General features: G+C 40.1%; 59 protein-coding genes (2 of these 59 cut by a window edge). 30 read left to right on the plus strand and 29 right to left on the minus strand.

The genetic code is table 11. The features are described from left to right. From RIC88_RS15790 to RIC88_RS15830, 9 genes are all read right to left on the minus strand, one after another. Nucleotides 1-827, minus strand: the beginning of a protein-coding gene (locus tag RIC88_RS15790; RefSeq protein ID WP_350218531.1) for a TonB-dependent receptor. Its footprint begins 1,540 nt before the window's first position; 827 of the gene's 2,367 nt are visible here — the first part of the coding sequence; it begins with the start codon at nt 825-827; its stop codon lies off the left edge, out of view. Nucleotides 828-831: 4 nt separating this feature from the next. Then, nucleotides 832-1,485, minus strand: a complete 654-nt coding sequence (gene rpe / locus RIC88_RS15795; RefSeq protein ID WP_350218532.1) for a ribulose-phosphate 3-epimerase — start codon at nt 1,483-1,485, stop codon at nt 832-834. Further along, on the minus strand, nt 1,478-2,830 hold the full coding sequence (locus RIC88_RS15800; RefSeq protein WP_350218533.1) for a TlpA family protein disulfide reductase: 1,353 nt from the start codon (nt 2,828-2,830) through the stop codon (nt 1,478-1,480). The genes rpe and RIC88_RS15800 overlap by 8 nt, the downstream gene beginning before the upstream one ends. A gap of 1 nt (nt 2,831) precedes the next feature. Beyond that, nucleotides 2,832-4,487, minus strand: a complete 1,656-nt coding sequence (locus RIC88_RS15805) for a S8 family serine peptidase (protein ID WP_350218534.1) — start codon at nt 4,485-4,487, stop codon at nt 2,832-2,834. Beyond that, entirely contained in the window at nt 4,477-5,238 is a 762-nt protein-coding gene (locus RIC88_RS15810) for a hypothetical protein (RefSeq protein ID WP_350218535.1), read from the minus strand. Before RIC88_RS15810 ends, RIC88_RS15805 begins: the two co-directional genes overlap by 11 nt. A gap of 62 nt (nt 5,239-5,300) precedes the next feature. Further along, nucleotides 5,301-6,419: a tRNA 2-thiouridine(34) synthase MnmA gene (gene mnmA, locus RIC88_RS15815; protein ID WP_350218536.1), complete on the minus strand. Its 1,119-nt coding sequence runs from the start codon at nt 6,417-6,419 to the stop codon at nt 5,301-5,303. Nucleotides 6,420-6,978: 559 nt separating this feature from the next. After that, complete coding sequence (gene arsM / locus RIC88_RS15820; protein ID WP_350218537.1) at nt 6,979-7,950, minus strand: arsenosugar biosynthesis arsenite methyltransferase ArsM; 972 nt, start codon at nt 7,948-7,950, stop codon at nt 6,979-6,981. A 92-nt stretch (nt 7,951-8,042) separates the two neighbouring features. Further along, complete coding sequence (locus RIC88_RS15825; protein ID WP_350218538.1) at nt 8,043-8,285, minus strand: DUF6952 family protein; 243 nt, start codon at nt 8,283-8,285, stop codon at nt 8,043-8,045. A gap of 3 nt (nt 8,286-8,288) precedes the next feature. Then, the gene (locus tag RIC88_RS15830) at nt 8,289-8,603 is read right to left on the minus strand and encodes a thioredoxin family protein (protein ID WP_350218539.1); all 315 of its coding nucleotides are present in this window, start codon (nt 8,601-8,603) and stop codon (nt 8,289-8,291) included. An 85-nt stretch (nt 8,604-8,688) separates the two neighbouring features. Here RIC88_RS15830 and RIC88_RS15835 point away from each other — a divergent pair, with 85 nt between their 5' ends. Together RIC88_RS15835 and RIC88_RS15840 are read left to right on the plus strand one after the other, a co-directional pair. Then, complete coding sequence (locus tag RIC88_RS15835) at nt 8,689-9,294, plus strand: hypothetical protein (RefSeq protein WP_350218540.1); 606 nt, start codon at nt 8,689-8,691, stop codon at nt 9,292-9,294. Between the two features lie 26 nt (nt 9,295-9,320). Then, the gene (locus tag RIC88_RS15840) at nt 9,321-10,109 is read left to right on the plus strand and encodes a hypothetical protein (protein WP_350218541.1); all 789 of its coding nucleotides are present in this window, start codon (nt 9,321-9,323) and stop codon (nt 10,107-10,109) included. A 3-nt stretch (nt 10,110-10,112) separates the two neighbouring features. Here the strand turns inward: RIC88_RS15840 and RIC88_RS15845 are convergent, their stop codons facing one another. Then, nucleotides 10,113-11,885, minus strand: a complete 1,773-nt coding sequence (locus tag RIC88_RS15845; RefSeq protein ID WP_350218542.1) for an ATP-binding protein — start codon at nt 11,883-11,885, stop codon at nt 10,113-10,115. A gap of 224 nt (nt 11,886-12,109) precedes the next feature. Here RIC88_RS15845 and RIC88_RS15850 point away from each other — a divergent pair, with 224 nt between their 5' ends. Continuing rightward, nucleotides 12,110-12,616, plus strand: a complete 507-nt coding sequence (locus RIC88_RS15850) for a 3'-5' exonuclease (RefSeq protein ID WP_350218543.1) — start codon at nt 12,110-12,112, stop codon at nt 12,614-12,616. 6 nt (nt 12,617-12,622) lie between these two features. On the opposite strand, the gene RIC88_RS15855 is transcribed toward RIC88_RS15850, so the two are convergent. Next, nucleotides 12,623-13,567, minus strand: a complete 945-nt coding sequence (locus RIC88_RS15855; RefSeq protein WP_350218544.1) for a LysR substrate-binding domain-containing protein — start codon at nt 13,565-13,567, stop codon at nt 12,623-12,625. Between the two features lie 158 nt (nt 13,568-13,725). Here RIC88_RS15855 and RIC88_RS15860 point away from each other — a divergent pair, with 158 nt between their 5' ends. The 4 genes from RIC88_RS15860 to RIC88_RS15875 all read left to right on the plus strand — a co-directional run bounded on the left by RIC88_RS15860 (nt 13,726) and on the right by RIC88_RS15875 (nt 16,800). After that, the gene (locus RIC88_RS15860; protein ID WP_350218545.1) at nt 13,726-14,904 is read left to right on the plus strand and encodes an acyltransferase family protein; all 1,179 of its coding nucleotides are present in this window, start codon (nt 13,726-13,728) and stop codon (nt 14,902-14,904) included. Between the two features lie 177 nt (nt 14,905-15,081). Then, on the plus strand, nt 15,082-16,113 hold the full coding sequence (locus RIC88_RS15865; RefSeq protein ID WP_350218546.1) for a sensor histidine kinase: 1,032 nt from the start codon (nt 15,082-15,084) through the stop codon (nt 16,111-16,113). After that, nucleotides 16,110-16,625 carry a LytR/AlgR family response regulator transcription factor gene (locus RIC88_RS15870; protein WP_350218547.1) on the plus strand — a complete coding sequence of 172 codons (516 nt, stop codon included), beginning with the start codon at nt 16,110-16,112 and terminating at the stop codon, nt 16,623-16,625. The genes RIC88_RS15865 and RIC88_RS15870 overlap by 4 nt, the downstream gene beginning before the upstream one ends. 7 nt (nt 16,626-16,632) lie before the next feature. After that, nucleotides 16,633-16,800, plus strand: a complete 168-nt coding sequence (locus RIC88_RS15875; protein ID WP_350218548.1) for a LytTR family transcriptional regulator DNA-binding domain-containing protein — start codon at nt 16,633-16,635, stop codon at nt 16,798-16,800. Here the strand turns inward: RIC88_RS15875 and RIC88_RS15880 are convergent. After that, entirely contained in the window at nt 16,781-17,725 is a 945-nt protein-coding gene (locus tag RIC88_RS15880; protein ID WP_350218549.1) for an ABC transporter ATP-binding protein, read from the minus strand. The two genes, RIC88_RS15875 and RIC88_RS15880, sit on opposite strands and share 20 nt — an antisense overlap. Before the next feature lie 76 nt (nt 17,726-17,801). On the opposite strand from RIC88_RS15880, the gene RIC88_RS15885 reads away from it, so the two are divergent. From RIC88_RS15885 to RIC88_RS15910, 6 genes are all read left to right on the plus strand, one after another. After that, nucleotides 17,802-18,512, plus strand: a complete 711-nt coding sequence (locus RIC88_RS15885; RefSeq protein ID WP_350218550.1) for a flavodoxin family protein — start codon at nt 17,802-17,804, stop codon at nt 18,510-18,512. An 80-nt stretch (nt 18,513-18,592) separates the two neighbouring features. Continuing rightward, a complete protein-coding gene (locus RIC88_RS15890; RefSeq protein ID WP_350218551.1) occupies nt 18,593-18,967 on the plus strand; it encodes an ArsR/SmtB family transcription factor in 375 nt (124 codons plus the stop codon). Further along, nucleotides 18,964-20,256, plus strand: coding sequence for a mercuric transport protein MerTP (gene merTP, locus RIC88_RS15895; RefSeq protein WP_350218552.1), 1,293 nt, complete (start codon nt 18,964-18,966; stop codon nt 20,254-20,256). Before RIC88_RS15890 ends, merTP begins: the two co-directional genes overlap by 4 nt. Nucleotides 20,257-20,260: 4 nt before the next feature. Beyond that, the gene (locus tag RIC88_RS15900) at nt 20,261-20,473 is read left to right on the plus strand and encodes a GDCCVxC domain-containing (seleno)protein (protein WP_350218553.1); all 213 of its coding nucleotides are present in this window, start codon (nt 20,261-20,263) and stop codon (nt 20,471-20,473) included. Nucleotides 20,474-20,511: 38 nt separating this feature from the next. Further along, nucleotides 20,512-20,928 carry a hypothetical protein gene (locus RIC88_RS15905; protein WP_350218554.1) on the plus strand — a complete coding sequence of 139 codons (417 nt, stop codon included), beginning with the start codon at nt 20,512-20,514 and terminating at the stop codon, nt 20,926-20,928. 9 nt (nt 20,929-20,937) lie between these two features. After that, entirely contained in the window at nt 20,938-21,303 is a 366-nt protein-coding gene (locus tag RIC88_RS15910) for a glyoxalase superfamily protein (RefSeq protein WP_350218555.1), read from the plus strand. A gap of 7 nt (nt 21,304-21,310) precedes the next feature. Here RIC88_RS15910 and trmB read toward each other — a convergent pair whose 3' ends face one another. After that, nucleotides 21,311-21,973, minus strand: coding sequence for a tRNA (guanosine(46)-N7)-methyltransferase TrmB (gene trmB, locus RIC88_RS15915; protein ID WP_350218556.1), 663 nt, complete (start codon nt 21,971-21,973; stop codon nt 21,311-21,313). Between the two features lie 25 nt (nt 21,974-21,998). Between trmB and RIC88_RS15920 the strand changes: the two genes are divergently transcribed. Both RIC88_RS15920 and RIC88_RS15925 read left to right on the plus strand, forming a co-directional pair. Next, on the plus strand, nt 21,999-22,523 hold the full coding sequence (locus tag RIC88_RS15920) for a hypothetical protein (protein WP_350218557.1): 525 nt from the start codon (nt 21,999-22,001) through the stop codon (nt 22,521-22,523). 97 nt (nt 22,524-22,620) lie between these two features. Continuing rightward, nucleotides 22,621-22,950 carry a DUF7957 family protein gene (locus tag RIC88_RS15925; RefSeq protein ID WP_502880007.1) on the plus strand — a complete coding sequence of 110 codons (330 nt, stop codon included), beginning with the start codon at nt 22,621-22,623 and terminating at the stop codon, nt 22,948-22,950. 343 nt (nt 22,951-23,293) lie between these two features. Here RIC88_RS15925 and RIC88_RS15930 read toward each other — a convergent pair whose 3' ends face one another. Together RIC88_RS15930 and RIC88_RS15935 are read right to left on the minus strand one after the other, a co-directional pair. After that, the gene (locus RIC88_RS15930; RefSeq protein WP_350218559.1) at nt 23,294-24,220 is read right to left on the minus strand and encodes a universal stress protein; all 927 of its coding nucleotides are present in this window, start codon (nt 24,218-24,220) and stop codon (nt 23,294-23,296) included. 56 nt (nt 24,221-24,276) lie between these two features. Beyond that, the gene (locus RIC88_RS15935; RefSeq protein WP_350218560.1) at nt 24,277-25,080 is read right to left on the minus strand and encodes a universal stress protein; all 804 of its coding nucleotides are present in this window, start codon (nt 25,078-25,080) and stop codon (nt 24,277-24,279) included. Between the two features lie 270 nt (nt 25,081-25,350). On the opposite strand from RIC88_RS15935, the gene RIC88_RS15940 reads away from it, so the two are divergent. Both RIC88_RS15940 and RIC88_RS15945 read left to right on the plus strand, forming a co-directional pair. After that, entirely contained in the window at nt 25,351-25,941 is a 591-nt protein-coding gene (locus tag RIC88_RS15940) for an EF-hand domain-containing protein (protein WP_350218561.1), read from the plus strand. Between the two features lie 210 nt (nt 25,942-26,151). Continuing rightward, nucleotides 26,152-26,655, plus strand: coding sequence for a hypothetical protein (locus tag RIC88_RS15945; RefSeq protein ID WP_350218562.1), 504 nt, complete (start codon nt 26,152-26,154; stop codon nt 26,653-26,655). A 268-nt stretch (nt 26,656-26,923) separates the two neighbouring features. On the opposite strand, the gene RIC88_RS15950 is transcribed toward RIC88_RS15945, so the two are convergent. From RIC88_RS15950 to holA, 8 genes are all read right to left on the minus strand, one after another. Then, nucleotides 26,924-28,141: a bifunctional folylpolyglutamate synthase/dihydrofolate synthase gene (locus tag RIC88_RS15950; RefSeq protein WP_350218563.1), complete on the minus strand. Its 1,218-nt coding sequence runs from the start codon at nt 28,139-28,141 to the stop codon at nt 26,924-26,926. After that, complete coding sequence (locus RIC88_RS15955; protein WP_350218564.1) at nt 28,138-28,944, minus strand: hypothetical protein; 807 nt, start codon at nt 28,942-28,944, stop codon at nt 28,138-28,140. Before RIC88_RS15955 ends, RIC88_RS15950 begins: the two co-directional genes overlap by 4 nt. Next, on the minus strand, nt 28,944-29,333 hold the full coding sequence (locus RIC88_RS15960) for an ExbD/TolR family protein (protein ID WP_350218565.1): 390 nt from the start codon (nt 29,331-29,333) through the stop codon (nt 28,944-28,946). Before RIC88_RS15960 ends, RIC88_RS15955 begins: the two co-directional genes overlap by 1 nt. Beyond that, nucleotides 29,333-30,007 (minus strand): MotA/TolQ/ExbB proton channel family protein, encoded by a 675-nt coding sequence (locus RIC88_RS15965; RefSeq protein WP_350218566.1) that lies wholly within the window; start codon nt 30,005-30,007, stop codon nt 29,333-29,335. The genes RIC88_RS15960 and RIC88_RS15965 overlap by 1 nt, the downstream gene beginning before the upstream one ends. Before the next feature lie 69 nt (nt 30,008-30,076). Next, nucleotides 30,077-31,276: an SPOR domain-containing protein gene (locus RIC88_RS15970; protein ID WP_350218567.1), complete on the minus strand. Its 1,200-nt coding sequence runs from the start codon at nt 31,274-31,276 to the stop codon at nt 30,077-30,079. A gap of 60 nt (nt 31,277-31,336) precedes the next feature. Continuing rightward, the gene (locus tag RIC88_RS15975) at nt 31,337-32,992 is read right to left on the minus strand and encodes a porin family protein (protein WP_350218568.1); all 1,656 of its coding nucleotides are present in this window, start codon (nt 32,990-32,992) and stop codon (nt 31,337-31,339) included. Continuing rightward, nucleotides 32,993-35,926 (minus strand): tetratricopeptide repeat protein, encoded by a 2,934-nt coding sequence (locus RIC88_RS15980; RefSeq protein ID WP_350218569.1) that lies wholly within the window; start codon nt 35,924-35,926, stop codon nt 32,993-32,995. A gap of 53 nt (nt 35,927-35,979) precedes the next feature. Continuing rightward, complete coding sequence (holA, locus tag RIC88_RS15985) at nt 35,980-37,002, minus strand: DNA polymerase III subunit delta (RefSeq protein WP_350218570.1); 1,023 nt, start codon at nt 37,000-37,002, stop codon at nt 35,980-35,982. Between the two features lie 36 nt (nt 37,003-37,038). Between holA and RIC88_RS15990 the strand changes: the two genes are divergently transcribed. Beyond that, complete coding sequence (locus RIC88_RS15990; protein WP_350218571.1) at nt 37,039-39,459, plus strand: ATP-binding protein; 2,421 nt, start codon at nt 37,039-37,041, stop codon at nt 39,457-39,459. Here RIC88_RS15990 and RIC88_RS15995 read toward each other — a convergent pair. Beyond that, nucleotides 39,440-39,823: a response regulator gene (locus RIC88_RS15995; protein WP_350218572.1), complete on the minus strand. Its 384-nt coding sequence runs from the start codon at nt 39,821-39,823 to the stop codon at nt 39,440-39,442. The genes RIC88_RS15990 and RIC88_RS15995 overlap by 20 nt on opposite strands. Before the next feature lie 174 nt (nt 39,824-39,997). On the opposite strand from RIC88_RS15995, the gene RIC88_RS16000 reads away from it, so the two are divergent. Further along, nucleotides 39,998-40,768, plus strand: coding sequence for an outer membrane lipoprotein-sorting protein (locus tag RIC88_RS16000; RefSeq protein ID WP_350218573.1), 771 nt, complete (start codon nt 39,998-40,000; stop codon nt 40,766-40,768). A gap of 10 nt (nt 40,769-40,778) precedes the next feature. After that, on the plus strand, nt 40,779-43,850 hold the full coding sequence (locus tag RIC88_RS16005) for a WD40/YVTN/BNR-like repeat-containing protein (protein ID WP_350218574.1): 3,072 nt from the start codon (nt 40,779-40,781) through the stop codon (nt 43,848-43,850). Nucleotides 43,851-43,921: 71 nt separating this feature from the next. On the opposite strand, the gene ligD is transcribed toward RIC88_RS16005, so the two are convergent. From ligD to RIC88_RS16025, 4 genes are all read right to left on the minus strand, one after another. After that, complete coding sequence (gene ligD / locus RIC88_RS16010) at nt 43,922-46,237, minus strand: non-homologous end-joining DNA ligase (RefSeq protein WP_350218575.1); 2,316 nt, start codon at nt 46,235-46,237, stop codon at nt 43,922-43,924. A 261-nt stretch (nt 46,238-46,498) separates the two neighbouring features. Further along, the gene (locus tag RIC88_RS16015) at nt 46,499-46,672 is read right to left on the minus strand and encodes a hypothetical protein (protein WP_350218576.1); all 174 of its coding nucleotides are present in this window, start codon (nt 46,670-46,672) and stop codon (nt 46,499-46,501) included. 45 nt (nt 46,673-46,717) lie between these two features. Next, nucleotides 46,718-46,906 carry a type II toxin-antitoxin system HicA family toxin gene (locus RIC88_RS16020; protein WP_350218577.1) on the minus strand — a complete coding sequence of 63 codons (189 nt, stop codon included), beginning with the start codon at nt 46,904-46,906 and terminating at the stop codon, nt 46,718-46,720. After that, on the minus strand, nt 46,903-47,121 hold the full coding sequence (locus tag RIC88_RS16025) for a type II toxin-antitoxin system HicB family antitoxin (protein ID WP_350218578.1): 219 nt from the start codon (nt 47,119-47,121) through the stop codon (nt 46,903-46,905). Before RIC88_RS16025 ends, RIC88_RS16020 begins: the two co-directional genes overlap by 4 nt. Before the next feature lie 78 nt (nt 47,122-47,199). On the opposite strand from RIC88_RS16025, the gene RIC88_RS16030 reads away from it, so the two are divergent. The 5 genes from RIC88_RS16030 to RIC88_RS16050 all read left to right on the plus strand — a co-directional run bounded on the left by RIC88_RS16030 (nt 47,200) and on the right by RIC88_RS16050 (nt 53,420). Next, on the plus strand, nt 47,200-49,371 hold the full coding sequence (locus RIC88_RS16030; RefSeq protein ID WP_350218579.1) for a helix-turn-helix domain-containing protein: 2,172 nt from the start codon (nt 47,200-47,202) through the stop codon (nt 49,369-49,371). A gap of 329 nt (nt 49,372-49,700) precedes the next feature. After that, complete coding sequence (locus RIC88_RS16035; RefSeq protein ID WP_350218580.1) at nt 49,701-50,162, plus strand: hypothetical protein; 462 nt, start codon at nt 49,701-49,703, stop codon at nt 50,160-50,162. A gap of 165 nt (nt 50,163-50,327) precedes the next feature. Beyond that, nucleotides 50,328-51,128: a hypothetical protein gene (locus RIC88_RS16040; RefSeq protein WP_350218581.1), complete on the plus strand. Its 801-nt coding sequence runs from the start codon at nt 50,328-50,330 to the stop codon at nt 51,126-51,128. 149 nt (nt 51,129-51,277) lie between these two features. After that, on the plus strand, nt 51,278-52,828 hold the full coding sequence (locus RIC88_RS16045; protein WP_350218582.1) for a YARHG domain-containing protein: 1,551 nt from the start codon (nt 51,278-51,280) through the stop codon (nt 52,826-52,828). Further along, nucleotides 52,812-53,420 carry a DUF2306 domain-containing protein gene (locus RIC88_RS16050; protein WP_350218583.1) on the plus strand — a complete coding sequence of 203 codons (609 nt, stop codon included), beginning with the start codon at nt 52,812-52,814 and terminating at the stop codon, nt 53,418-53,420. Before RIC88_RS16045 ends, RIC88_RS16050 begins: the two co-directional genes overlap by 17 nt. Before the next feature lie 122 nt (nt 53,421-53,542). On the opposite strand, the gene RIC88_RS16055 is transcribed toward RIC88_RS16050, so the two are convergent. Continuing rightward, nucleotides 53,543-54,154 (minus strand): histidine phosphatase family protein, encoded by a 612-nt coding sequence (locus RIC88_RS16055; RefSeq protein ID WP_350218584.1) that lies wholly within the window; start codon nt 54,152-54,154, stop codon nt 53,543-53,545. 29 nt (nt 54,155-54,183) lie between these two features. Between RIC88_RS16055 and RIC88_RS16060 the strand changes: the two genes are divergently transcribed. The 5 genes in view from RIC88_RS16060 to RIC88_RS16080 are tightly spaced (at most 5 nt apart) and all read left to right on the plus strand, a layout consistent with a single transcriptional unit that may run on beyond the window. Continuing rightward, on the plus strand, nt 54,184-54,618 hold the full coding sequence (locus RIC88_RS16060) for a hotdog fold thioesterase (protein WP_350218585.1): 435 nt from the start codon (nt 54,184-54,186) through the stop codon (nt 54,616-54,618). After that, entirely contained in the window at nt 54,615-55,775 is a 1,161-nt protein-coding gene (locus tag RIC88_RS16065) for an isochorismate synthase (protein WP_350218586.1), read from the plus strand. The genes RIC88_RS16060 and RIC88_RS16065 overlap by 4 nt, the downstream gene beginning before the upstream one ends. Nucleotides 55,776-55,778: 3 nt before the next feature. After that, nucleotides 55,779-56,024 carry a PLDc N-terminal domain-containing protein gene (locus RIC88_RS16070; RefSeq protein ID WP_350218587.1) on the plus strand — a complete coding sequence of 82 codons (246 nt, stop codon included), beginning with the start codon at nt 55,779-55,781 and terminating at the stop codon, nt 56,022-56,024. 5 nt (nt 56,025-56,029) lie between these two features. Continuing rightward, nucleotides 56,030-57,670: a 2-succinyl-5-enolpyruvyl-6-hydroxy-3-cyclohexene-1-carboxylic-acid synthase gene (menD, locus tag RIC88_RS16075; RefSeq protein ID WP_350218588.1), complete on the plus strand. Its 1,641-nt coding sequence runs from the start codon at nt 56,030-56,032 to the stop codon at nt 57,668-57,670. Continuing rightward, nucleotides 57,651-57,671: the 5' portion of a 1,4-dihydroxy-2-naphthoyl-CoA synthase gene (locus RIC88_RS16080; RefSeq protein WP_350218589.1), read on the plus strand. The gene runs 828 nt beyond the window's last position; the window shows 21 of its 849 coding nt (coding positions 1-21); its start codon is at nt 57,651-57,653; its stop codon lies beyond the right edge, outside the window. Before menD ends, RIC88_RS16080 begins: the two co-directional genes overlap by 20 nt.

Genomic DNA, 57,671 nt, shown 5'->3' on the forward strand with positions numbered 1-57,671 from the left:
TGGCCATCAGTTTCAAGTGTATTCAGCAGGTAGCGTGAATCTCTATGACGTACACCAAACAGATACTGAATGTCATCTGTAATTTGATTTCCAATGTATGCAGAACCTCCCAATAAACCTGCATTGAACTGACCTTCCAATTCTTCCGGCTCTTTATAATCTATGTTGAGTGAAGAAGAAAGCTTATCACCATACTTAGCTTCCCAACCACCTGCATAAAAGTCAATGTCGCCTACTAAATCAGGATTAATGAAACTAAGTCCTTCCTGACGTCCTGCATTGGCTAAGAATGGACGATAAACAGGGATATCATTGACGTATACAAGATTTTCATCGAAATTGCCACCTCGCACATTGTAGGCAGATGAAAGTTCATTGTTTCCTGCCACACCCGGTAACGTCAGAAGTACTTTATTGAAATCGCCGAAAGCAGATGGAAGGTTTCTGGCAGATTTTGCATCAATATTTGTAGCAGGGTTTATCGCATCTCTTTCCCTTTGGCCCTCTACCTGCACATCATCCAATTGAGTGGCTTCTGCCTTCATGGTCACTACGAAATCACTCACTCCGGTAGGTATGTCTGTGAGTTCGTGTGTTCCGTATTGAATGTGCGAAAAGATCAGATCATAAGTCCCTAATGGAAGCTCCAATAAAAAATATCCATCCGTATTAGATATGGTACCTTTTGAACGGTCTGATTTTAGAATAACATTAACTGCCGGAATAGACTCTCCGTTTTCATCGACAATATGACCTTCGATGACATCCTCTTGCGTAAATGCTAGGCTAAATGATAAGACCAGGATTGAGAAGACAAGCTTTCTCAATGTATCAGGCCTTTTTAAGGTTAGCAATGGTTTGGGCAGGATCATCAGATTTAAAAACGAAACTCCCGGCCACTAACATATCTGCACCTGCTTTAAATAATTCTCCGGCATTTTTGTCATTCACCCCTCCGTCAATTTCGATAATGATCTCAGGATTGACTTGATCCACCATCTTTTTCAGTTTTCTGACTTTATCGAAGGTGGTTTCAATGAATTTCTGACCTCCAAATCCCGGATTTACGGACATCAACAAAACAAGGTCAACATAAGGAAGAATCTCTTCTAATACGCTTACTGGCTTGTGTGGATTTATTACCACGCCTGCCTTGGCACCAAGTCTTCTTATTTCCGTAACTGTCCGGTGTAAATGTCTGCAAGCCTCTTCATGAACGGTTATGATTTCTGCCCCAGCCTTCATGCAATCTTCCAGATAAGGATCAGCATGTTCGATCATCAAATGGTAGTCCATTGGCTTTTTAGCGTGCTGATGGATGGCCTGACAAACCGGAAAGCCAAATGAAATATTGGGAACGAATACACCATCCATGATATCGATGTGAATGTAGTCTGCTTCGCTGTTGTTGAGCATTTCCACTTCTTGTTGCACATTACCAAAATCAGCAGCGAGAAACGATGGAGCGATTAGTTTTTTAGTCATTTGCTTGGTGATCAAGGTGCTTTAGAATCATTGGTTCCGGATCAGTGACTGCTTTATCAATTATAACTCCATTTGGATCAATTAAAAAGTAAAGTGGTATTGCTCGTTTATTAAAATAGCTGGATATCTCGTCATCTTGATCAGAAATTGCAAAATCCAAAACATCATTGAAATTATGCTTTGAAATGAATCTTTTAATCTTGTCCACATCATTTTCCTCTGTAACACATAGAATCTTGAGTTCCGTATTCAATTGGCTTTTGAGAGATGGTAGTTTTTTCATTGATTTGATGCAAGGCCCACACCAGGTTGCCCAAAAGTCAATAAGAAGATAACTGCCTCTGAAAGAGTTTAAATCTATTTTGCTACTATCGGTAGTACTAAAAGTGAAATTCTTGACTTCTTCTCCTATTATCGAGTTAATCTGAAGGTTTTTGAACTCAATTGCATACCTTTTTAAAATTTCAGAATTCGCACTTTCTATAAATTCCGAAAGAGCTTTATCAGCCTTTTTTTGATCGGTCCATTTCCGTTCAAATCCAGTGGTTATCAAATCCAGTTTCAAAGCCTCCTGTATTATTTCATTAGAAGTAACATTTGGAACACTTTGATTAATGAAATCGAAGTAATCTATCTTATTGATCTTATTTCGAAAGAAATCTAACTGGAGGTTGATAGTGTAAAGGATACTTACTGACTTTATACCTGTTAAACATGGCTGAAAGTTCTGAATAAAGGCGTTTATAAGTAATTCTGATGAGCTAGATTTATTTCGTTTTAAGTATGATAAAGCATTTGCAAAATCAATTGAGTTGGAAAGCGAGACAATGTGATCTTGATTTTCATTTTGGAGTTGTTTTACTAAATAATCACTCAGTTCACCACCATATTTTTTAGAAAGTCTACCATTCCGATTTCGATTTCGATTTTTAATTAACTCTAATTCATTTCTAATTGAATAAACCTGGGCTTCAAGATTGTTATCTGATGTAATTCCGATTAAGTTTAATTGACCAGATCTGCCAAGATCATCTGGCTTGTCAAACTTCTTATACTCCAGAGAAATATCGAGAATACTTCCTGGGCTGATAAATAACTCCTGAGATTGATCATTGATCAGTATAAGAATCTTTGCCTCTATCTCTGACTCGAATGAAAATTCAAATTTGCCGTCATTTGTAACAATATCGCTATCCAGTAAATAGATATTATCAGAGTATGGGTTTTCAAATCCCATCAATTGAATTTCGAGCCCTTTCAAATTAATGGAACCACGAACTATTGTTGTTTTGCCATTGGCTGATATAAAGAAAAAACTTAAAACGAGGACTGATAAAAACTTCATTTCAGAAATTGATAAGTTTGACGATCTTCTGATTAGTACCTATCTGCAAGAATAAGAAATAAACTCCTTGTTGACTACCGTCAATGTTTAATTCCATATTTTCCTTGATATCTTTCTTTCCAAAATCCTGGTTAAAAATAAGCGCCCCTTTAGGATCCAGTATGCGGATGCTCATGCCTTCTTTAAATTTGCCATCGGTAACAAGGAATAGCGTATCTCCATAAAATGGATTAGGGAAAATGGTTACTTTGTCTTCCAAAATATCCACAACATTCAACGCTCTCTCTCCATTTACTGCATACGTGTAACTGGGCACTCCCCAACCTCTTAATGAATCCGGAGCAAAATTCCTGTGCCCCGATTTCTTAATTGCGTCAATTACTTCTTTGCTAGTCCAATCTGGATTTGCCTGCCAGATACCTGCGGCTAGTCCGGCAATTAAAGGGGAAGCGAAACTAGTACCGCTACCGCGCTGAATGTTTCCTGAACCACGAATCACAGCTGTTGCACTTCCAAAAGCGGCAACATCCGGTTTAATTCGACCATCAGTTGTATTCCCAACAGAACTAAAGTCTGAATAGGAAAAATCAGGGTTTACACTCCCAACAGTTAGGATTCCTTTTCCATCTGCAGGCGGGCTGATTAAGTTTCGCGGGTAAGGCTCATCACCACTATTTCCGGCGCTGGTAACGACTACCATTCCCTTTTCAGCTGCGATTTTCGCTCCAATAGATATGATAGCGGTCTCTCCATCTAAGTCCTCTACTTTATAATCGTGTTCTTCAATATCAAAAAATTTGTAACCAAGCGAGCAGTTGATCACATCAGCTCCCAGGCTATCTGCAAACTCTGCCCCCAGCACCCAATTATATTCTTCAAGTGTATTCTCCGCTTGATTATCTTCGGTGATACAGAGGATGAAATTTGCTTCATACGCAATACCATAGAGGTTCCCATCTGTCGATTCAAACATGGACCCAATGGTTGAAAAAACAGAGGTACCATGATCACCGAACTGATATACATTGCCTGAATTTTGAACAAAATCCTTTGTTGCAACGATCTGATTATTTTCCCACAGGTGTTGAAATGGGGTGTGTCTATTGACACCATTAAAACCATTATCCAGTACAGCTATCAGCATTCCCTGCCCCTTGATATTATCCGCATGCATATGATCTGCTCCTAGCATCATCAGCTGAATATCCGAATCTCCATTTACTGAACCAGGTTCTGCGAATGTGGAAGGATCATCTGGAATATCTTTTTCGTAACTAAGTCGTGTAGTATCCGCGATCCATGCGATACTATCTACAAAGGACAGCTGAGAGACATCATCCAATAAATTGACGTTTGCGTTAACCAGCGCACCATTGAGCCATTTAGAAGTAAAGAAAACATCGATCCCGGCATTCTTAAGTTGCTGCACATATTCTGGATCTACAGGTAAATCAGTTTCATTTATGGCAATGTTCTGTTTGTTTCTCCGGTCGATAGCACGTTGAGTTAGGAATTGTTCAGGGCTTGATATGGAGTATGGATATGATTCTCCGGCTTTATCCGTAAAATAGATGAAATATCTGTTTACGCTACTCTGTGATATTCCCGTGTGCGCCAGGCTGATTAAGGCAATAAGCCAAACTAGTTTATTCTTCATATCCAATTTCAATTAAGGTCTGCTTCAGCAGGCGACCTGCAATAACCTCACCTAAACCTGCTCCACAACCACTGGAGGTGCATTTCTTTTGGGTTAAATAGTCTTTCTCAACCAAACCAATCCCTCTTGCATAAATCTCGCTTTTCAGATTTACTCCAGTCACATTTTCTTCAATATCTTCAATAATAACCCTTATCTGATCATTATCGGTTAAAGTATCAATGGCAGAGGATTCCAATGGCTTATAGTAATAAGTCGAGGTACTTCTACTATTTAAACTATTTCCATCCCATTCCCTCCCTGCATTTACAGGAAATGTCAATTTGATAAAGGGAATGTTGTTTTCCGTGACAGACAGGTAGTTTGATGTTCTGGCAACAGACCATACCGAATCACTTTTCCAATCTTCCAGGTCGTTTTCACGAATATCCCTACGAAGTAGGTAAGTGACCTGATCATTGGAAGGAATTGAATCAAAAATGGTTTCTCTCAGCTGATAAACAGATGTATCAAAGCCTGTAATGAGATAATTAATCTCAATAACATCATAGATTCTGTAATCGCCAATGTTTATGGGATAGAAATCCTGACCAAGATCTTGTGGGCCAATATCTTTGGTTTCGTTGCAGGAGGAGATTGAAGCTATCAGAAATATCAAAACAAATAACCAAAAAGAGTCATTCTGAGTTGAGAAAAATGACCGAGGGGAATTTGTAGCAACGTGAGAATCCACAAGATCAGGAATCCTCACGGCGTTTTTGTTTCTTTTTTTTGAGTGAAACGCCTCAGGATAGCGGTTTTTTATTTTGCGTATCAATTCTCTCTGTTCTGATGAAAGCTTGAAGTTATCCAACCACCACCAATTACATCATCTCCTTCGTAGAAAACTGCAGCCTGCCCTGGTGCTATGGCACTCACGCCATTTCCGAAATAGACTTTCATGGTATCTCCAACCTGCTCAATAACGGCGGGATTGCCCTTATCATTATATCGCACTTTGGTGACTGTATCTTTTCGTTCGCCTTCGATTGAGGCATACTTCTGCATATTGAGTTGCTTAACGTACATGCCATCTCTGCTCAACTCATCAAAAGTACCAAGCACAACACGATTTGTATCTTTCTGTATTTCAGTAACATATACAGGATAACCTAAAGCGATACCTAATCCTTTCCTTTGACCAACAGTATAGAAAGGATAGCCTTCATGTTTCCCGACTATTTCACCAGAACCTTCCAATATGAACTCGCCACCGGCCACTTCTTTTTCTATCTCAGGCACTCTTCTTTTCAAAAATCCCCGATAATCATTGTCCGGCACAAAACAGATTTCATACGATTCTGATTTGGATACAAGCTCATAGAATTCACGCTCACGAGCCATATCATAAATCTCAGATTTTTTCAAATGGCCAAGTGGATACTTGGTACGGCTCAAGCTCTCCTGGGAAATACCCCATAACGCATAAGATTGATCCTTGTATCCATCCACGCCTCTGGAAACAACATGTCTACCATCCACCTCACGAATGTTCGCATAATGACCAGTGGCAATAAACTCACAATCCAGCTTGTCTGCCCTTCTAAGCAAAGCATCCCATTTGATGTGTGTGTTGCACATGACACATGGATTTGGCGTTCTTCCTGCCATGTACTCATCGGTGAAGTAATCGATTACCGCATCACCAAACTCCTCTCTGATATCAATAATGAAATGTGGAAATCCCAGGTTTACTGCAATATTTCGTGCGTCGTTGATAGAGTCCAGACTGCAACAGCCTGTTTCCTTGCTACTTCCTCCGGAAGTTTGATAGTCCCATGTTTTCATGGTCATTCCTATCACTTCGTATCCTTCTTCGTGAAGCATCACTGCGGCCAGTGAGCTATCAATGCCGCCACTCATGGCGACTAAAATTCGTCCTTTTTTACTCATTGTTTCGTACTTCTGCCGGGTTCACAGCCGCGGTTTATACATAATCGGCACAAAGTTAACTGGTATTTTAGTTAATTAGTTATTAATGGATTAGTTAATTGGTTGAATTCTTCCCTCCGTGATAATGAATTTTGAAGACTTTCGACTTTTGAGCCTATGGCTAAAGCTAAAGATTGAATCACTGTTAAATTTAAAAATTTACCGGCTCATAAAAACCACCATCTATCCATTCTGTAAACTCACTCGTAGTTCCATTTTTAATTAAGATTTTAATTAATAGAAATAGATCAGTAATTATAGTATCCAATCCTTCTCTTCGTGGATAATCACCATTCTAAATTGAACTAATGTGAAATATTTAATTGAGGTTGGTTTGCCTTCAAAGTTGAGATTGTCAAATTTTATCTATTTCTTCAATTTTATCAAGGAATTCAATTTGAACACTATCCAAAACAGTCAGTGTCTGACTGTTAGAATAAAAACTAATCGCCATTTGAATTATTAAACCAAAAAGACATCTCCTAATCATATCAATTAACCAGTCTACTAATTAACTAAACTAGCAACACCCACCGCCATCATAAAAAAAGGTGCTTTCACTTACATAGATATCTTCACTGCCTGTAGCTTTTAGGTTTCCTGCTGTCTTATCGCAAACAGATAGTGGCTGATTGTACATTAGAACATGTCCAGCATGATCATCAAAGTATTCCTTATCTCCCGTATATATGGCTGTTTTTCCGGTAAACACGCAAGGCCCGTCTGCTGGCATAGGATCCTTGATGGCGCAAACTTCTACGCTTTCGATGTATATTGGCTGATTAGTATCGTAATGCTTAGTGTCAAGGATTCTGTAGGGTCTTTTGGCACGAATCTCAACGGTACCGAAACCAACATCGGTAATCATTTTGATGTAGTCTTTAAGCGGCAAAGCACCACTCAGGCATAATCCTCTTAACTCGGGATCATTCTTAAGGTTTTCAGGCATTACGTCTTCACTGATTGGATCTGATAACACCAAGCGTCCATGTGGTTTAAGTACACGATACATTTCCCGAAGTGCCTTTTTCAAGTCATCCTCATGAAAGATGTTAAAAAGGCAGTTCTGAGCTGCTACATCAATTGTTTTATCTTCTACAGGTAAGTTTAGGGCATCCCCTTTTCTCAGACTCACAAAATCAGATTGAAACCAGTCATTAGAAGCTTCAGCTTCTTTGAAGTTTCGCTCACAAGCGTCCAGCATTTCATCCACTACGTCTACTCCTACCACTCCATTGGATTGTCGGCTGAAATAAGAGAATTGCAATAGTTCCATACCTCCACCAACACCGACATACAGAATCTTGGGATTATTGATAAGATCTCTTGGATGCACGGTGCTACCACAACCATAATTCATCTGCTGCATGATTTTGGGGATGTCTAGGCCCGGAAATGCCCAAATAGGTGTTGTTGTACAGCAAAGACCAACGTCCGGTGTTTCTGCAGCTCTTTTGTAAATGTCTTTTGTGGTATCTAAGTATGCTTCCATTATAATGATTAATAGCCTGTGAAATTACTTCAGGTAATCTACGATATTAGTACTGGTGCTGGACTTTGGAGGGTATTTGTCGGCGAGCAATCTTATGAAATAGAATTGCGAACTCTCCCGGTATATTCCCGTAAAGCAGTTTTAAAATCCAATTCATTTTCTTCCATTGACTGGATAATCTGAAGTGCTGCATAAGCATGGGTTAATTGCTCACCCTCATCCTCTCCGGGAATTTCGATTTCAGGCTTTTGCTCATCGGCGATAGCAGCTTCTGCTTTTTCCAGTTCATCTTTGGAGTATTTCTCGACCAGTTGTTTAATAGCAGGTATTTTCATTTGCTAGAGTTTGTTTATCAGTTCTACAACAGATTCTTCTTTACTTGTGGCCTGGCCATCTACCAGTTCTCCATTTTTGAATGCTGCAAAATATGGCAGGTTAGTCACTCCGGCAAGCTTACGAGCTTCTGGGCTCTTCTCTGCATTTACGTCTAAGAATGTTATGTTTTCAAAACGATCATCTTCGGAAAGTCTTCTGAACTTTGGGGCGAATAAACGGCAACTCCCGCACCAATCTGCAAAGTACTTTACAACTACTTTTTCGCTGTTGTTTAGTGTCTGAGTGAAGTCATCATCTGTCTTAAGTTCTACTGCCATGTTTTATGTTTTTGAGCAAAACAGCAAATTAATTCAAAATGTTTCGTTCTGTTGGCTTTCTTTGCGACTTAAAATTTACAAACAGATGGCACTAAAAACGTTCGTGAAAATCAGCAATATCAATAACCTTTCGGATGCGCGTTATTGTGCAGGGATGATGGTTGATGTTCTTGGGTTTAACATTGACCCAACATCAGATTCATTTGTTAGTGAAGGTGATTTTGCGGAGATAACCGACTGGGTGGCGGGTGTCAAATTTGCTGGAGAGTTTAAAGGTGCCAGTCTGGATCAGATCAAGGAGGCCGCAAAACTTTACCGACTTGACTACATTCAAATAAGTGACATTAACATTGTTGAGCAAGTCGGGTTGTTAGGCAAACCATTAATCGTTTGTATAGAGATCAATTCAGAATCCGAATTGACTGAGCTAAAGTCGAATTTAAGCTACCTCGACGAGCTGGCAGAGATGGTTATAATTAAATCCTCGGCAAAAAGACTATTTGATGAAATTGACGCTCAGATAAGCTACTATAATGGTAGTCTTCGGTTGTTAAAAGGATTTGGAATTGAGGAAAACAACGATCTTGGGAAATTTCCGGGATTGGAGTTAGAAGCTACAGAGGAAGATCGACCTGGTTTCAAAGACTATGGTCAGATTATGGACGTTTTAGAATTGATTGAAGAGGACTAATTTTTATCCGAATCAACTTTAACCTTATGAAGCTATTCTTAAACTATTTACTGATCATAACTACCATCATCTTTTTTTCATGTTCAAAAGATGATGGTAACACACCTCCGGATGACATGAGTGAACCTGACGGTGAAACCGATTTCATTGATTCGTTTGACGGGTCTGGAGCGCTTGTAGACTATACCACAAATAATGCATCTGCACTACCAAACGTGCAACAGGTAGATGGAAGATACAGAGCTGAGCTTACAGAAAACTCGGAAAACCAAACACTTCACTTTAATGAGGAACAAGGAAGGCTGGATGCTAAATTGGTCAGTTTTCCATTTGAGTTTATTGCCAGAAATATAGGAATTGGAACCCTGGGTGATTCTCAGATTGCTCCTGCACATTCCGGAGAGCCATATAATTTCGCAGGTGTTCAGGTTCATGTTTTGGATTTGAATGATCCAAACTCAGCGCATGTGGTGGTAGGCCACCGAGGAGCTACAGGCTTTACCATTGAAGGTAAGAACACTTTGAATGGGTCTTCATCAGTTGACGACATAGGAGCAAATACAGTTCCTGATGGTCGAGCAGATATCAGAATTGTTGGAAATGAGAATCAAACGCTAACGGTATATTGGCAAACACCAAATCCAGATCCAGCAAACCAGTCCGATGACTGGCAATTGTATAATGGTACAGGAAATCTGCCGGGTCAAGCCCCGACATTCGCTGAAGATGTTTATGTTGGGCTAATCACATACGCCTTTTATACCGCAGGAGTACCGTTTGTTGGCACTTGCGATCAAATAGAAATTACCGATTAAGTATTAACCTTTTTTCAGTTGAACGTGGAAAGTGGTACCCTTTCCAACTTCGGTATCATAAGTGACTTCTCCCCCCATTCGCTCAGTGAACAGCTTTACTATTGATAAACCAAGACCAATGGATGCTTCTCCTTTTGTAGGGCGTGCACTTAGCTGTTGATATTTTCTGAAAAGCATCTTTTGATCTTCCTCTGTAAGGCCTGGTCCCTGATCCTGAACCGATATTTTAATCATATCATCTATTTCTTCAGCTTTCATCGCAATAGTAGAATTAACTTTACTGTATTTGATTGCATTGGAAAGTAAGTTGTCAACGACCTGGGATGTATAGACCTTATCTGCAAGAACCGATGGATTATTTGACAATTTCAAATTAATTTCAATGGACTTTTCTTTCGCTTTGCTGGCATTTTCAGTAACAACCTGATCCAGTAATGGCTTCAGTTTAAAAGGTTCGATTTTTAAATTATGCCTTCCGGTCTCAATCGCATCTACATCTAAGATTTTGTCAATAAGAGAACTCATCTTTTCTGACGATTGAAGTATAAAACCTAGCAGTTTTTTTCCCTGATCAGATAATTCTTCACTCGACTCTATGATCTGGGAGCCGTTTAGAATATTGGCAAGCGGCGAGCGGAGGTCATGAGCCAAAACCTTAATGAGGTTATTCTTTTCCTCATTTAGAGCCCTCAATTGATCGTTGGCTTGTTCCACCAGCTTTTGCTGCTCTAATAGCCGATCATTGTTGCTTGATTTCACTCTATATAAAGCAAACAATAACGACAATACCACGAGAACAACTAAAATAATCGTTACTAGAATGAGGGTGAGACGTTCAGAGTCCTGATCTCTTTTCGCAGACTCTAATAATCGTTCGTATTGAGCTTCTTTTTCTCTATTAGAAAGCACAATCTCCTCAAGAGGTCCTATTTCAGCAGATTTTGAAATGCGATCGATTATTTCAGAAGCATTATTCCCTAAATATCTTGTGATAATTTCCTGTTTGTCTTTTTCAAATTGCGAACTATTGAAGTAGTCTTCAACCGGTTCGTCCCAGTCGGTATTTTTTGTGTAGATCAATGCTAAACCCTGGAGTTTTATTGGCATAAAAAACTGACGTTTTACATCGGTATTGTTATCCACTGCTACAAGGAAATTTGCAATATCAACATAACCAAAGCTATTGGGCACTTCACTTATTCGATCTATGATGTTTCCACTATTCTTTACATATTCGATCGAAAAATCAATGTCGAGCTGACCTTTTAACCGGTCTAGTGATTCAACGAGGGTAGTATTCGAAATGGAAATGGCGGTATTGCCTTCAAGTATAGTTGCCAATTCCGACAGGCTCAGGGCTATAGGAAGGTTGTTATTTGAAATTAATACAGCCACATCAGCCATATAAGGGGCAGTAAAATTCAGATACTTACTTCTCTTTTCAGTTATTGATATGGATGAAGCTCCAAAGGTACCTCCGGTACCATCCCGGACTGTTTGAATGACCTCATCAAACCCATCAGTCTCTATCCACTTCAGCTCAATGGAAAGTCCGTGTTTTTTATTCAGATAATTGACGAAAGATACCGCCAGGTCATGTTCAATACCATCGATGATATCCAGAGAGTTTTCAATGATGACGTTATTGGGGTACCAATAAAACTCAACTGCTCCCTCTTTATCTTTTAGAATCTTCTTCCATCTATCACCGCTAGCTATTATTTCGCTAAAAGGGATTAGTGATAAAAAGAGAGAAAAAATGTACTTGATCCGCATTAATAGATAGCTGATTTAAACCAAAATTAGAGCTGAATTCGCCTATTCGAGATGAAAACAATGAATAAACTACGAACAATTCAGGCTTTTAGATGAATGAAGTATTTCTGTGGGTTAAAAATCATGGCTAATTGCACAAGAACCTTTTAAAACTCAATTCGGGGTACTTTTTGGTGATTATTCAAAAAATACAAGCATTAGGCCTGATTGACTAGATTTGGATCATGCCATTAGAATCTTTCTCAGCCTTGGATTTTGAAACTGCTACATGGAATCCTTCCAGTGTATGTCAGATTGGGATTGTGAGAATGGAAGATGGAAAGGTAGTTGAGAAAGTAAATAAGCTCATTCAGCCTCCTAAAAACGAATATTTCTATAAAAATATTGAGGTACATGGAATCAAACCGGACGACACAAAAGATGCTCCCTTTTTCGAAGAAGTATGGTTCGATGTTCGACATTTAATTGAGGATCAGGTGGTGGTAGCGCACAATGCTGACTTTGATGTGAATTGTCTTCGAAGCAGCCTGGCCTATTATGATCTTGTACAGCCCGATTTTGAAGTGAGATGTACGCGTGTGATCTACCGACGAGGACTTGCTTATCTAAGTAAAAAGTATAAAATACCACTAAACCATCACGACGCACTAAGTGATGCCAATGCATGCGCACAACTCTATTTAAAACATCTGCATAGACAAGCCTTACCCAAAACAGGAAGTTTGTTTTAACCAAAATCACTTCCATTTTTCCCCAATTCCTGGATCTACTACTTCTCTTCCATTTAGCGTCCGCATTGGCGATGGGACATTGGCTTTTATCTCTTCATTTAATAGTTCAAATAGGTGTTCTTTCCCTGTCATTTTACGAGTAACAAATCCCACCTCTCGAACTTTCTTTTCGAGTGGAATAAGATTTTGTTCCTGATCAGAATCGAGGCTTAAAGTAGTTAGTTCGGGCAATATGGTAGACCCTCCGTGATAGTCTACCATACGAATGAGTGAGTCAATCGAGTTACAGTGATATGAAAGCTGATTATGTGTTTGTTTTTCTTTAAATGAGCAAATGTCATTGACCTGATCTCTGAAGCAATTACCTTCATCCAGCAACCACAATTCATTAAGGTCTATTTTAGCCACCTGTAGCGGAGGTGTTCGATAAGGTTTCGATTTGTCCTGATAAAGAAAAAAGGATTCGTAAAATAGCGGCGTGACAACTACCCCCTGACGGTTAATTGGTGTTGAGATGATGCCTCCATCCAACTCTCCGACTCGAATTTGCTGAAGTATTTCCTCAGTCAGCAGTTCATGAATTTCTAATGAAAGGTCGGAATATTTAGTGAGTAGGGAGTCAGCAAACAAGGGCACCAAATACGGTGAAAGTGTAGGTATAACCCCGATTCGTAAAGTGCCACTAAACTCCGTCCCAAGAGTGATTGCATACTCTTTCAATTGCTTTCCTGCCGTCACAATTTCACTGGCCTTCATTAAAAATTTCAACCCTTGCTCTGTCGGTTCAATCCGAGACTTAGATCTATCGAAAAGTGATATACCAATCTCATTCTCAAGGTTTTTAATCTGCAGACTTAATGCTGGCTGTGTCATTCCTAAAGATTTGGAAGCCTCAGTGAAGGAACCGAGTCGTTCCAGCGTAAGCGCATATTCTAATTGCGTCAAATTCATAAACAATATTTATGAGATATTAGAATTGATAAATTTATCATATTCACTTTTAATTCGGACTGTTAGTGTCATTCGTCACCAGTTTTTTGCGGGTCGTCAACAAAATTTCACGGCCTATTTAGATAATATCACTTTCGATTCCATAAAACTCAAAAATTATGGAACGACGACACGACATTGACTGGCTCAGGGTAATCGCAATTATCCTGGTGCTCTACTTTCACACCGCCATGATCTTCACTGCAGAGTGGGACTGGCACATTAAAAACGATGAACTTAGTTACCTCTGGTTAGAGTTCAATTTTTGGCTTAGTCGGTTCAGGATGCCACTTCTTTTCTTCATTTCAGGTTATGGAACCTACCTGGCATTGAGAAAAAGATCACCTTGGAGGTACTTGAAGGAAAGACATAATAGATTAATGGTTCCACTGATCTTTGCTATGATTGTGATCGTTCCACCTCAGGTTTATTTCGAGCGAATATTCAATGGTGCAACGATGAGTTATGCCACCTTCTGGCCCACGATCTTCGAAATGAAACCCTATCCTGAAGGTAATCTGTCCTGGCACCACATGTGGTTTGTATTGTATTTGTTTATCTACTCTGCCATTTTACTCCCGATTTTTCTGTGGCTAAGAAAAGATAAGGTAAAAAATTACCTGGATCGACTCATCGAGCAGTATTCGTGGATTTCTTATGTTTTATTGATTGTTCCTACGGTTCTTATTTATGTGACCTTCACCGTATACACCAACCGCACGAATGCATTTATTGGAGACTGGGGCTGGATGACTTATTGGGGTAGTTTTTTTCTCGCCGGATACATTGCCGGCATCATTCCTGCCATGTGGAAGCGCATTGAATCAGACACTCGAAAACTGGTGGGATTGGCACTACTTAGTACGATCATATTGAATTATTTCCGATGGAACAGAATTGGGCTGGAGGGTATTGGTGAAACGCTTTACCTGATACTATTAGCCGTTTCCGGATGGCTGTGGTTGCTATCTATGCTTTCACTTGGTAAAAGGTATTTGAATAAGCCTCATCCGATTTTGGCATATGCAAACCGGGCGATATATCCATTTTATATTCTGCACCAGACCATCATTATCATCATTGGATATTACATCGTAACATTAGTTGATGAAGGGATTTTGGCGAAGTATCTTTTTGTAAGCACAGTTAGTTTCATTCTATCCGTTGCAGGATATGAATACTTCATTCGTCCTTTTCGGATAATGCGTTTCCTTTTTGGAGTGAAAGAGTTATCTAAAAAGGAGAAACAAAAAGACTTTAGTAAATTGGAAGAGCGAGCTGAATTTAAAGCTGCCTGATTATTTAACCCAAAAAAACTAAAACCTGTCATATCGAATGTAATGAGATATCTATGTTTAATGTAAGACGGTCTACTAATAAAGGATTTCTTATTTAATTACAAAGATTTCTCCTATCGTCGAAAAGACAGGTTTTAGTTTGTTGAATTCAAGAAATTAATTTCATTATAAACATCAATGAAAAACCTGTGGCCTAAGATATTTCCTGCCCTATACGGATTCATTATTTATGGCACCTTGCGCGTGGTGAATGATACCATGGGCAAGGGCTTTAAGTTTTGGGAACGGCCACTGTATATCAATGTCATTGAGTTTGTTACCGTAATCATTGTAGGCTACATCTTCACATACATTATCAGTGTACAAGAGCGTAAATACTTTAGTGATGATGCCAGTGAGTTGACTTTAAAACGGGCGAGCAAAGAATTATTAGGAGTTATCGGAGTTGCTCTGCTTGTGGTCTATTGTACAATTATTCCAATGGCGGCTGTGACGGATGACGGGCTTTCTCTTAGTGATTTGGTTCAAATCACCATCATTCCTACGCTCTACATCGTGCTGTATTTCGCTATCCGAAGGGGTAATTTTTACATCCAGGCTTTTGTTCAAAGTAAGCTCAAGCTACAGCAGATAGAGAATGACCGGTTAAACTCTGAATTAAATTTTCTGAAAGAGCAGTTCAGCCCACACTTCCTTTTCAATGGATTAAACAATATCTATTTCCAGATGGATCAAAGTGTTCCTGAGGCAAAGAAAAGTGTAGAAAAACTATCAGAGTTGCTGCGATACAGCTTGTACCAGGACCAGCAGAAATTAGTGGATATTTCAAAAGAAATTGAGTTTATTCAGCTCTATGCTGAAGTACACAAAGTACGTAAAGATGATGATCTGGAGTTGAGAGTGGATTTGAAAAAAATATCAGGTAAAATTTATCCCCACTTATTGATTCCATTGGTAGAAAATGCCTTTAAATACGTAGAAGGAAAAAAGCCGTTCATTGAAATGAAACTAAAAAAGGAAAGTGGATATGTGGTGTTTACCGTTTTAAATTCTAAGAGGGCAATGAAAACGGATGATCTCACTCGATCAGGAATTGGGTTGAATAATCTTAGGAGAAGACTTGACTTGCTCTATCATCAGAATTATGACTTAGTGATTCTAGATAGAGAACATACCTTTGAAGTGGTACTTAAACTACCTATCCAATGACCATCAAATGCTGCATCGTAGATGATGAGCCGCTCGCCCGAGCCGGAATCGAAGGGTACATGGAGCAGATACCCTACCTCACCCATCTTGGCTCCTTTAGCTCCGCATTGGACCTACTGAATAAATTAGAAGAACTGAACCCTGATCTATTATTCCTTGATATTCAAATGCCGCACCTGACAGGTTTGGATTTCGTGAAGAGTCTCAACAATCCGCCTAAAGTAATTTTTACTACGGCATATGATCAGTATGCTTTGGAAGGATTTGAATTGGATGTGGTTGATTACCTCATGAAGCCTATCTCCTTTGATCGTTTTTTAAAAGCCACAGAAAAGGCAAAAACGCTTTTTCAGGGTACTCAGGATTTCTTTTTTGTGAAGACAGACAAGCGCATGGAAAAAGTCCGTTATGATGATATATTATTCCTGGAATCCATGCAGAATTATGTGATCCTGCAACTCAAAGAAACCAGACTAATTACTCACACTACACTTTACTCACACTACACTTAAATCCATCGTGGACAGCCTGCCATCGTCATTTATTCAGATTCATAAACAGTATGTGATCAATAGAAATCATGTGAATGCCCTGGAAGGCAATCAGGTAATTATTAAGGATAATAAACTGCCTGTAAGCAGAACCTACCGCGATCAGGCGCTTAACGCTATTTTGAATAATCGGTAAGCTTAAGACTTACACCTACTTTGTCACCTTTTTGATATGTGCCGGGAGAAGACAGTGCCTGAATGGTTTCATGCGCTGTTTTCACTTCAATTAGCTCATGGTTTCCGTGAAAATAAACTGCCTTCACCTCTCCTGCCTTTCCATGATTATTAAGTGTGAATTGTTCCGGTCTGACAATCATTTGTTCGGATGATGAAGACCATTTAGTTCCATCGATGACTTGATAAGCTCCAAAAAGTCCGGCAACATAGTGACTTGATGGACTATGGTAAATCAATTTAGGAAGGCCCTTTTGGACCATCATTCCTTCTTTGAGTACAAGTATTTCATCCGCCCATGGTAGAAGGTCTGTAGGATCGTGTGAAGCCATTAGAATAGTTGCATCAGTTTCCTTACCGATATCGCTAATCACCTCCTTGATGATTCGTTCATGATGTGGGTCTAAGTTGGAATACGGCTCATCTAACAAGAGAACAGTAGGTTCTTTTAAGATCACTTTAGCCAATGCTACTCTTTGTCGCTCCCCTCCCGATAAAGCACGTGTGTCCTTATCCAGAAGTTGTTTTACCCGACATAGTCTTGTAACCTGATCAAACCTTTCTTCCTCGATCGAATTAGTCTTAAGATATTCGATTACCTTAATGAACTTGGGTGATTCGAAGGATTGTGATAAGTATGCCATTTGAGGATGACCCGGAATTAATCGGTCGAGTTTGGGGTAAACGGACGAACCATCCATCAGGACATCACCTTCATCCGGTTTTTTCAAACCCCCGATTATTCGCAACAAAGTAGACTTGCCTGATCCGGTTTCACCGGCTATACCAATTTTCCTGCCTTTGCCAACTTCCAATGATGAGCAGGCAAATGCCGGTCTGTCCGAAACATAGCTCTTCTTTATATTTTGTAATTTTAGAAAGGACACGGTTTTAAAATAACACTGATCTGACCAATCAGTTTATAAATGAAGCGCAAAGATCACATTTTATCTTAATCAAAACATGAGCAAACCTGATTTCTCTTCCCTTTCAGCACTTTTCATCAATTGTACACTTAAAAAATCACCAAGACAAAGTCACACACAAGGCCTGATGCAAGTTTCCATGGATATCATGGAAAAGGAAGATGTGTCAGTGGAGTACATGCGATTTGTAGATCATGATATCCCTTATGGGGTTTATCCGGATATGACCGAGCATGGATATAAGTCAGATGAGTTTCCTGAGCTGTTCAAAAAAGTAATGAAAGCGGATATTTTGATTATTGGTACTCCTATCTGGCTGGGTGAAAAGTCCTCTGTAGCTACAAAGCTTATCGAGCGACTTTATGGAATGAGTGGTAAACAAAACGATAAAGGCCAATACATCTACTACGGCAAAGTTGGTGGATGTGTGATCACCGGTAATGAAGATGGGATCAAGCACTGTGCCATGAGCATGCTATATGCCCTACAGCATTTAGGATACTCCATACCACCTCAGGCTGATTGTGGATGGATTGGCGAGGCAGGTCCTGGCCCAAGTTACATGGATAAAGAAGCAAAAGCCTATGAAAATGCTTTTACGAATCGTAATACCACCTTTATGACTTATAACCTGCTACATCTAGCCAAGATGCTCAAGGAGAATGATGGATACCCAACTTATGGTAATTCGAGGAAAGATTGGGATGATGGAACACGCTGGAATTTTGAGAATCCGGAGTATAGATAATCTATCATATTTTAGAATTTACTTAAATACTGAACCTTTCCTGTACCTTTACGTTTTAGTAATTACTAAAATAGTAAAAGATGAGCAAGACCTGTATTAGAGTATTGGCGGATCCCGTCCAAATTAAGGAATGCAAAGAATCACTGCATCAAATTGATGATCAGCTAGACCAGGCAACACAGATATTCAATCTTTCAGGAAATCCAATGAGATTGAAAATTCTATTTCTCCTACACAAAGAAGGAGAAATGTGTCCTTGTGATCTGAGTGATGTTCTGGATATATCTGTAGGAGGAGTTTCGCAGCATTTGCGTAAGCTAAAGGACGGAAAGCTTGTCAAGGACAAGAAAGTAGGCCAAACGGTCTTCTATTCCCTGGTAGAAACCAATATTCAAATTATCAAACCAGTGTTGGATGGCTTGCTACTGCAGAATCAAAAAGAAGTAATCTCATGAGTACGACAAATCTATCTTCAAAAAGTGCCAGTGCAGGATTGTTTGCAGCAATCGCAGCTTCACTATGCTGCATCACACCTGTGTTTTCATTGCTGGCTGGTATCGGTGGCATTGCAGCCACTTTCTCCTGGATGGAACCATTCAGGCCATATCTCATAGTCTTGACTATTGGTATTTTAGGTTTTGCCTGGTATCAGAAACTTAGACCCAAAACCGCAGAGGAAATAGCTTGCGAATGTGATGACGATGCAAAACCCTCTTTCTGGCAATCAAAAAGATTCTTAGGAATCATTACCGTCTTTGCAGGTTTAATGCTCTCGTTTCCCAGCTACGCACATATTTTATATTCCAATGGAGGAGGTCAGACACCTGTCGCCTACATTGAACAAGACACAACCAAAACAAATAAGATTGTATTAGATGTAAAGGGAATGACTTGTGCAGGATGCGAAGCTTCCATCGAACATAAGGTTGGCTTACTTGAAGGGGTCAAATCAGTTGACGCCTTATATGCTACCAGTTCAACTACGATAGAATACTACCCTTCAAAAGTGAATCAGAGCGACATAATCGATGCAATCAATGAGACAGGGTACAAGGTGATTGATGACCAGAAAACGAGTTCAACAATATCAACAGATAATGGTAACGTTAGCTTTTACAAAGTGCCTCTCGTTTGCAATGCTGCACCTACTATTGGTTGCGGCAGTCGTGCCAAACCGGTTTTGAATGATTTTGAGAATTCAGAATCAGTTGATGAAGCCTGGTTAAATAGAGCAGGTACTGTTATAGCAGTGGTTTGGAATGAACCGGATTTTATGACCAGAAGAAATTTGATCAATCAGGTTTTTACCAAACATAAGGTGAATGCCAGTGAATTATTAATGGATGGATATGCAGAAAACTTGGAATCATTTCAGGCTAAGTCCGATTGGCTAAAAGGCTCAGATGTTGACAAGCTCAGCAAAGAGGAGGCTGGAATTATTGCAGATCAAATCCTTGTATCAATCAAGAAAAAATCAAGTCTCAGCGCCTCAGATGAAGGAAAATTGAAAGATATGATTACAGAATCATTCTATGATTTCTTTCTGAATTTTGAATCGATGAAAGACCTTGGGAATCCGGAATCCTATAAGTCCAGATTGTCAGAAATCAAGAACTTCGGAGATGACCTTATCGGGTCTGATAACATGCCAACTGTCGATGAACTTTGGAGTGCCTGCTCCAGTGCCGCTAAAAGCTGTGACCATCAGGGGTGCAGTGCATCATGCAAAATTCCAAAAGGATAGATAAATGGAAAAAGAAATAACATTAGAATCAACCATCACCTGTCCAAACTGCGGACATCAGAAGGAAGAAACCATGCCTACAGATGCATGCCAGTACTTCTACGAGTGTGAAAATTGCCACCAGGTGTTGAAGCCCAAATCAGGTGATTGCTGTGTGTACTGCAGTTATGGTACTAAGAAGTGTCCACCGATACAAAATGGAACGTGTAATTGCTGATTATGGATGCAGGTCAAAAACCAGTTTACAAGGCGCGCATGATAGGACGAATTTTTAGATTCTGCCTCGGGCTATTCTTTGTTACAGAAGTTTGGCCAGTGTATCGTGATGTTAGTTGGGAAGGAGTCTTCATAAGACTTTCATGGGCTATCGGCCTTCTTGCTTTTTATGCCCTTCTTCATTTCGCTATTGTTCGGTTTACACCAAAAATAGATCGAGTACTTGGAGCTATTTTGGCTTTCGGTCCATTCCTTGCCGTTTTCTTACTTGGGTATGGAGGACCAGCAGCTACTGGAGCTTTAACCTTTCTATCCGCATCCTTAATACTAGCAGGTATCCGAGCAGATCCAGGCTGTGAAGTGATGACAATTCCAGCTATCTTTTCAGGTAAGCATACGCATTTAGCATGCCTCCTTTTCTCTCCCATCGATTGGTGTGAAAGGAAAATGAACTAATCAATCAACATGGAAGCGTCAGAGATAATCCCTGTTCTAAGAATATTTGACTATAACAAAACCATTGAATTCTACGTCGATTGGCTGGGATTTAAAATTGATTGGGAACATCGCTTTCATGATGATTCACCGATCTACTTACAAGTTTCTTATGGTAATATGGTACTGCACTTGACAGAGCATCATGGCGATTGTTCTCCAGGAGCGAAGGTCTTCATAAACTGCAGTGGCTTAAAGGAATTCCATAAAGGCCTCAAAAAGAAGAACTACAAATACAACAATCCTGGTATCAGTAAAGCACCATGGAAAGATCTCTGCATGGAGGTTACAGATCCCTTTCATAATATATTGGTGTTTAACGAGAAGCGATATTAAGGAGGAATCAATCAATTAAAAACCTAAACTTCATGTACTTGATCTTTTCACCTTTTTCAGTCCAGATGCGTTCGTACTTGGTCTTAATCCCGTGATGTTCTTCCAGCAAAGGAGAGTTATAGAGATCAAACGTAAATTCATGATCTTTAATCTTGAAATCTGTCAGCACCTGCAAGGTGTACTCAAATAGTTCAGTATTGTCCGTTTTAAACCTAAACCACCCATCAGGTTTTAAAATGTGTTGATATTTTTCCAGAAATGATTTATTGGAAAGTCGATGTTTCTCATCTCTATCTTTGGGTCTTGGATCTGGGAAAGTCAGCCAGATTTCATCTAATTCACTTTCACCAAATAGGTCAAGAATTTCAATGATATGAATCCGCAGAAAGGCTACATTATCCAGCCTATTCTTTTGTGCATATTGGCTGCCTTTCCAAATGCGATCCCCTTTGATGTCTATCCCAATGAAGTTCTGGTTCGGAAATTTTTCCGCAAGAGAAATGGTGTATTCCCCCCATCCACAAGCTAACTCTACTACGATTTGATTATTATTACCAAAGAAATCTTTCCAGTTACCCTGGATGGTTTCGAAGATTGGTTTTCCGGACTCAATGACATTCTTGCTTGCAATGTTTTCAGAAAACTTTGTTAACTTATTTTTCTTAGCCAATGTATTTCAATTAAAACTCACTATCATGAAATCAACTCTCCTATTTTGTTCATTGCTTGCTTTGTCTCTTGCTACTTATGCTCAGGAAGAAGCTGAAGTAGTAAAGGCCGTCGATGATTTGACCATCAAATGGGACATTGAAGCCGAGAAGCTGCAAACTTATGAAGGGTTAGGCAGTTTTTGCGGGGAATCTGTTTACAGAAAAGAAATTATTGGTATGCTGGATGAAATACATCACTACGATACACTTCTCTATGGTATTGTAACACGAAAATTTGCTGATAATCAAGATCCTGAAGCTAAAGAAACCCTTGATGACATTCAGACATTAGAGAGTGAATACACCACCAAAGCTTTTCGCAGGTTTATTCATAAAGAATGTAATACTTACAATGAAATAGAGAACAACCTGGGTAGAGCGAAAGGCCCTGAATATGAGGAAGAAGTGAAAGCGCTTGAGGATGAATTAAAGAAATATGTAATAGAGGTCACCAAGCAAATAGACTTGATTGATGAGCATATTCATCACCTGCATTTGGGTGAGGATTAGTTGCAGGTGGATTGAAAGGATGGTCAGTAGACGTGGTAATCTCCTAGCTACTGGCTATAGACTTCTTATCTTTTTTTTATCTGTGTCCGTATAGGAAATGGAAGTTAACTCAGACGATAAAACCTTAAAGATTAACGGTAATAAAATATGCTTTGATTATCCCATCAAAGATTTCAAAGTGATTAACAATTATTGTATTGTTATGCTTAGAATTCCACCAAAGTCTTATTTCAATGAAAATGTATTTGGATTAGATAAAGATGGAATTATCTGGCAGGTAGAAAAGCTCCAGTATAATCACGATGATAGTCCATTTGTATCCATTTTTGATGAAGATGACAAAGTTAGATTGCAGAATTGGGATGGAACTCAATTAATTGTAGAACCAAGTACAGGTAAAGTACTAGATCAAAAATGGTTTAAGTAAGCAATGTGACTAACACTTTTTTCCGCCCTTGTTGGAGTTTCCGCCCTTTCTTCGTCAGTTAGATATTTGATGTAACTCTTCTATGATTTCCGCCCTTGTTGGAGTTGTCTCCAACAAGCATTCTTCGTCAGTAGATATTTGATGTAACTCTTCTATGATTAAGTGGTTTGCTGGTCACAAGACCAACAAAGATGAAAAAGATGCTGTCCGACTCAGTAACGCTAGGAAGGGACGCTGTAGCTAAATAAGAAAGCGTAGTTGCAAACTAGGTTTAGGTGAGTTTAGAAAAGCTGCTGATGACTATTGAATGATCAATATTCTTAAATAGTCCGATCTAAAATCATCACAACTTCATCAATGCCTCAAAGAATCCCATGTTTTCCCCTCTGTCTTTTACTACAAGAATGGGAATGTCTGAATCAAGCATTAGCACTTTCTCCACAATGGAGCCAATCAACAATGCAGAACTGGTGGTTCTCCCTCGAGAGCCGATGAGAATTAAATCCATCCCTGCATCATGTGCATGCTGATTGATAAGGTCTGCTTTTGGCTGATCATCTGACAAAATATACGTACACGGATATTCCTCCATGACATTATTCTCCCTTAGAAACTGTTTCATGTCGTTCATTGCATGCCCCTTCATGATACCTGCAAACTCCGCATGTGTTTTTCCTGTCTTGTAAAAACCTATGGGTACATTATACAAGTGCGAAAAATGGATGTTTACATCCGTACGCTCTTTCAGCTTCAAAGCCAGATTAAGCGAAATGATCGAATGCCGAGAGAAGTCAACAGGTACCAATACATTTTTGATTGTGGGGTTAAACTTCTCTGTCACAAACAAAATAGAAGCGGGGCTTTTTCGTACTATATGTCCGGCAAGTAATCCTGATCCTTTGAGGCTTTTCTTACGCCCTAAAATCACCAAATCAGCGTTTTTTATTTTAGACAATCGCAGAAATGTCTCGAGCGGCGGACCTTCCTGAACAATGATATCATGCGCTATGTCATTATCCGCAAAGAGGTGGGATACTTTATCTGCTATGCCATCAGCAATGCTTTCATCCAGGGGTGCTAAAAGATCCGGGTATTTATCCCTGACCTCCTTTGGAAGCTCGAGTTCTTTGGCCACATGCATAAATATGACACGCTTAAGCGGAATGGTTTTTAATAAAATGCCGAGGTACTCAATGATTCGATCATCCATTTCGGTAAGATCTAATCCCACCATCGCCACTTCATAATTTGGTTTATATTCTGCTTTCATTTTATTAACATTTACCCATTACCCAATTTTTCACTGCCAGTGTCTCCCTTTGGTGACTACTGAAGCACCAATACAGGTATTGGGCTGTGAAAGGCCATCTCTTTCGTCAAACTCTCATGAAAGAGCCTTTCCATGAAATTATAGTTTTTTGAAATAATTGTGATCATATTCAGTCCATTCGTTTTAGCATATCTGATCAACCCCCACTGAACATCATTGCTTTTTACAAAATGAGATTTATAGGATATTTTTTCCAGGGTAGCTTCCAATGCATCACGATTGCTTTTTTCCTGATTTGTCATGGTTTTTTCATTCCTATTCAAGGTAATCAGATCTAATTCAAATTTTAATGAATCTGCAAGGCGATTAAGAAGATCTAGTTTTTGGACAGGGACCTCTTCACTGTAATCACATGCCAGCCCTACCTTTGAATTAGGCATCAATGAAGCATCTTTCGGAACGATGATTACCGGGATATCAATACTCTTAATGATTTTCGCTGTTTTCGTTCCAAAAAGCTCACCAATTCCGATAGCACCTTTTGTACCCATCACAATGAGCCCGATTGATTCGTGTATTGCAAAATAGATAACAGCATCTATTATATCACCCAAGACCTGCTTAAAGGAGTGGTTTTGAGCACTCAGTCCAGGAATCTCTTTGCTAAGCTGTATAAAGTGTTTTCTAACACTTTCTTCCATTTGATCTAAGTTTCCTTTCTGGTTAAAGCCCTCCGAATATGGACGACTATAAGCGTGAAGAATGACCAACTCACAATTCAGCTGTTGATTCAATTTGACAGTCTCCTTAAGTGCCTGAATGGACTGTTTGGAAAAATCGGTAGGAAAAAGTATTCTCATTTCTATAATGTTATTAACAATCGTTTGCTACTATACGCCGGACAGATGACTTATTCAACGCGATAAGTTTACTATCCAATAGTTCAAAGCTCCTATAGAAATAAGTTGTCTCAGATGATGAACAGAAGGATTTGACCTGATTTTTCTCAGATACTGAAATCGAGCTCGATCCTACCTGTTATTAAGTAGTCTTTTATTACTCATGGTAACATAACAACCTGAAAGTCTCGTTGCTCTTTTATAGCTTCGATGCATAAAATCTGATGAATCGTGCTGATAACTGATACCATACGCAAGTGGATGCTATTCTTTTACCTGATGGACACCAACAAGGATGGTGTTTTAGAGCCAAGGGATTTTGAGGAACTTCTGAAGCGGCTTTATCAAACCCGGAAGGGCCTCTTCAACCCTGCCGAAAAAAGGTACTTAAGGTATATGACTATCAAAAACTTTGATCGGCTCCTCATGGAATCGGATGGCAAAGGACGAAAAATCACGGTGCACGAGTGGATTCGAATAATTAAGCGATCAAATGAAGGTCATGAAAAATCTCATTTTATCCGATGGTTTTCTGCCTCTGTGGTTCGGTTCCTCTTTGACCTGTGCGATCATAACAAAGACGGATTCATTGATTTTGATGAGTTTGAAACCCTGTATAAAATCCTGGGACTCAACAGAGGATCCATTATCAATGCATTTAAAGAACTGGATATCAACCGGGACGGGAGATTGAGTAAATCAGAGATGTATGAAGCCATCAACGATTATTTCTCTTCCAGCAATGCGACGATCGATAATCACATCTTCGGCCAGATCAAAAACATCAATCCGGATTACTTGAGTAAGTTGGTGATTGGATAAACAGCATCCATGATTGGTAGATCATTCCCGAATCCTGAGCAAGCGGATATCAGAATCTCATAATATCAAAACCAACCCATTTGTTAAGATCCTACATGTATTGCCAGCAGGCAGATTACAAGAACAAAATATATGCGCTGCTCAGGTGACCTTCCATGAAACCCACGTCAAATAAGCATCAAAAAAACTTCTGATTAAAAAGAAAAATTTATGGGAACAACCATTCTTGGACTGTTGGCAATCACCCTATGTATACTGCCTTTCTTAGGTATTCATTTAAGCAGAAAAAAAACAGAGAAGGAATTAATCTCAGGTCTTAGAACCATAGCAGATGCATGTAACAGCAAGCTGGCATCCTGGGATTGTGGCGTTGAGTTTGCAATAGGGATATCATCCCCAAAGAATTATCTTTTTTTCTATAAGAAGAGAAGTGGAACGCTGATCAAACATTGTGTTCCTCTTTTTGATATTCAGAATTGCACCGTGAACTGTATCAAAAGGAACATTCAAAACGGAAATATCAGTGAGACCATCATCGATAAGCTGGAACTGGTACTGATACCTTATAATCCTCAAAAGACTCCTATCGTATTTGTTTTCTTCAATTCAGATGAGCACTTTCGACCGAATGGAGAACCACCACTTATTAAGAAGTGGGAAGCCATAGTTAATGATGCACTGAATGAACGGTCTACTTTTCCAATCGCATCTTAATGGGGCTTAATGGGTAAAGGATCTTTTTCTTTCCCCCTCGGGTTACTCAAGGCTAATGAGAGCTTGTTCGTGCCTTAAACCAAGTTTTTCGTCCTTGTTGGAGTTGTCCCAACAAGGATTCTTGTCCACCTAAGAAGGAGGACCTGCAAAGGCGGAAGATTGTGATTGGTCATAATTTCTACAACGTTAGATTCCCAAATCTCGCTCCTGCATCGCACCAAAAGAAAAAACGGATGAATGGTATTTCGCGATAATGAATAAAAAAAACTTATAATTCATCAACCTCAGCAACCACAAAGGTGCTACCTGTGATCAAAATCAGATCTTCAGGTCGTGCCTTTTCTTTTGCAGCATCAATGGCTTCATTCACATTTTGGTAGCACTCTCCTTCCATTCCATGCATCACTCCCTGAATAGCTAGTTCTTCAACTGATAAAGCTCGAGGGACTGATGATTGCGTCCAATAAAGCTTTGTTTCTTTAGGAAATAAGTCGAAAATGGGCTTGAGTGCTTTTTCTTTAACAGATCCGAAAATGAGGTGAAGCTGGCCTTTTTTTAGCTGGTTAATTTGATCAAAAAGTGATTTCAACCCATCTACATTATGGCTTACATCTGCAATTTGAAGCGGGCTTTCACCTAAGACCTGCAGCCTGCCTTTAAGTCCAGTTAGCTCATTGATCTTTTCTACACCATCTGAAATATGTTTTTCAGTTATATCCCAGCCTTGCCTGATCAGTTCATGAATGACAGACTCAATGCCGCCCATATTCTTCAAAAGGTATGCTGGAACTAGCACTTTTGGCTTCCAGTTAGAAATTCCAGCCTTTATTAAGACAGCTTCATTATTCTCTGCTATTTGTTCAAAAACCGGTGCTGTTTCCGGAAGCGTCTCTCCTATTACTACAGGAACATGCTTCTTGATAATTCCTGCTTTTTCTGCCGCAATTTTCTCCAGCGTATCTCCCAACATGTCCATATGGTCGTATCCGATGTTGGTGATGAGACAAACCTCTGGTGTTATCACGTTAGTGCTATCCAACCGCCCGCCTAACCCTGTCTCGATAATGGCTATGTCTACTTTTTGTGTAGCGAAATACTCAAAAGCCATGGCTACAGTAATTTCAAAAAATGAAGGATTAATCTCTTCAATGACAGGTATGACTTTCTTTACAAACTCAATCACAAACTCAGGAGATACCTCCTTTCCATTTATTCGAATTCGCTCTGTAAAATTCTTTAGATGTGGGGAAGTGTAAAGCCCGGTTTTATATCCTGCCGTTTGCATAATGGCAGCTATCCCATGCGCTGAAGTGCCTTTTCCGTTAGTGCCGGCAACATGGACACTTTTAAACTTCTTATGCGGGTTTTTAAGGTTCTCAAGCAATTTCAGTGTATTGGTCAGGTCCTTTTTAAAGGCTGCCTTTCCTACTCGCTGATACATAGGCAATCGAGTAAATAAGTACTCGAGTGTCTGATCGTATGTCATCTGGATTTAATAATAAATGTAATGGTGCCAGTGGAAACAGGAGCTGTTTTATAATCGGCTGTTTTACTAAAGGTCAGTTTCTCTACTGCCTGTCTATATTTTCTCTCGACTGTGGGAGAAACAGTGGATGTTACTGTTTCAATTTTCACCAAATATCCGTCCTGATCTACTACAATTTTGTAAACGATTTTACCGGATTGATCTGAAGTATCATCAGGCTTTGGTTTGAAATCCCACACCCACCCGGATAAGGCTAAATTAGCTCCTTCAGCATCGCCAGTGTTTGGACCCTGACTTCCATAAATAGCTCGTTGATCTAATTCTCTCTCTTCATCTTTTCCTTCGGATGGGTTGTCACTGGTCTCTTCCGATTTGGTTTCAGAAGGTTTCATGACAGCTCTATTGTCTACTTCTTTTTTCACTTCCTCCTTGACCGTATTTGTTTCCTCAGACTTTGCTTCTTCAATTTTGACAGGGCTTTCTACCTGTGACTTGGGGATCGGTTGTTCAGATACTTCCTCAGCTTCAGTCTCCGTCTGTTCGGTATTGTCGCTTTGGTTCTCTTCAGCCTCTTCTTCAGGTAGTTCTTCAGTCTCGGGTGCCTGTTGTTCAGGGGATGAAGTCCCCGGAGCACCAGCAGAAGTAGTAAAGCCTAGTTCAATGCCATATTCCGGAATCGGTGGAAACGGTTCTCTCCAGGCTACAATGAAATAAAAGAGCACAAGCAAAACAAGCTGTACACCTATGGATGTAAGCCAGCCAATTCGCTTATTTTTTTCCTCCTTTTTTTCTCTTTCGTCCATTACTCTGGTTTCGTTGCGATAGAAACTTTAGCTTTTAACGATGTTGCAATTCCTGCTACTTCTACCAACCGCTCTACAGGAACGGTCGCGTCACAATGCAATACGACAATGCCTTCTTTGCTCGTTAGGTTCGTCCTTAGAACAGATTCCAGTGAAGAACGATTCACTCGTTTATTATTCACGAAGTAGATTAAATCCTTGGTGATCGTAACACTCACTTTTTGCATCACAATCTCTGATGATTTGGATGACGGTAAGTTCACCGGTAATCCTGAGGGCGTGATGAAAGAAGCCGTAAGCATGAAAAAGATCAATAACAGAAATATGATATCCGTCATGGATGACATGCTGAAGCTTGCATTCACCTTATGTTTCGACTTCAAATCCATTATTTCTTTGGTTCTTGCAATAGATCAATAAAGTCTATAACGTTAGACTCCATGGTGTGGATGACTTTTCCAACCTTAGAAACAAGGTAATTGTATCCTAAATAAGCCAGAATCCCGACAAAGAGACCTGCTGCTGTAGTAATCATCGCTTCATAAATCCCGGATGAAAGCAACTTGGGACTAACTGCTCCTTCTTCCTGGGCAATGGCAATAAAAGCCTGTATCATACCTGTTACAGTCCCAAGAAAACCAATCATAGGTGCAGCACCGGAAATGGTTGCCAGTAAGTTGAGATTCTTCTCCAACCTGTAAATCTCCAGTTTTCCAACATTCTCGATACTGACTTCAATATTCTTCAAAGGATTTCCAATACGACGTATCCCCTTTTCAATCATCTTGGAAACAGGCGTTTCTGTTTTACTGCAGAGCATTAAAGCACCGTTAATATCCCCGGAAATTACCAGCGATCTGATCTGATCTTTAAATGATTCGGGCGTTTTTGAAGCGGCACTTAATGTTCTAGACCTTTCTACAAAAATATAGATGGCGACCATCCATAAAAGGAGAATTGGAATCATCATATAGCCACCGTTGGTGACTAATTCCAATAATGAGATGGTTTCCTCTGATTCCAAACTTTCGACCACAGGGTCTTGCATAACACTGATGAGCATATGTACTTTTTATCTTGAGTTAATGAATAGGTTACCTATTCAAACAGACTGAACGTAAAACCAGATGGATTAGTACCTAAGAATCCATGCATCCTGCGTATACTCTGACTTAACCCCTTCGATTACTCGTTGAGCATCAGAAAGCGTGCCATGTCCTGAAATAGCTACCCTATGTGTAATTGCATTTCCAAAAGGTGGAATAATGGATGGGCTTTTCCCAGCGTTGGAAAGCTTGGTTGCATAATCCATGGCCATATCACCATCTAAAAAACTACCAATTATTACATAGAAATTACCTGTACGGCTGGTCAGAGAATTCACTGTACCAGGAGTAGCTGTTACATTATTGGTTCTCGTATTCGCAGGCTGCCTTGTTGGTGCAGGTTTTGCCTGAGCTGGTTGCTTCGCAGCAGCGGTAGACGTACCTTCTTCCTTTTGATCAGTTGTATCGTCAGTCTCACTCTCGGCAGGCTTCTCAGCCACTGGTTTCTGTACAGGTGGCTTTGTGGCTTTTTCTGCAACAGGCTTTTTCTCTTCACCACCTCCCATAGGGGACATCAACCAAAAAATAGTACCTAAAGCTGCGAAAATCACAATACCTATGATTACAACCCTTGCAAATTTGCTCTTACTCTTAGCCTCTGGCTCATCGGATTCGAAAGCAGGCATATCAGACATACTCTCCTCTTCTGTGTCCATCAGCTCCTTTTCAAATTGAGCGAACTCATCCTCATCTAAAACATCACTATCAAAAACCGAGTCTGACATTTCATCATCATCGCCCAGGTCACTCATATCTCCCAAATCGTCACCCAAATCATCTTCAGAAGGATCAAAATCATCAAACGATTCTTCCTCATAAAAATCATCTTTGGCTGTGTCTGACTTACTATCATCTACTGAGTCATCAGCAAAATCATCACTACCCTCTTTCATGGAGGCTTCTAGTTCTTCATCCGAAATTTGATCCGGGATATCTTCATCATCGTCTTCGGTTGTATCAAAGTCATCCGAGGCATCAAAATCATCAGAAGCTTCAAAGTCGTCCATTGACTCATCTTCAAAGACAGAATCATCGGTGGCCTCTACGGATTCTTCCTCTTTAGGCTCTTCCTCAGGAGTTTCTTCAGCTTCCGGCTCCTCAGCAGTTTGTTCCTCTGAATCATCTTCTTCTAAAGCTTCATAGTCTAACTCTGGAAGTCCAAAATCCTCGTCATCCCCGAAGAAATCGTCTTGATCTTTGTCTTTGTTCTTATCGTCTTTAGCCATAGGTATGTTTTATTGACCGAACCAAGATAAAATAAAATTCATTATTAGGAAATATTAGTGTCAGAAACGGTACTGACCACCAATTTTGAAAGCGAGTCCTCGGGTCGGGTACCCCAAATATCGTTCGTATTCATTATTAAGCAAATTATTTACATCAATGAATACAGATGAACGATCATTAATCAGGTATTTAAGGCCGATTCCAACATCCATGAAGGCTTTTAGCTTGAGATATCCGAAATCCACGTTTGCAGGAGCCCGGATACCTCCCATGCTTGTCAAATAGGCTGAAGCAATGAATTTCTCCTGAATATTGTGGCTTGTATATGCTTTAAAAATATATGCGGGCTTGTGCCAGGGCTTGTCAAGGGATTCAACTGAATAACCATTTATTTCCAGACTAGCACCATATGTACTTGAGGAAGTTGGCATAAAGGATACGTTTGACCTAAAAGTGGTCATCGCAACTGTTTCTGCATCATACGTAAGGGTGTATCTGGCTGAATCACCTAAAGATGGGACATAGAACAGTAGGCCATTCAGGCTGGAATGAGTTAGAGAAACATCCAGACGCAAGGTGCTTATAGGATTACCATTTATTCCTCCACCAACACTGAATTCATCTTCGGTAGATAATATGGACAGGGAATCATCCATAAATTCATTTTCATTAAGGATTTCTTCCAGGGAGTTCCAAGAAAGCCCACCGGATATTTTACCATAAACTGACCAATCGGGCGAAATATCATAGGTTATCCTTGCTTTGGGATAGAAGCCCGTTTTGGAGGAGTCATCAAAGCTTGATGATGCGACTACAAAACCAGCTCTGGCATTAAAACTTTCACCTTTATGACCAACCCATGGATTTATATTGATTAGCGACCGATTGTATTTGATCCCTCCATCATAACTGGCCGTATTCCCGGTAATATCAATCCCAAGATTAAATGCTTTATCAATGTCATATTCCAGTCTGCTTTCAAGTCCAACTGCAGATTCATTGTTTCTTGAGTTTTCTGGATTAATATCCTGATTTGTTAAAGTAAAGACAGGCTTTAAGTAAAAATCAATTGACTCGTTACCTGTTTCAAGAGCCGTTGAAAGCATGAAGTGGTTTAGTCTTGAATCATCGGGAATTGCGCTATCAAACTCATCGTAAAACCTGTTGGTATTGCCAAAGAACCTATATTCTTTGCTGTAAAATGACAACATTGGAGTAATTGAAAAGGATTCCTGATCGAGAGCAAATGAAACATCTACCTTGCCAATGGAATTTTCACTGTTTTCCTCGTTAACCGGCCCTGATGCAAAGCTTTCATAGAATAGTTTTACTCCGCTATCCCACAATCCAAAGGTCTGAAAGAGACCGACCTCCATCAATGGCGATTTGTAATTTCCATAACCCAGCTTTATATAATCGTCATAGGCTGACAATGGGTATGGCTCACTCACCTGCTGATGTGAAACATCCGTTTTATAGTCCGGCCATTCGAATTTTGGTTCTTGTACATTAAAAGACTGATTTAATGGATCATTGCCAAAAGATCGGGGTGTACTTCTGATGAAAATTTTGTCAGCCTGAGGTAGTATAATCTTCTTATCTTTTTCAATCACGATTTCACCTGTCAGCACCTCACCCTGATTTTGAGTGGAATCGTTTTGTGCCCATAAAAGTCCTCCGTAAAGGAGAAATATGAAAAGAAATAATTTATTCATTTATTCCCGATTTTGAGTAGAGTCAGATATAGCACCCACGCGCTCGATCTCATTAAGTAAAGCAATGGCATTATCTTTTACTTGTTGATTTTCAGAATGTTGTATAATCGATCTTAAAGTGGCTTTTGCCTGAAAAGCATCTCCTTTTGCATTATAGTTTCGAGCTATTAGAAGATATGATTTATCTACCCATTCCTGATAGCTGCCAAACTTACTATTCAGATCAAATAAAATATCCAGTGATTTGTCGAACTGGCCCCTTTGAAATTGAATTAAAGCAATGGTATAGTTTGCTTCAGCTGCGTAGACATCACTATCTTCTGCAAGCTTGCTAAAATGGATTTCAGCCTGCTCCGGATTATTTAGATGTAGATAGCTTCGGGCTTTTACTATTTGAGCTTCCTTCTCTCCATTAAGAGGCTTCCATTCCAATGCAATGATGTCATCCGCTTTACTGATTGCGTCAGCATACCTTTCATTTAAATAGTACAATTGCATCAGCCCATAGTGAGCATTGTAGGTGTCTTTGGGGGTAAGGTTTAAACTGATCAGTAATTGATAAGCTTTGGATGCTTCATTCACATTATTAAGTCGCTTATTTATATCTCCCAAACGATCAAGAATACGTCCTGTAAGCGTATTTCTGAGATATTTGAGATCATTGAAATGAATTTTTGCCTCTTCCAATTTATTAAGCCTGTAATAGGAATCAGCTAAATAATATTTCGCTTCAGATTTGTTTCCGCTTGCTGGATAATCTTTGATGAATTTTTCCAGGGTCTTAATGGCCTGATCATAGGCAAAATCAAAATACAGTCTTTTCGCTGCTTCAAATTCAATCAATTCAAGACTACCGCTTTCTGGATTCACCTGCTTGTAGTCCGCAATATACTTTTCGAGGCTATTGATTGTGACCCCCAATTGCTGCAGTTCCTGTAGTCCCAAAATGGCATTTAGAGCAATGTCTGATGTTATATGATTTTTGAGAATAACTTCATAATCGGCTTTAGCAGTTTCTAATTCTCCTAAATTCTTACGACATACTCCCCTGTTTAGTAAGCATTCACCTGCCAATGGGTCTGAAGGTTGATTGTTGATCACATTGGAGAAAAGACGCTCAGCCTCTTGAAAATTGGCAGATTCGAAATGAATCATCGCCGACTGGAAGGTGGCTTTAGCGCCATACTTCTCAGAGCTTGAAATTTTCCGAAAAGTACTTAGCGCTTCACTATCCTGATCCAGGTTTTTCAATGTCAACCCTTTCTGAAAAAGCAGATAGTGAGAATTTACCTGAGCTGAAAGTTGATTATAAAGTTGCAAAGCTTCCGCGTAAGCTTTCGTAGCATAGAGACAGTCAGCTAATCGCACTCTGGCATCTAATTTTACTTCAGGATGTGTTGATTTCTCTGCACTCCTGAAGTGTTTAATTGCTGACTGGTAGTTTTGAGAATTATAATGTGCATAACCAATTCCATAGTGCGATAACGGATCCAAAACAGTCTGGCTTTGATACTGCTTAACAGCGTCACTGAAGTTACCATCGCGTAGGGCCAGCTCCCCCAAGTGATAATAGCATTGATTTTTAATATTGTCGTCCAGTGGAAACTTAAGACTTTCATTAAACCACTCCCTGGCAGCAGAAAAACTGGCATCATTGAATGAAAGCAACGCTTTTTGAAAAGTCACTTTTTGGTAAACCTCTCTTTGCGTTTGATTCCTAATTCCTGCATCTCGCAAATGATTGATTGCCAAATCAAAGTTGGATGTTTTGAGATATGACTGAGCAATAAGGTTCTGCATTTCTTCCGCTTCCCTTCCACCTTTAAACGCCTTTAAATAGTCCGATGCATAATTAATCGATTCAGTAAAATTGCCAAGTTGGGCATTGATTTTAGCGGCTTGATATAGAGCCTCTTTTTTGATGGTCACCTTATCTGAGGCGGAGGCCTCAATGTATGCAGTCAATGACCGTTCGAAATTTCTCTTTTTGAGGTACAACCTTGCCAGTTGAAAGGCACTTAATTGAGCATATTCACCACCCTGAATGCCAGCTTCCGTCAAATAATCAATTGCCTTGTCTTCGTTCCCGATCTTGAATTTTGAAACGCCTGCCTGATAGTAGAGTGCGGCTGATGGTTTATCAGGATGCAATTTTATTGCCCTATCAAAATAGGCATCTGCTTTTGCCACATCATTTTTCACAGCATACGCCTCGCCTAGTAGTTGATGAAAGCCCGAGTTGGTAATAGATCGGTCGTCACTCAGTTCGCCCTTTGCCAGGTCTATGACTTTCTCAGTATCACCCTTATCCAATGACATCTTTGCAATGAAAAACTTGGCAGAGTTGCCAAATTCTTCGCTATCCACCACTTGTTCAAAGCCTTTAAATGCATCCTCCTTTTTACCTAAATGATAATCTGTAAATGCCTGATAGTAGGTTAGTTTAACTTCATCTTCGAAACCATTTTTTTCTGCATGCTGAAAGAGACCGGCAGCATCTTTATAGCCCTTGTCTTCCAGTCTCAACACACCATAAATAAAGCCATAGGAAGCTCCATTTCGTAAAGTGAGGTCACTTGAATTTACCTTCTTTAAGTAGAACCTACTTTTAGCATAATCCTGATCGTAGAAGAAATACTCGCCCAAATGAAAATATACCAATGGTTTAATCGGATGCTTATCATTGGTGCTTAACCAGTCCTCAATTTGAACGTGATTCTTTTTGCCGGACTTTAGCTCACTAAGAAGTAATAATATACGTTCATCTTCTGAAATAGAAGAATTGTTTTTATACATGGAAATTACTCCCGCATAATTGGCCTGCTGAAAGTCTTCAAATGAACTAAGCTCTGAATAGCTGCGACCGTAGATGGCATTTTGTGCCAGTCCTGCAAACGTATTTAGCACGAATAAAAGAAAAAGTATCCTTTTCAATGAGAAGTAGTTTTTGACCATCAATTGCAACGAATATTTATCACCAAATTGTGTTAGTTCATCAATTTGTATACCAACTCTGTTAAGACAGGACCTTCTTTTTTGGTGGCATACCCAATTCCTTTTGACTGCATGTCTGCTTCATGCAGATACTTAATATTATCAACCACTTTTCCTACCGGGTAATTTCGAGCCGCCTGAAGGTATTCCTTTACAAAGAATGGGTTTACACCGATAGCTGATGCAATTGTCTTCTCATTTTTATCCTGGGAATGATGAACTAACAAAAGCTTACTGTAGTAGGAGAATAAACTATAGATAGTAAGTACTAAAGGATTGTTACTTGGATTTGAAGCGAAGTAATTAGCGATCTTAAGCGCTTTTAGCTTGTTCATAGCACTCAGTGCTTTTTGGAGCTCAAAAATGTTGTAGTCCTTACTGATTCCAACATACTTCTGAACCATGGCGCTACTTACCTCCTGTCCATCCTTCACATTCAACAGGAGCTTCTCGATTTCGTTTGCTAATCGCTGTAGGTTATTACCAATGTTTTCAGAAAGCATCATGACAGCTCCACTGTCAATCTTTACACCTCTTGATTTGCAATAGCCCTGAATCCAGTCAGGGACTTGATTATCATAGAGTTTCTTAGCATTCAAAAAGACCGAATTCTTTTCGATTGATTTACCAAACTTGGTTCTTTTATCTACGGTCTTATATTTATAACCGAAGACCAGTATTGTGCTGGGAAGCGGGTTCTCGACATAATTGACAACCAGTGTTTGAACTGCCTCTTTGGTCCAGTCACGCATCTCCTGAGCTTCTTTCACAATCACCACTTGTCGTTCTCCCATCATGGGATATCTTCTCGCTGCTCCAATAACATCTGTGAGTGAAGTGTCTTTCCCGTAAAGGATGATTTGATTAAAACTTTTTTGACTTTCATCCAAAGCAGTATTCTCAATATTTTCAATAATATTGTCGATGAAGAATGTCTCCTCTCCTTGCAGAAAATAAACCGGAGCGAAGGAACCGCTGTTAATATCCCTTAGGATTTCAGAATAATCGGATGCCATATCTTCCAAAGGTAAAGGCTACCTTAGATAATTGTAATGAGGAAATTTCTATTTCTTTCTTTAATTGGTTTTTTAAGCTGTCCGGCTCTGTCGCAAACTGATGAAGTTGACAGCCTTCAGTTGGTTCTAAGCAGACTTCAGGCAAAAGATCCTACCTATGTGAATGTAGCTAATGAAATTGCTTTTAAACTAAGCATGGTAGATCAGCAAAAATCAATTTATTACATCAACCTTGCAATCTCAGTAGCAAAGGATATTAACTATCAAAAAGGGCTGATACGAGCAACGACCTTAAAGGGAAATAGCTTTTTAATCATAGGTCTTCCGGATCAGGCACTCTCCTACTACTTAGAGGCCCTGAGGTATGATGTGTCAAAATACCCTCATGAAAATGTTCGCCTATTCAATAATATAGGCGAAGTATATCGAAGGAAAGAAGTTTTTGATTCCAGTCTTAAATATTTCAACCGGGCTCTGGTTTTGGTTACCAATGAATTACCGGAGTTTCAACCGGTCATAATTCTTTCCAACCTTGGTGAAGTAAGTTTAATGAAGGATAATGTCGAGAGTGCCGAAAGGTATTTTGAGCAATGTCTTACTAATTCACTAGCATCGAATGACAATAGAGGGCAAGGATACGGCTACTACGGACTAGCTGAGTGCGAAAGTCGCAGAGGTAATTTAGCAGCTGCAATACGTCTTATGAAAAGTTCCATTGCTTCACGAAAGCAAGCGAATCATCAGCGCGGTTTAATACAATCATATCTCAAGCTTGGCGATTATTATAGCAGCGATCAAATCAGCCTCGAAGACAGTGCTTCGCATTATTGGGAAAGTGCGAGAATACTGGCTGAGAAAAACAATGCCAATGACCTTTTGAATGAAGCTTACAACAAACTGTATTCCTATTACCTGGGAAGCGCTCAAATTCAAAAAGCAGCGTACTATTTAGAAAAGCATAAGAACCTTGGAGACAGTATTAGAAATGCTGAATTTATTTCCAACGTTGAGAAAATGCAAACTGCATTGCAATCTGAATTGATTCTGGCTGAGAATAGACTGCTTAGGCAAGAGCAGATACAGCGCGAGGCTGAAGAAGATGCCAGACTAATTGTTTTAACACTTGCTTTTACCATTGTTTTAGGGCTAGGATTTGCGACATATCAATTTCGAAAAAGAAGAAAGTCATTTGCTGAGAACCAGAAAGACTCATCGTTCACCAAAACACTCCTCGCTCTCTCTAAGGAATTAAATGAGCGTGATTTAAAAATTGATGAATTCATTGATAATCTTCTGAGAATTTCGAGAAATTCATTACAATCTGATCGGGCAACCTACTGGCGATTGGATAAATCGAACGATTCAATCTACCTGGCCGGGGTGAATGAAAGAGGCGGATCAACTAAGATTCCGTCACGCTCATTTGACAGAGATCAATTCCCTAAGTTTTTTGATGATTTTTTAGGTAACAGAACGGTTGCTGTGACCAGGATAAGTAAAGATGAGAGACTTGCTGATATTTATGAACAATACTTCAAGCCATTCGGTATTGAGTCAATTCTAAATGCCCCTATCCTCATAGATGGGAATTTTGTAGGATTCATCTCGTATACTATGACCAATTGTACCATACGTGAATGGGATATTCAAGAGCAAAGATATGTCGGGTCTTTAGCGGACTTAATTGTAGCGGCTATTGCTAAAGATCGTGGTAACAAGCTGGAAGTAGAAAAGGAAGGGCTCATTAAAAAACTTCAAATAACGAATAAAAGCTTAAAAGAATTTAATAGTGTGATTAGTCACAATTTGAGAGAACCCCTGACTCAAATTATTGGGTTTTCCAGCCTTCTCAATGAACAACCTAAAGAAGCTGACTTAAAGGAAATGGTTAATAGAATCTCTTTGGCTTCTAACAAAATCGATAAAGTAATAAAGGAATTAAGCACCGTGCTGAACCAAGATGAGCCTAAGGCTGAAGAATTCAAAATAATTTCATTGGAACGGCTAATTAAAGAGGTGCTTGAACTTCTTCAAAACGAAATTAAAACTCAAAATATAACCATTGAGCAGAAGCTCACGATCACAAAGATCAAGACATATAAACCATTTTTATCGGATGCTCTTTATCATATTATTTCTAATTGTTTGAAGTTTTCAAATCCTGACCAAAGACTTAATATTCAGATTGAGACTTTTGAAGACAATCAGAATGAAATCATTAAGGTTTCAGATAATGGCAGAGGTATAAACATGGATCAGGTTGGAGATAAAATTTTCAAAATGTATCAACGATTTCACTTGGACGTAGAAGGTCGTGGTGTTGGTCTTTTTATAGTTAAGAATAGAATCACCGCCTTAAACGGCCTTGTGAAAGTTGAAAGTGAGGAAGGCGTAGGAACTACTTTTACGTTGGAGTTCCCTAAAAATATTTCACTTCTTAATTCAAGTAAGCCCTAACGAGATCATTCAGCATTTCGATCGAAAGTGGCTTAGATTTATATTCAATTATTCCTGATTTTTTTTCAGCCATTTGTTTATCAGCAGGATTTATAGAAGAGGTTAAAATCACAATTTTGTTCTCCATATTCCCAACCATCACCTCATATTGATCTAAAAATTGCCAGCCATTCATTATCGGCATATTGATATCTAAAAAGACTAGAGAGTCTTCTATTGATGTTACATTTTCATTGAAGTAATTTAATGCTTCCTGTGCTGAGTCGAAGGTAACGACTTCATCCACAAGCTCAGAACGCTCTATAATCATCTTATTGAGATAATTGGTCGTAGCATCATCATCAATCAACACAATTCTTTTCATGTTATTCTCCATTTGCTGGCTTGAAAAATATCCTTACAATATTATTCATTTTCACAACTAATCAAAGACAAGCTTTTAAATGAATCCTTTTAATCTTCTATACTGCCGATTAGCATAATAAGTAATTTAAGTTCGTGCTTCGCCTTAAATTACATTACGAATAAATTAAACATTATGAGAAAATTCCAACTACTTATCACAGCACTAGCTGTTTGCGCTCTTTCGAGTGCTCATGCGCAAGACGTTACCGTTGATGAAATTATCGACGGATATTTTGAAAATACCGGCGGTAAAGATGCCTGGAAAAGCCTTAAAGGAATAAAAATGACTGCAAAGGTTAACCAGGGAGGTATGGAAATACCCTTAGAAATTGTACAGTTAACCGATGGAAAACAGTACACGAAAATTACATTCCAGGGTATGTCATTGATGCAGAATGTTTACGATGGTGAAACACTCTGGGGTACAAACTTCCAATCCATGAAAGCTGAAAAATCTGATGATGAAACTACTCAGAATATGAAGCTTGACACCAATGATTTTCCTGACTCATTTCTTGACTATAAAGACAAAGGATATACGGTTGAGCTGATGGGAACAGAAACCATTGATGGTGCTGAAACTTACAAAGTGAAACTTACAAAAGAGCCTAGAATGCTTGACGGTAAAGAAGTTGAAGACGTTTCTTTTTACTATTTCGAAACTGAATCTTTCGTGCCTTTGGCTGTGGATCAGGAGATCAAAGCAGGACCTCAGGCAGGAGCAATCGGAAGGTCTACCATGAGTGATTACCAGGAAGTGGAAGGCTTGTATTTTCCGTTTTCCATGACTCAAGGTGTTAAAGATGGTCCATCACAACCATTGATGATCGAATCAATAGTGGTTAACCCAGAGGTAGATTCGTCAGTGTTTGCATTCCCTGTGGAAGCTGCCAGCGGCGAATAAACAATACAAAATGAAGAGGATATATCTATCATTAATCATTACCCTTGGACTATTTTTTGGGTATGCTCAGGAAGAAATCGCATTAAAAGGAAAGGAACTTTTCGGAGATTTAAGAGCCAGACATATTGGACCTGCACTCATGAGTGGCAGGGTCATTGACTTAGAGGGACATCCTAGTAACGACCGTATTATATATGTCGGTTCTGCAGGTGGTGGTGTTTGGAAGTCTTCAAACGGGGGTGCTTCTTTTCAACCCATTTTTGATGAAAACGCACAATCAATTGGAAAAGTAAAACTCGACCCAAAAGATCCCGACAATAAAATATGGGTTGGAACCGGAGAAATCTGGACCAGAAACAGCGTATCAATTGGAGACGGATTGTATAAATCCATCGATGGAGGCGTGAACTGGACCAAAGCAGGTTTCGAAAATTCAGAGCGGATCAGTAGCATTGAAATACACCCCGAAAACACAGATATCATGTATGTGGGTGTGCTCGGTGAACTTTGGGGAGATAACGAAGAAAGAGGAGTTTATAAATCTATCGACAGAGGCCAGACCTGGGATAAAGTGCTCTACATCGATCAAACCACAGGATGTGGAGACATTATCATGGATCCTAAAGATCCTAACACACTTTATGCGTCCATGTGGGAGTTTAGACGCACAGGCTGGTCTTTTAATTCCGGCGGTAATAAAAGCGCACTTTATAAGTCCACTGACGCTGGTAAAACCTGGAATAAAATTCACAACGGTTTCCCTTCCGGTAAGCTTGGAAGAATTGCTATTGCGGTAGCTCCATCTGACAGCAAAATACTTTACGCTGTATTAGAGACCGAAGATGAAAATAAGCGAGGACTTTATAAATCGACGGATGCTGGTGCAAACTGGGAGCACCTGAATAGTGATTTTGGACTTGTGGTTCGTCCTTTCTATTTCTCGCGAATAGTCATTGATCCGAAAAATCCGAATGTAGTGGTGAAAGCCGGATTACTTGGATCTATCAGCAGAGATGGAGGTAAAACCTTTAAGAACCTGGGCAACATGCATGCTGATATTCATGACATGCTTTTCGATATCAATAATTCGGATCGAATGTATGTTGGAACTGACGGAGGTGTTTACAGAACATGGGATGGTGGTAATACCATGGAAATTGTAGCCAACCTCCCACTCTCTCAATTTTATCACATTAGTGTGGACAATGAAGAACCGTATAATGTTTACGGTGGTCTTCAGGATAATGGATCATGGTATGGCCCATCTTCATCTCCCGGAGGTGTAGAAGCCAGAGACTGGAATATGGTTGGTTATGGTGATGGGTTCAGGGTGTTGAGACATCCAACCAAGAAAATCCTTTATTCGGAGATGCAGGGAGCAGACAATGTTTGGAGGTATAACATGGAGACTCAGTCTACCAAGACGGTACAACCACTTCAGACAAAGGATGTTGACAAGCTGAGATTTAACTGGAATGCTCCAATGGCTGTCAGCGACAACCAACCTGATCGGTTTTACATGGGTAGCCAATACCTGCATATTTCAGACGATATGGGAAGCACATGGAAGGTTATTTCTCCTGACCTAACTACCAATAATCCTGCTAAACAAAACCAGGAGGATTCCGGAGGACTTTCAAAAGACAATTCCGGCGCTGAAAACCATTGTACTATTTTCACCATTGCTGAGTCTCCAGTGAATGAAAAGGTCATTTGGGTTGGTACAGACGATGGGAATATTCAGGTGACCAGAGATGGCGGTAAATCATGGACGAATACAACGCCGAATTTACCTGGTGGTGTACCAACAAATTTATGGGTTTACCACATTGAGGCCAGTGTTCATGGAGAAGGAACGGCATATGCTGTTCTGGAAGGTCATACCATGGGCAATATGGATCCCTATGTTTTCAAAACAACTGATTACGGTCAAACATGGAAGTCAATCGTAACGGATGAGATTTATGGTTTTGCCAGAAATATTCAGGAGGATTATTTCAATGAAGATCTTCTATTCCTTGGGACTGAATTTGGGCTTTATGTGACGGTAAATGGCGGTAAGAACTGGAATCAGTTTACCAATAATATGCCCCCTGTTGCAGTGCATCACATTGAAATGCAAAAGCAGACGAATGACATTGTGATGGGTACTCACGGTAGAGGAGTGATCATTATCGATGATATCAGCCCACTCCGGGAAATCACTCAGGAAGTTTTGGCCAAGGATGTGCATTTCTTTGAAAGCAAGCCTGCGATTATTGAAGAGAGTAGCCCTTTTGGTGGCACAGCAACCGAAATGGAATTTGTAGGTGCCAATGGAACCAATGATGTGAAAATCACATACTACCTGAAAAAGAAGCACATATTCGGTAAAATGAATATGGAAATTCAGGATCAGAATGGGAGAAAACTCACGGAGGTTTCCCCGGGAAAGTCCAAGGGGATTAACGTGGTAACATGGAATGGACTCATTCGTCCACCAAAGTTGGCGAAGGGTAAATCATTCGCATTTGGAGGGTTTACTTCTCCACGAATGCCTGCCGGAGACTATAATGTGGTAATGACTAAAGGAAAAGACACCTATACTACTTCAGTTACCCTGGTGAATGATCCTAAGTCTACCATCACAGATGCTGAGAGAAAGGCCAATCAGGAAACAGTTATAAAACTGTATGATATGTCTGAGCAATTAGCATATATGGTTTATCAAATTGATGAAATCATTGCGAAAGCTGAAGAAGTCAAAGCCCAGGGTGGCAAGGCTGCTGAGCCAGTGATCAAAGATTTGAATGACCTGAAAAAAACATTGGTGGTAACAACCGGTGACAACTATGTGGATTCTGCAGAACCACAGCTCAGGGGTAAACTTGCAAACTTGTATGCTAAAATTGCTAGTAGTTTCGAAGCTCCATCTGAATCTGAGCTAGAAAACCTTAGATTACTCGAAGAGCGATTTGAAAAAGCTAAAAATGATTTCAGCTACATACAAACCAAGCGTGTTCCTAAAATGGAGAAATTCATGGAAGGAAAAGAGATCACGAAAGTAGCGTTTAAATCCTTTGATGAGTTTATCAAGGAGTAGAATAAGTTGAATCACATTTAAAAAGCCATCTGCAATTTTTGTGGATGGCTTTTTCTTTGGAACTGATTAGATCACTCATTTATGTCAATCAACTTCTTAAACACCGGATCTCTAAAGGTACCATTATCAGTAATCATAGAATACTCCACTTCACACATGAGTTCAGGTTTTAACCAAAGCGTCTTTTTTTCTTCATGCACTTCTCCTTTTACAGGTTTATCTGCAGAAACTAAATCAATGAATTGTTTGGTGAGTGACTTTAAAAGTCCGTCATCAAAACCGGTTCCCACCCTTCCTCTATAGATCAGTTCTCCATCTTTTTCCTCGGCTAGTTGTAGTGAGCCAAACGACCGCTCTCTTTCTCCTTCACCCTGTGTAAACCCAATGATCTGACAATCCATTGTTTCTTTCACTTTCACCTTGATCCAGGCATCACTTCGTTTTCCGGGTGTGTAGCGAGCATCTATCCGTTTGGCCACAATTCCTTCAATACCATGTGCTTTAGCTGCAGCAAACAATGCTCGGCCATCTTCTTCAGATTGACTGATGCGGTAGTTGGTCTCTCCTACCCGGGTTGAATCGATCATCCACCACCTCCGGCGATCCTGTGGGTCGTTCATCAATGAGCGCCCATCCAGATAGAGACAATCAAATAAATAGCAATAGGCAGGTGATCGCTTCGACTCATAGTCAAAGTTCTTCTTGCTCATCAAACGTTTGATCACCTTTTTGAAGTTGGCTTTTCCTTCCTGATCGAGACATACAATTTCACTATCAAAAATGGCATTGTTGATACGAAAGGCCTGTTCCGGGACATTCAACTCCGGAAATTGCTCCGTAATGTCATTTCCATTCCGACTGTAAATCTTCAGTTGTCCTTCATTTAAATAAACCAACGCTCTAATTCCGTCCCATTTTACCTCATAATAATAGTCTCCATTAGGCACACGCTTAGAGGCGTCCGCCAGCATGGGCTTCATGACCTGATCCAACAAATTTTGCTGAGGAACATCCACACGCTCCAGTAGCCACTCTTTATCCTTCATCAGATGCATGCGGTATTCGGCACTTAGTTGCTTGCCGGATAAGCGGAAATAAAAGCCCTGTTTCTTTTCTTTGGTGATCTCGTACCTTCCTGTTGCATACACCCACATCATTCCACCACCATATTCACCTTTCGGTATTTCTCCTTCAAAGGTCAAATACTTCAACGGATGATCTTCGGTTTGAACAGCCAGCCTTTTCACTCCCGGAACCGGAGGCATGCCCCGGGGAATCGCCCAGGATTTAAGGATGCCATCCTGCTCCAGTCTCAAATCATAATGCAAGTGTGAAGCATGATGTCGCTGGATACAGAATCGGCTCCCCGGTGCTTCGTTTTCCGAGAGCAAAGGCTCAGGAGTTTTGTTGAAGTCTCTTTTCTTCTCATAGTCTGAAAGCTGCTCAGGAGTTTTATGGCGTTTATTCGGTGGTAATTCTTTTGCAACAACCGCTCGCTTGTCGGTATGAAGCGGCACGGCCCAACCCCTGATCTGCTCCCAGGCATCTCCATCCTCCATGACTCGTCCAAGTGTGGTTTTGATATTCCACTGATTAAGATCTTTCAATTGCTCAAATTCTTCCCATTCAATGGGCGTTGAAGCAGTTGCACCTGCCTTTCCTCTCAGGCTATACGGGCAAACAATGGTCTGTGAGGGGCGATTCCGATAGATATCCACCAGCACCCGTCCTTTCCGTGCCTCTTTTTTGATGTGAAGTGTGGTTTGATCATGTTTTTGGATGAAGTCAGATGCAACCTTCTTAGCTGCTTGAAAACATTCCTCAAACGAGTATTTAGCTTCTATGGGTGTAACCAGATGCAGCCCCTTACCACCGGTTGTTTTGACAAACACATGATAGTTGTACCGTTCCAGGTGTTCTTTGAGAGCAAATGCGATTTGCTTCAAGTCCTCCAGTGGAAATGAGCCATCTTCAGGTGGATCCAGGTCATACACGATATAGTCTGGCATGTCACTGTGTTCTGAGAAGCTGTGAATCTGGTGAATCTCCAGACAGGCCAGGTTGGCTAACCAAACCAAAGTAGCTTCTTCTTTAGCTACCACATACTCTTTCTTTCGCTCCTGCCCAAGTCGTTTGTAGTCAATCCAATCGGGTGTCCAATCCGGGCGATGTTTTTGGAAGAACTGCTCGCCATAAATCCCATCCGGATACCTTACCAATGACAGTGCCCTTCCTCGAATGTGATTCAGGATGGTAGGTGCCAGCTTCAGGTAATACTCAATGATTTCGGCTTTTACGATCTCATCCTCAGGATAAAGTACCTTATCCAGATTTGAGAGCTCTATCACTCGTTTCCCTACCTCCGCATGTATTTTCTGTTTCGCCATCTTCTATTCAATATGCTCCGGCAGGCAAGCCTACCTCCGCATGTATCTTTTGCTTGGCCATGATTCGGTGATAAATATAAGCAGACTGGAGTGGTCAGAAGACTTAACTAATCAGCTATTCAGTTTGTATTGAAAGACTTGCTAATCCTACTCAAAAAGTCTTCAGACCACTGACTTCAACCGCACGTTTTAGGCTAAAATTGGCATGTAAATAAGGTAGTATTTGTTGATGGTAGCGATTTTTAGTTGGAGTGGCAATGATTACTTGATATTCTTCCTTCTCCATTCTTCGTTTTCATTTCTAAATGAATCAATAGAAAGAATATCTCCTTTTTTGATCACTTTTAAAGACTCATCAGATCTTAATTCTAATTCTGCCTGAGTAATAAGCTCATCCATTCTTTTCAATGCAGATGTATTTTCTATTTTGATCAACCGATCAATATTTTTTCCAAAACACCTCTGATCAATATTGAATAATCATTTCAATCCCGCCTGTTTCAAAATACTGTTTTCAGTTCCCTTGGCTAAATCTTTATTCTGCCCATGATCCGGGACGGTTACCCTACCAGGTTTAGTAGGGTGCTTATACTGTCGATGACTGCCTTTCTGAGCAACCAAAAACCAACCATCTTTTTCAAGCAATTTAATTATCTCTTTTACCTTCATGCAACGTTGGGAATGAGCATAGTCATTGCTTCAGTAGTTGGTTTGGGTATCTCCACACCATCTTCTTTCATCCCTTCCAAATGCAGTAAAATTGCCTCCTGTATGTGTCCTTCTACTTCTTCTTTTGTATCACCTACGGAAATACACCCTGGAAGATCAGGAACATATGCACTATATCCATTGCCTGTGCTTTCAAAAACAATTACATATTTCATACATTAAAATTATTCAAAATATTGAATGAAGTTTAGTCTCCCCTCCTAATATAATGATCAGACTACTATCTTCGCTCCATGAACCAATTCAGTGATGCTGCAGAGCTAGCTGCCAATTACGTAAACAGCACCAATCGTCACATTTTCCTCACAGGAAAAGCCGGTACCGGCAAGACGACCTTCCTCCGAAGCATTGTCAAAAACACGTACAAAAATGCGGTGGTAGCCGCTCCTACCGGCATTGCAGCCATTAATGCTGAAGGTGTAACGCTTCACTCCTTGCTTCAGTTGCCTTTTGGGGCATTTGTACCGGAAGAGATTCCGTTTGCGGAACGAAACATTCAGGTAAATACCCCCGCTTCGCTTTTCCGTGAAGCTAAGTTTGGAGCGCAAAAACGGAAACTCATCAATGAGTTGGAACTCCTGATCATTGATGAGGTGAGTATGCTGCGGGCGGATCTGTTGGATTGCATTGATGCAACTTTGCGCCACCTGAGGAAAAGAAGGTTTGATCCTTTTGGTGGGTTGCAGGTGTTATTCATTGGTGATTTGATGCAGCTTCCCCCGGTGGTCAAACGAGAAGAGCAGGGACTCTTGCAGCAGTTTTATGCGTCTCCTTACTTCTTTGATGCGTGGGTACTGAAAGACAACCCTCCCATTCGGGTTGAGCTGAACAAAGTCTATCGCCAAACCGATGAGACATTCATCAAACTTCTGAATCGCCTGAGACACAATGAGCTACTCGAAGACGATGTGGAACTGCTGAATGAGCATTATGATGCTGAGGTAGCAAGTAAGAACCAGGAAGGATACATTCACCTGACCACCCACAATCAAAAAGCAGATAAAATCAATACGTCCAGACTCGCTGATCTGGACGGAAGGGATGAACTTTTTACAGCAGATATCGACCGGGATTTTCCGGAAAACGCCTATCCCAACGAGGTGAACCTTCGACTGAAGGAAGATGCTCAGGTGATGTTCATCAAAAACGACCCGAGTGGTAAAGGACAGTTCTTCAATGGGAAAATCGGAAAGGTGTCGAGTCTGGAAGATGGCATCAAAGTAAAATTTGAAGATGGAACGGAAGTAGCGGTAGAGCAATATGAATGGGAAAATGTGCGGTATGTGCTCAGCAAAGAAACCAAAGAGGTCGAGCAGAAAGTGCTAGGTACTTTCAAACAATACCCGGTCAAACTGGCATGGGCAGTGACTATTCACAAAAGTCAGGGTCTCACCTTCGAGAAAGCCATCCTCGATCTGGAAAATACATTTGCTGCAGGGCAATTATATGTAGCACTTTCAAGACTCACTTCACTAGATGGATTGATTTTGTCAAGTCCATTACCGATGCGATCACCTTCCATTGATGATCAACTCAAGTACTTCATTGAGAGTTTTGAGGATACACAAAAACTGGAGAAACAATTCGAAAACGATCGGATTGGATTCATTCGGATGTTTGCGGAACGTGCCTTTCTATTTGATTCGTTGCTGAGGGAATTAGTCAATCATAAAAAGACCTTCAACAAAGATGAGAACCGATCTTTGAAGCAAAAACAGCTTCCCTGGACAGATGAGCTGATCAACGATACCTTTCCGTTGAAAGACGTTGGAGAAACCTTCATACGGCAAGTCAATTCACTGTTATCTAAAGGAGAATGGCATCAGCTGGCGGAGCGGATGACGAAAGCATCTGATTACTTCACAGAACAAATCACAGATAAAATTGATCGGATAACTCAACTGCATCGGACATTGAAAACCCAATCACAGGCCAAGACCTATAGGGCAGAGTTGGTGGAGTTGAAAGACCTGTTCAGCAATCAACTAAGGCAAATCGTAAAACTCAATTTGCTTATCCAGCACATTAACGAAGGCAAGCCACTGACAAAGGAAGCCTTGCAAAAACATTCATCGACAAAGCAAGTCAATCAGGCGGCTTCCAAAGACAAAACACCTACAGCCGAGATCACCTATGAGATGTACAAGGAAGGAAAATCGATTAAGGTCATTGCGGAAGAGCGTGGTTTGGTTGAGGGAACCATCGAGTCTCATCTGGCGAAGTATGTTGAGATTGGCGATCTTGATGCTTCTCAGTTTGTAAAACCTACCAAACTCAAGGCCATCCTAAAATGCTACGATGAAGGCTTGACCAAGTCTGGTGAGATCAAAGGGGCATTACCCGATAGCTACACCTGGGGTGAGATTAAGATGGGGATTGCGCATGCTCAGGCAAACTCCAACTAACTATCCCGGATTCATTCCGGGATCTTCGATAAATATTGGAAGATCCCGGGATAATGATCATTAAAAATAATTAACGTGAGTTCGATGTAAGCATTAAAAAAAACCAACAAAAAACCGTCATTCAGAGGCTCTTCGGGCTGATTGTGGGTTGGAAGCCCTGCCTTTGTCGGCAGACAGGCGTGGAATCTCTTCGAATCGGAAAGACCTGTCCGTCCGGAAGGCGGGCTCCACGCCTTTTTCCCTCCCATTTCCCAATTGAAAAAGGCTCTGAGTAACGTTTAGATAGGTTTTTTGTTGGTTTTTATCCCGAACTCACGTTTATTAAAGCAATGTTTGAAGAAGAAGATGACATACCAGACAGTAGAAACCTTCCCATTTTCCAAAAAGGGATGGAAATCGCTGAGCTTGTTCGTGCTTTGGTCGATTTAATTCCTGAGGATAATGAAATATTACAAGAGGTTGGAGTATGGATGATGAATGACGCCCACAACCTGGCAGTGAAAGTCTCAGGAGCTGAGGCCGGTGACCTTTATGATATCAAAATGGAATGCGCTGCGATCATCAGAAGGTCAGCGAGAGAACTTGTCGTGCAAACACATAGTCTGGAAATGCATGGATTTGAAGAAACGCAGTATTTCCAACTCTTACGAGATGCGGTAGAAGAATATCGCTTATTGTTTATCGACTGGATTGAAACGTTTGATCCCTGGAATTATATCATAGATAGATGGGGATTGTTTAACCCTCCCGGAGTTGGTCCCCATGATCAGGATCCGGATGATTTGTATTAATTCCAATGCCGGATTTTACTTGATATTACTCGCAGAACCTTCTGTCAACTTTTTGAAGATCCCGCATCAAGTGCGGGATGACCTCATTGCAAATACCAACCAGAAATAATCTGCTGTTTTTATACCTTGTTAAAACATTTTTCCCTCTTATAGACTTTTAACAAAATGAAAATCCTGCTAAGAATCTCATTACTGCTTGTCTTTTTACAGATTTCTTCATCCATACAAGCTCAAATACTTCACACAGAAAGTTTTACGGTTATTCTGGATTCAACCAGAAGAATGAAGGGTTCAATTGTTCCTGATTTCAATTATAAAAACCTGAGAAAAGACCTTTTCTCTTTTGAGAACACAGCAGATTTATCCGCGAAAGTTGGAAAAAATGCACTTACGGTCGCAAACAAGATCGAACTTTCGAAGTTCGGGGATGAAACGCTGGTTAGTGGTGGATATATCTATGCTGAATACAGAAATGTGATGGAGAAAAAACAATCCATTGAATTTTACAGCCAGGTCCATTGGGCGGAAGCACGAGGCATGGAACGTAAATATGCCTTTGGAGTGAACAGCAGATGGAGGATTGTAAACAGGCCTACATTGGGATTCTTTGTCGGTATTGGTCCATTTTATGAATTTGAACGGTGGAATTTTGACGGTGTAGCAAATACAGAAGCAATTGCAGATACCACGCCAATTGAAACAGAGAATGTTAAACTCGGATCATACGCCAGCTTAAAATATGCACCCTTCGATAAAATATTCCTTGACATTAGCGTGTATTACCAAAGCCGGTTCGATGAGCTGGTTTCCACCCCACGATTTGCTTCCAGCTCTCGATTTACGTATCAGTTTAGCAAGATTGTAGGGTTATCATTGATCTACCAAAACATTTATGATCCTACTCCTACTGTACCTATCGACAAATTGTACAATAATATAATTTCCGGATTCACCATCACTTTCTAAATAGCTTTCCCCAAAGCTGGCCATTCGGAAGTACGATACCCTCCTGAGCTTTTACTTCTATCTAGCGGGAAAAACGACACAACCATTATATTTGAAAGGTAGATAAACGCCATATGGCGATTAAATTGAAGTTAGACGCAATTACTTCCATGAGAATATTATCAATTGCCATTATTTCACTTTTGCTTTTCTCTTGTTCAGACAACCAGCAGAAAAAACAGACAGCAATCGAACAGAAAGAGATACAACAAGAACCTATACAAAAAGAGCAGATAAAGGAAGAGGTAATAGAGCTTCCTGAACCTAATCAAAATAATATTGAATATGCTCAACTAGATTCAACTATCAGTGAGGACATAAAAAATCTTGATAAAACATTCATATCCACCCCATTTTATGTGAATCTAAAAGGTCGAAACTTTTATATCATCTGTACAGGCAAATACAACTATAAAATAGAAAGATTCAACGGAACTCTCAAATACGGACTAGCAAATGATTCATTAACTGTATTGCTAGAACCAGAGTACGATAAAATCTATAACCCTAATCTAACCATTGAAGATTGTTTTGAAATAGAGCGCAATTCCAAAATTGGATTGGTTAACTATCGAACAGGTGATATTCTGCAACCACAATTTGACTGCATTCTTCCAAGCTCAAATGAACCAAATGAAATAGCTTATGGATTAAAAGACGGTCAATGGTTCAAAATCCAAAACAGTGAAATATCTCTTCCAGTAGAAATAGCTTTTGACCCCATTCCGATTTTGAGAACTCTTTCTTTCAATATTAAAAATGTTGGAGAAAATATGATGTTTGACAGTTATTGGGAATACTACGAGGATGATGCTAATGAGGGACGAGGTGTAGTTTTAATTCCGTCGTATGTTTCATACCTAGGTCTATTAGATCGGGATTACACTGATATTATACTACCTGATCAAGAAGGTAGAATAGATTTTGGGACCAAAGAAGTTCGGCTATCGACTAGTTACAAACGAAGTTTGTCTGACAAGCTGGTGGCCTTTTTAGTGTCTGCATATGAGTCGGGGATTGGTGCGAGGGGGTATCATAGAGAGGCAAAACAACTAGTCGTTCATAATGAAGCGACAAATTCACTTTATACAACCCATCTTGCAACACTGAGTGAAAGTGACTACTTCTGTGGGGAGGCTAACTACAGGTTTGTAAATGACTCGATTATTGAAGTAAAAGTAAACTCGCGAGAGTACAGAAACAGAGCACAGAGGTATGAATTTGAAACGAATTTCATCTATCACAAAATAGAAGAGGATGGATCTATAAAAGAATTAAAATCCATTCGATACTATGATTTCACAAAATTTATCTTAATTGATGAAAGTAACTTTAAAGGATGTTTTGCTTGGAGAATTTCAAATGCTTCCTACTCGGATGAACACAATATGTGGGTTGCAGATCATTTATCAATTGAAGATTTAGACATAATGAGAAATGAGATTTTCGCTGAATACGGATACAAGTTCAAATCCGAAAAATGGCAAAAGTATTTCTCGAAGCAACCTTGGTATACCCCAAAATATGACGATGTGAATGACATGCTAACAGAAATAGATAAAGCTAATGTTAAATTTATCTTGAAGATAAAAGAGCAGATGGAAAGAAACGAGGATAGCTTTAGAAATAAGCGACCTACGAAGTATGTTGCTGCTGGTTAAAAGAATATATTTTGTTTTTGCTCTATTCGTTTGCCTCTTAATCATTCAGAAGTCCTTAGAATATTACATCCCAAATTTTGAGGTGGGTTTTCTTATTGGAAAGTCAAGTATATTTCCCATTTATAAGTTATTCCTCTATAGCCACATTATTGGCGCTCCTATTGCCCTTCTGACAGGTCTATTTCAATTCTCATATAGGAAATCTAATCTACATCGAAGAGTCGGTTTAATCTATGTCTCTTCAATTTTGCTTCTTGCAGGACCGGGAGGACTTGGAATGTCTTTTTATGCACTTGGGGGCACGCTAAACATCATCAATTTCTTATTGCTTTCAACTTTATGGTTGATAACTACATTCCTGGCATTTTACTATGCTAAACAAAAGGATTATGAAAAGCATCGTTCAATGATGATTCGGAGTTTTATTCTGACAAATTCTGCCATTCTAATTCGCCTCTTTTCTTACATTAACCACGAACTACTGATTTTTGAAATTGAGATCGGTTACATTATTATTTCATGGATTAGCTGGCTACCAGCATTACTAACCTACGAACTTGTACAAATGAAAAAGCGTCTAACAAGCGATTAGTAAACATGCCTCATGTAGCTACTTGAAAGTGTAGGGCAAATCCGCTAGCTTAAAAGATAAAAAAGTCCAGAGACACGTGCTATATCTGATTGTTCCCCAATGAAGCCCATATAAAGCCCCATTCACCCCAAATGCCCAACCCGATTAAAATCTTTCAGGTAAAACGAACTTCCCCGGTATCCCAGTACGTAATACGAACAATTGGCATGTGGGAAGCCATCCATGAAATTCAGGGGATAATTCAGTGTCCAGCTTAATAATACGCGCATGGCTCTTCCGTGCATGCAAATGAGGATATTTTCACCATCCGTCTCTAACACCTGCTGCATTGCTGTTTGCTGTCGTTCCATCACCTCAAGCGGATTTTCTCCGCCCCCTACATTCAGGTGAAGTTCTCCCCTACGCCAGCCGTTTACGGTATCCGCATAAAGGTTTTTCGCATCGTATGAAGCTTCTTTTCCTTCCTGATTGCCCCAACTAATCTCATCAAATCCGTCCAGGGATGTTACGGGTGTTCCATTGTGAATGAATTGGCCCACCGTTTCTTTTGTGCGAATCAAAGCAGAAGTAAAAACATGATCAAATGGAATGTCAGCTAGCATAGCTCCGGCCTTTCTGGCCTGCTCTTTTCCGGCTTCATTGATCGAGGCATTCACCCCCCGCCCTTGCACCATTCCATTCTTATTGAAATCGGTTTCTCCGTGTCGAAGTATAAAAATCGTCTTGCTTTTCAAGGTTGCTTTACGTTGGTTTGCTGGTACAAATGGCAAATGAACGAATTTTTCCCGATTACATCGAATTAGATGCTGTTAATAGCATGTCAAAGGGATGTATGGTAGAACATTTGGGGATCGAATTCACCGAAATAGGTGCTGACTATCTTGTTGCAACCATGCCTGTAGATCATCGAACCAAGCAACCCATGGGATTGTTACACGGTGGTGCTTCGGTGGCATTGGCTGAAACGATGGGTAGTGTAGGTGCCACGTTGACCATTGACTTAAACAAACAATATCCTGTTGGTCTGGAGATCAATACCAATCACATTAAATCAGCCACTGAAGGCCTGGTGACCGGGACAGCCAAACCGATTCACTTAGGCAGAGGTACGCAAGTGTGGAGTATTGAAATTCACAACGAAGACAAAAAGCTTGTCGCCATCAGCAGGATAACCATCGCTATATTAGATCGAAAGTGAAAGAACTCGCCTCCATTTTAAGCTTAAAGCAGCCGGAAGAGTTGATTGACCAACTGGCTGAGACCGGATATTCATTCGCTGTTTGGCGCATGCCCAACAGTACGGAAAGTAAATTCATTATCTCGCTAACCGAGCCTACCCAAATCCCTGACCTTCAGATTGCTAATACCTCACCCGGATTTGTAATCAATGCCTTTGGGGATAACCATCCGATAAAGCCGTATTTCATTAGCGCAGACATTATTATCACGAATCAAAATGTGGAGTTTAGTCCCAACATTAGCGATGTACAAATTGATGCTTTTAAAGCGCAGATAAATTCAATCTCGAAGAGAAAAAATCCAAGCAATAAGGCTTCACAGCCTACATCCAATGCGTTTGAAGAATTGGTTGAAAGAGCAGTTGCTGAAATTCAAAAGGGCACCTTTGAGAAGGTTGTACTCTCCAGGTTTAAAGATGAAGAGATCCCATCCGGCTTTTCACCGTGGCAGTTTTTTGAGACCATATCGACTCAGTATGCAAATGCGTTTTGCAGTTTGTCCTTCATTCCCGGAAAGGGTATGTGGATAGGTGCATCTCCTGAATTACTGATTTCGGATGATCATAACAGCTTTAAGACGGTCGCTTTAGCGGGCACGAAAAGACTTGAAAACGGACAGAAGCTCAGTGAAATAGCCTGGACACAAAAAGAAATTGAGGAGCAGGCACTCGTGAGCAGATACATCATCAACTGCTTTAAGAAAATCCGTCTCCGGGAATTTCATGAGCACGGTCCAAAAACCATACAGGCCGGGAATCTGGCACACCTCAAAACAGAGTTTGTGGTTGATTATTCGGAGGTTACGTTTGAGGACTTAGCAGATCAGATGCTGGAGCTGCTCCACCCTACCTCGGCAGTCTGTGGCATGCCCATTGAACATGCGAAACCGTGGATTAAAGAAGTAGAAAATTACGATCGCGAGTTTTATTCCGGCTTCCTGGGACCTGTCAATTTTGAGGACTCCACCAGTCTTTTTGTCAACCTCCGGTGCATGAAAGTAATGGATGCGTACATTCGATTTTTTGCGGGTGCAGGACTGACAGAAGATTCTGATCCACAGAGGGAATATGAGGAGACGGAGATAAAAATGAATGTTTTGAAATCTAAACTATACTGAGTTATGGAAATGTTAGAATTTACTAATCGTACAATGATGATTTTAGGCGGGTTTTTCTTTTTAGCTGTTGTGCTTTGGATATGGGCGTTGATTGATATTTTCAGGCTTAGCAGAAACAGTAAGGAAAGCCCAGCTCCCTGGCTACTATTGATCATTTTGTTTCCAATTCTTGGATCGATTATTTTCTTTCAGATTGGACGAAAGCGAATGAAAGACAGTAACCGTACTTTTGATCCCAAGTTTAATTAACATAAGTGCTCCACCCTACGGTTTTTAATACTTCCCAAATCTGTCACCAGCTTGGGGTACGTTATGCGGTGATGTCTCCGGGATCCAGAAATGCACCATTGACTATCTCCTTTGCAAGACATGAAGGCATCAAGAAATATATCATTCCGGATGAGCGCTCTGCTGGGTTTGTTGCCCTTGGTATAGCCCAGGAAACGAAAACACCTGTTGTTCTTTGCTGCACAAGTGGATCAGCATTGCTTAATTATGCCCCGGCGATTGCAGAAGCTTACTACAGAGAAATTCCATTGATCGTTCTGTCAGCAGATCGTCCACCTGAGCTGATTGACCAGCGGGATGGTCAGACGATCCGACAGTTTGAAGCATTGAAAAATCATGTGAAGGGCTCGGTTAATCTTCCATTGGTATCAACAGAAGTTGAAGCAAAGAACTATTCGGAAATGCTGATCCAGGCATTGCAAGATGCAACTACGCTTCCTTTGGGTCCGGTTCATATCAATGTACCTTTTAAAGAACCGTTCTATCCTGAAGCCGGTCAAGCATTAGAATTTGAAAAGGTTGAAATGGATGAAGTAGGTGATTCTCCCATTTCCAGAAAGCTCAATACAGATTTAACTCCTTACAAGAAGGTGCTCATTCTGGTAGGCCAAAAAGATCCTGATCAGGAATTGGAAGCTCAACTGAAATCAATTTCGAAGTTAGTTCCGGTTCTTAGGTCACCTTTGAATAACCTGCAAGTAGGCATTCAACATGTGGATGGCTTCATCAGCAACCAAAAAGAACTGCAGCCCGACCTTTTGATTACCACTGGTTTGTCCGTTCTCTCAAAGAAATTAAAGCAATATTTGAGGTCTCAACCTCCAAAAACTCATTTTCATTTTGACCCAGCCGGAATAGAGGTAGATACCTTCCAGTCGTCTCCTCGCTTAATCAAGGAGGCGTTAAGTTCCTTTTTAAAAACGCATTCGTTTGATCATGCGGACAGCAATTATATAAGGGTATGGAAAGCTGCGGAGGTTAGGGCTCGTCAAGCATTAGATACCTTTAATCTCCTGGAAACATTCAGTGAATCGAAGGCTGCATTTCAGGTTTTAGAGACATTATCAAGCGATTCTATACTTCATTTAAGTAACTCTATGCCAGTTCGTTATGCAGACCTATTTGGAGTTAAAAATTCTATTCAAACGTATTGTAACAGAGGCACCAGCGGCATTGACGGATGTACGTCTACAGCGATCGGAACGTGTATGGTTTCAGACCGAATGAATGTGCTGCTTACCGGCGACTTAGCTTTTCTCTACGATCGGAATGCTTTCTTTCATAATTATGCCTTACCCAATTTACGGGTGATTGTTTTGAATAATCAGGGTGGCGGTATTTTCCGGCTGATAGATGGCCCTGCCAATCTGCCGGAGCTGGAAGAGTATTTTGAGACCAGGCATAATCGAACAGGGGAATATATTTGCACTGAAAGCGGATTGGAATACGAAAAGGTTGACAATGAAAAAGCGTTAGTTTCTTCATTGAAATCATTTTATGAACCTTCTGAACATGGCAAGGTGCTTGAAATCTTTACTGATCCGGAAACGAACCAACGTGTATATAAAGAATTAAAAAAACTCCTTAATGAGCGAATCGAAAATTGAC

Origin of the sequence: Ekhidna sp. (assembly GCF_040220215.1) — a bacterium.
Taxonomy (GTDB): Bacteria; Bacteroidota; Bacteroidia; order Cytophagales; family Cyclobacteriaceae; genus Ekhidna.

Coding starts and splice junctions, on each gene's coding strand:
- rpe (WP_350218532.1), bottom strand. CDS start 1,485: ATGACTAAAAAACTAATCGCTCCATCGTTTCTCGCTGCTGATTTTGGT.
- RIC88_RS15800 (WP_350218533.1), bottom strand. CDS start 2,830: ATGAAGTTTTTATCAGTCCTCGTTTTAAGTTTTTTCTTTATATCAGCC.
- RIC88_RS15805 (WP_350218534.1), bottom strand. CDS start 4,487: ATGAAGAATAAACTAGTTTGGCTTATTGCCTTAATCAGCCTGGCGCAC.
- mnmA (WP_350218536.1), bottom strand. CDS start 6,419: ATGAGTAAAAAAGGACGAATTTTAGTCGCCATGAGTGGCGGCATTGAT.
- arsM (WP_350218537.1), bottom strand. CDS start 7,950: ATGGAAGCATACTTAGATACCACAAAAGACATTTACAAAAGAGCTGCA.
- RIC88_RS15825 (WP_350218538.1), bottom strand. CDS start 8,285: ATGAAAATACCTGCTATTAAACAACTGGTCGAGAAATACTCCAAAGAT.
- RIC88_RS15830 (WP_350218539.1), bottom strand. CDS start 8,603: ATGGCAGTAGAACTTAAGACAGATGATGACTTCACTCAGACACTAAAC.
- RIC88_RS15835 (WP_350218540.1), top strand. CDS start 8,689: ATGGCACTAAAAACGTTCGTGAAAATCAGCAATATCAATAACCTTTCG.
- RIC88_RS15840 (WP_350218541.1), top strand. CDS start 9,321: ATGAAGCTATTCTTAAACTATTTACTGATCATAACTACCATCATCTTT.
- RIC88_RS15845 (WP_350218542.1), bottom strand. CDS start 11,885: ATGCGGATCAAGTACATTTTTTCTCTCTTTTTATCACTAATCCCTTTT.
- RIC88_RS15850 (WP_350218543.1), top strand. CDS start 12,110: ATGCCATTAGAATCTTTCTCAGCCTTGGATTTTGAAACTGCTACATGG.
- RIC88_RS15855 (WP_350218544.1), bottom strand. CDS start 13,567: ATGAATTTGACGCAATTAGAATATGCGCTTACGCTGGAACGACTCGGT.
- RIC88_RS15860 (WP_350218545.1), top strand. CDS start 13,726: ATGGAACGACGACACGACATTGACTGGCTCAGGGTAATCGCAATTATC.
- RIC88_RS15865 (WP_350218546.1), top strand. CDS start 15,082: ATGAAAAACCTGTGGCCTAAGATATTTCCTGCCCTATACGGATTCATT.
- RIC88_RS15870 (WP_350218547.1), top strand. CDS start 16,110: ATGACCATCAAATGCTGCATCGTAGATGATGAGCCGCTCGCCCGAGCC.
- RIC88_RS15885 (WP_350218550.1), top strand. CDS start 17,802: ATGAGCAAACCTGATTTCTCTTCCCTTTCAGCACTTTTCATCAATTGT.
- RIC88_RS15890 (WP_350218551.1), top strand. CDS start 18,593: ATGAGCAAGACCTGTATTAGAGTATTGGCGGATCCCGTCCAAATTAAG.
- merTP (WP_350218552.1), top strand. CDS start 18,964: ATGAGTACGACAAATCTATCTTCAAAAAGTGCCAGTGCAGGATTGTTT.
- RIC88_RS15900 (WP_350218553.1), top strand. CDS start 20,261: ATGGAAAAAGAAATAACATTAGAATCAACCATCACCTGTCCAAACTGC.
- RIC88_RS15905 (WP_350218554.1), top strand. CDS start 20,512: ATGATAGGACGAATTTTTAGATTCTGCCTCGGGCTATTCTTTGTTACA.
- RIC88_RS15910 (WP_350218555.1), top strand. CDS start 20,938: ATGGAAGCGTCAGAGATAATCCCTGTTCTAAGAATATTTGACTATAAC.
- RIC88_RS15920 (WP_350218557.1), top strand. CDS start 21,999: ATGAAATCAACTCTCCTATTTTGTTCATTGCTTGCTTTGTCTCTTGCT.
- RIC88_RS15925 (WP_502880007.1), top strand. CDS start 22,621: ATGGAAGTTAACTCAGACGATAAAACCTTAAAGATTAACGGTAATAAA.
- RIC88_RS15930 (WP_350218559.1), bottom strand. CDS start 24,220: ATGAAAGCAGAATATAAACCAAATTATGAAGTGGCGATGGTGGGATTA.
- RIC88_RS15935 (WP_350218560.1), bottom strand. CDS start 25,080: ATGAGAATACTTTTTCCTACCGATTTTTCCAAACAGTCCATTCAGGCA.
- RIC88_RS15945 (WP_350218562.1), top strand. CDS start 26,152: ATGGGAACAACCATTCTTGGACTGTTGGCAATCACCCTATGTATACTG.
- RIC88_RS15950 (WP_350218563.1), bottom strand. CDS start 28,141: ATGACATACGATCAGACACTCGAGTACTTATTTACTCGATTGCCTATG.
- RIC88_RS15955 (WP_350218564.1), bottom strand. CDS start 28,944: ATGGACGAAAGAGAAAAAAAGGAGGAAAAAAATAAGCGAATTGGCTGG.
- RIC88_RS15960 (WP_350218565.1), bottom strand. CDS start 29,333: ATGGATTTGAAGTCGAAACATAAGGTGAATGCAAGCTTCAGCATGTCA.
- RIC88_RS15965 (WP_350218566.1), bottom strand. CDS start 30,007: ATGCTCATCAGTGTTATGCAAGACCCTGTGGTCGAAAGTTTGGAATCA.
- RIC88_RS15970 (WP_350218567.1), bottom strand. CDS start 31,276: ATGGCTAAAGACGATAAGAACAAAGACAAAGATCAAGACGATTTCTTC.
- RIC88_RS15975 (WP_350218568.1), bottom strand. CDS start 32,992: ATGAATAAATTATTTCTTTTCATATTTCTCCTTTACGGAGGACTTTTA.
- holA (WP_350218570.1), bottom strand. CDS start 37,002: ATGGCATCCGATTATTCTGAAATCCTAAGGGATATTAACAGCGGTTCC.
- RIC88_RS15990 (WP_350218571.1), top strand. CDS start 37,039: ATGAGGAAATTTCTATTTCTTTCTTTAATTGGTTTTTTAAGCTGTCCG.
- RIC88_RS15995 (WP_350218572.1), bottom strand. CDS start 39,823: ATGAAAAGAATTGTGTTGATTGATGATGATGCTACGACCAATTATCTC.
- RIC88_RS16000 (WP_350218573.1), top strand. CDS start 39,998: ATGAGAAAATTCCAACTACTTATCACAGCACTAGCTGTTTGCGCTCTT.
- RIC88_RS16005 (WP_350218574.1), top strand. CDS start 40,779: ATGAAGAGGATATATCTATCATTAATCATTACCCTTGGACTATTTTTT.
- ligD (WP_350218575.1), bottom strand. CDS start 46,237: ATGGCGAAACAGAAAATACATGCGGAGGTAGGGAAACGAGTGATAGAG.
- RIC88_RS16020 (WP_350218577.1), bottom strand. CDS start 46,906: ATGAAGGTAAAAGAGATAATTAAATTGCTTGAAAAAGATGGTTGGTTT.
- RIC88_RS16025 (WP_350218578.1), bottom strand. CDS start 47,121: ATGAAATATGTAATTGTTTTTGAAAGCACAGGCAATGGATATAGTGCA.
- RIC88_RS16030 (WP_350218579.1), top strand. CDS start 47,200: ATGAACCAATTCAGTGATGCTGCAGAGCTAGCTGCCAATTACGTAAAC.
- RIC88_RS16035 (WP_350218580.1), top strand. CDS start 49,701: ATGTTTGAAGAAGAAGATGACATACCAGACAGTAGAAACCTTCCCATT.
- RIC88_RS16040 (WP_350218581.1), top strand. CDS start 50,328: ATGAAAATCCTGCTAAGAATCTCATTACTGCTTGTCTTTTTACAGATT.
- RIC88_RS16045 (WP_350218582.1), top strand. CDS start 51,278: ATGAGAATATTATCAATTGCCATTATTTCACTTTTGCTTTTCTCTTGT.
- RIC88_RS16050 (WP_350218583.1), top strand. CDS start 52,812: ATGTTGCTGCTGGTTAAAAGAATATATTTTGTTTTTGCTCTATTCGTT.
- RIC88_RS16060 (WP_350218585.1), top strand. CDS start 54,184: ATGGCAAATGAACGAATTTTTCCCGATTACATCGAATTAGATGCTGTT.
- RIC88_RS16070 (WP_350218587.1), top strand. CDS start 55,779: ATGGAAATGTTAGAATTTACTAATCGTACAATGATGATTTTAGGCGGG.